Source organism: Nostoc sp. (genome assembly GCF_036918015.1).
Classification (GTDB): domain Bacteria; phylum Cyanobacteriota; class Cyanobacteriia; order Cyanobacteriales; family Nostocaceae; genus Nostoc.
In genome coordinates this window covers 1-56,860 of record NZ_JBALEO010000056.1, presented here as the reverse complement: position 1 = coordinate 56,860, position 56,860 = coordinate 1, and the positions used below count along the sequence as shown (strand labels likewise).

Annotated in this window: 62 protein-coding genes and 3 pseudogenes; 26 read left to right on the top strand and 39 right to left on the bottom strand. The window is 39.6% G+C overall.

Going from position 1 to position 56,860, the window contains the following annotated elements; all coding sequences use genetic code 11:
• The first annotated feature begins 246 nt into the window (after positions 1–246).
• From V7K61_RS12885 to V7K61_RS12855, 7 genes are all read left to right on the top strand, one after another.
• Complete coding sequence (locus V7K61_RS12885; protein WP_099100105.1) at positions 247–609, top strand: hypothetical protein; 363 nt, start codon at positions 247–249, stop codon at positions 607–609.
• Between the two features lie 149 nt (positions 610–758).
• Positions 759–1,766 (top strand): LLM class flavin-dependent oxidoreductase, encoded by a 1,008-nt coding sequence (locus V7K61_RS12880; RefSeq protein WP_335053692.1) that lies wholly within the window; start codon positions 759–761, stop codon positions 1,764–1,766.
• Positions 1,756–2,130, top strand: coding sequence for a hypothetical protein (locus V7K61_RS12875; RefSeq protein WP_179064263.1), 375 nt, complete (start codon positions 1,756–1,758; stop codon positions 2,128–2,130). Before V7K61_RS12880 ends, V7K61_RS12875 begins: the two co-directional genes overlap by 11 nt.
• 1,068 nt (positions 2,131–3,198) lie before the next feature.
• Complete coding sequence (locus tag V7K61_RS12870) at positions 3,199–3,666, top strand: hypothetical protein (RefSeq protein WP_335053673.1); 468 nt, start codon at positions 3,199–3,201, stop codon at positions 3,664–3,666.
• Between the two features lie 153 nt (positions 3,667–3,819).
• Positions 3,820–4,266, top strand: coding sequence for a hypothetical protein (locus tag V7K61_RS12865; RefSeq protein WP_335053672.1), 447 nt, complete (start codon positions 3,820–3,822; stop codon positions 4,264–4,266).
• A gap of 15 nt (positions 4,267–4,281) precedes the next feature.
• Positions 4,282–5,100 (top strand): fimbrial biogenesis chaperone, encoded by an 819-nt coding sequence (locus V7K61_RS12860; protein WP_335053671.1) that lies wholly within the window; start codon positions 4,282–4,284, stop codon positions 5,098–5,100.
• Between the two features lie 5 nt (positions 5,101–5,105).
• Positions 5,106–7,760: a carboxypeptidase regulatory-like domain-containing protein gene (locus tag V7K61_RS12855; RefSeq protein WP_335053670.1), complete on the top strand. Its 2,655-nt coding sequence runs from the start codon at positions 5,106–5,108 to the stop codon at positions 7,758–7,760.
• 105 nt (positions 7,761–7,865) lie between these two features.
• Here the strand turns inward: V7K61_RS12855 and hypB are convergent, their stop codons facing one another.
• The 11 genes from hypB to V7K61_RS12800 form a co-directional block, all read right to left on the bottom strand.
• The gene (hypB, locus tag V7K61_RS12850) at positions 7,866–8,690 is read right to left on the bottom strand and encodes a hydrogenase nickel incorporation protein HypB (protein WP_335053669.1); all 825 of its coding nucleotides are present in this window, start codon (positions 8,688–8,690) and stop codon (positions 7,866–7,868) included.
• Complete coding sequence (locus tag V7K61_RS12845) at positions 8,681–9,022, bottom strand: hydrogenase maturation nickel metallochaperone HypA/HybF (RefSeq protein WP_335053668.1); 342 nt, start codon at positions 9,020–9,022, stop codon at positions 8,681–8,683. Before V7K61_RS12845 ends, hypB begins: the two co-directional genes overlap by 10 nt.
• Positions 9,023–9,041: 19 nt before the next feature.
• The gene (hypE, locus tag V7K61_RS12840) at positions 9,042–10,145 is read right to left on the bottom strand and encodes a hydrogenase expression/formation protein HypE (protein ID WP_335053667.1); all 1,104 of its coding nucleotides are present in this window, start codon (positions 10,143–10,145) and stop codon (positions 9,042–9,044) included.
• Positions 10,146–10,230: 85 nt separating this feature from the next.
• Complete coding sequence (gene hypD / locus V7K61_RS12835; protein ID WP_335053666.1) at positions 10,231–11,409, bottom strand: hydrogenase formation protein HypD; 1,179 nt, start codon at positions 11,407–11,409, stop codon at positions 10,231–10,233.
• Positions 11,410–11,592: 183 nt separating this feature from the next.
• Complete coding sequence (locus tag V7K61_RS12830; protein ID WP_335053665.1) at positions 11,593–11,853, bottom strand: HypC/HybG/HupF family hydrogenase formation chaperone; 261 nt, start codon at positions 11,851–11,853, stop codon at positions 11,593–11,595.
• A gap of 76 nt (positions 11,854–11,929) precedes the next feature.
• Positions 11,930–14,278, bottom strand: a complete 2,349-nt coding sequence (gene hypF / locus V7K61_RS12825; RefSeq protein ID WP_335053664.1) for a carbamoyltransferase HypF — start codon at positions 14,276–14,278, stop codon at positions 11,930–11,932.
• A 105-nt stretch (positions 14,279–14,383) separates the two neighbouring features.
• Positions 14,384–15,598: a hypothetical protein gene (locus V7K61_RS12820; protein ID WP_335053663.1), complete on the bottom strand. Its 1,215-nt coding sequence runs from the start codon at positions 15,596–15,598 to the stop codon at positions 14,384–14,386.
• A 1,001-nt stretch (positions 15,599–16,599) separates the two neighbouring features.
• Complete coding sequence (locus tag V7K61_RS12815; protein ID WP_335053662.1) at positions 16,600–17,445, bottom strand: NifU family protein; 846 nt, start codon at positions 17,443–17,445, stop codon at positions 16,600–16,602.
• Positions 17,446–17,628: 183 nt separating this feature from the next.
• A complete protein-coding gene (locus V7K61_RS12810; RefSeq protein WP_335053661.1) occupies positions 17,629–17,853 on the bottom strand; it encodes a hypothetical protein in 225 nt (74 codons plus the stop codon).
• An 8-nt stretch (positions 17,854–17,861) separates the two neighbouring features.
• On the bottom strand, positions 17,862–18,128 hold the full coding sequence (locus V7K61_RS12805; protein ID WP_335053691.1) for a hypothetical protein: 267 nt from the start codon (positions 18,126–18,128) through the stop codon (positions 17,862–17,864).
• A 53-nt stretch (positions 18,129–18,181) separates the two neighbouring features.
• Positions 18,182–19,150, bottom strand: coding sequence for a hypothetical protein (locus V7K61_RS12800; RefSeq protein WP_335053660.1), 969 nt, complete (start codon positions 19,148–19,150; stop codon positions 18,182–18,184).
• A 428-nt stretch (positions 19,151–19,578) separates the two neighbouring features.
• On the opposite strand from V7K61_RS12800, the gene V7K61_RS12795 reads away from it, so the two are divergent.
• The 3 genes from V7K61_RS12795 (at position 19,579) to V7K61_RS12785 (ending at position 23,925) form a co-directional block, all read left to right on the top strand.
• Complete coding sequence (locus V7K61_RS12795) at positions 19,579–20,382, top strand: Rpn family recombination-promoting nuclease/putative transposase (protein WP_335053659.1); 804 nt, start codon at positions 19,579–19,581, stop codon at positions 20,380–20,382.
• Positions 20,383–21,272: 890 nt separating this feature from the next.
• Positions 21,273–22,235, top strand: coding sequence for a hydrogenase small subunit (locus tag V7K61_RS12790; RefSeq protein ID WP_335053658.1), 963 nt, complete (start codon positions 21,273–21,275; stop codon positions 22,233–22,235).
• Positions 22,236–22,329: 94 nt separating this feature from the next.
• Positions 22,330–23,925: a nickel-dependent hydrogenase large subunit gene (locus V7K61_RS12785; RefSeq protein ID WP_335053657.1), complete on the top strand. Its 1,596-nt coding sequence runs from the start codon at positions 22,330–22,332 to the stop codon at positions 23,923–23,925.
• Positions 23,926–24,079: 154 nt separating this feature from the next.
• Here V7K61_RS12785 and V7K61_RS12780 read toward each other — a convergent pair whose 3' ends face one another.
• Positions 24,080–24,985, bottom strand: a complete 906-nt coding sequence (locus V7K61_RS12780; RefSeq protein ID WP_335053656.1) for a hypothetical protein — start codon at positions 24,983–24,985, stop codon at positions 24,080–24,082.
• A 92-nt stretch (positions 24,986–25,077) separates the two neighbouring features.
• On the bottom strand, positions 25,078–25,260 hold the full coding sequence (locus tag V7K61_RS12775; protein ID WP_335053655.1) for a type II toxin-antitoxin system HicB family antitoxin: 183 nt from the start codon (positions 25,258–25,260) through the stop codon (positions 25,078–25,080).
• A gap of 233 nt (positions 25,261–25,493) precedes the next feature.
• On the opposite strand from V7K61_RS12775, the gene V7K61_RS12770 reads away from it, so the two are divergent.
• Entirely contained in the window at positions 25,494–25,916 is a 423-nt protein-coding gene (locus V7K61_RS12770) for a hypothetical protein (protein ID WP_334696642.1), read from the top strand.
• A 69-nt stretch (positions 25,917–25,985) separates the two neighbouring features.
• Here the strand turns inward: V7K61_RS12770 and V7K61_RS12765 are convergent, their stop codons facing one another.
• Positions 25,986–26,399, bottom strand: a complete 414-nt coding sequence (locus V7K61_RS12765; RefSeq protein WP_335053654.1) for a type II toxin-antitoxin system VapC family toxin — start codon at positions 26,397–26,399, stop codon at positions 25,986–25,988.
• The gene (locus tag V7K61_RS12760; RefSeq protein WP_335053653.1) at positions 26,396–26,671 is read right to left on the bottom strand and encodes a DUF2281 domain-containing protein; all 276 of its coding nucleotides are present in this window, start codon (positions 26,669–26,671) and stop codon (positions 26,396–26,398) included. Before V7K61_RS12760 ends, V7K61_RS12765 begins: the two co-directional genes overlap by 4 nt.
• A 78-nt stretch (positions 26,672–26,749) precedes the next feature.
• Here V7K61_RS12760 and V7K61_RS12755 point away from each other — a divergent pair, with 78 nt between their 5' ends.
• From V7K61_RS12755 to V7K61_RS12745, 3 genes are read left to right on the top strand one after another with little or no spacing between them, the layout of a single operon-like run.
• The gene (locus V7K61_RS12755) at positions 26,750–26,974 is read left to right on the top strand and encodes a DUF433 domain-containing protein (RefSeq protein WP_335053652.1); all 225 of its coding nucleotides are present in this window, start codon (positions 26,750–26,752) and stop codon (positions 26,972–26,974) included.
• Positions 26,975–26,976: 2 nt separating this feature from the next.
• Positions 26,977–27,336 carry a DUF5615 family PIN-like protein gene (locus tag V7K61_RS12750; protein WP_335053651.1) on the top strand — a complete coding sequence of 120 codons (360 nt, stop codon included), beginning with the start codon at positions 26,977–26,979 and terminating at the stop codon, positions 27,334–27,336.
• 49 nt (positions 27,337–27,385) lie between these two features.
• Positions 27,386–27,856, top strand: coding sequence for a hydrogenase maturation protease (locus V7K61_RS12745; RefSeq protein ID WP_335053650.1), 471 nt, complete (start codon positions 27,386–27,388; stop codon positions 27,854–27,856).
• A 19-nt stretch (positions 27,857–27,875) separates the two neighbouring features.
• On the opposite strand, the gene V7K61_RS12740 is transcribed toward V7K61_RS12745, so the two are convergent.
• The 5 genes from V7K61_RS12740 to V7K61_RS12720 all read right to left on the bottom strand — a co-directional run bounded on the left by V7K61_RS12740 (position 27,876) and on the right by V7K61_RS12720 (position 32,390).
• The gene (locus V7K61_RS12740; protein ID WP_334843452.1) at positions 27,876–28,250 is read right to left on the bottom strand and encodes a hypothetical protein; all 375 of its coding nucleotides are present in this window, start codon (positions 28,248–28,250) and stop codon (positions 27,876–27,878) included.
• An 18-nt stretch (positions 28,251–28,268) separates the two neighbouring features.
• Complete coding sequence (locus tag V7K61_RS12735) at positions 28,269–29,555, bottom strand: SagB/ThcOx family dehydrogenase (protein WP_335053649.1); 1,287 nt, start codon at positions 29,553–29,555, stop codon at positions 28,269–28,271.
• Positions 29,518–30,006 (bottom strand): ankyrin repeat domain-containing protein, encoded by a 489-nt coding sequence (locus V7K61_RS12730; RefSeq protein ID WP_335053648.1) that lies wholly within the window; start codon positions 30,004–30,006, stop codon positions 29,518–29,520. The genes V7K61_RS12735 and V7K61_RS12730 overlap by 38 nt, the downstream gene beginning before the upstream one ends.
• A gap of 327 nt (positions 30,007–30,333) precedes the next feature.
• Complete coding sequence (locus V7K61_RS12725) at positions 30,334–31,473, bottom strand: homocitrate synthase (protein WP_335053647.1); 1,140 nt, start codon at positions 31,471–31,473, stop codon at positions 30,334–30,336.
• A gap of 35 nt (positions 31,474–31,508) precedes the next feature.
• Complete coding sequence (locus V7K61_RS12720; protein WP_335053646.1) at positions 31,509–32,390, bottom strand: AAA family ATPase; 882 nt, start codon at positions 32,388–32,390, stop codon at positions 31,509–31,511.
• 319 nt (positions 32,391–32,709) lie between these two features.
• Here V7K61_RS12720 and V7K61_RS12715 point away from each other — a divergent pair, with 319 nt between their 5' ends.
• Positions 32,710–32,919 (top strand): TOBE domain-containing protein, encoded by a 210-nt coding sequence (locus V7K61_RS12715; RefSeq protein ID WP_094327429.1) that lies wholly within the window; start codon positions 32,710–32,712, stop codon positions 32,917–32,919.
• 317 nt (positions 32,920–33,236) lie between these two features.
• Here the strand turns inward: V7K61_RS12715 and V7K61_RS12710 are convergent.
• From V7K61_RS12710 to V7K61_RS34115, 14 genes and pseudogenes are all read right to left on the bottom strand, one after another.
• Positions 33,237–34,227, bottom strand: a pseudogene (locus tag V7K61_RS12710) (IS4 family transposase).
• 99 nt (positions 34,228–34,326) lie between these two features.
• Entirely contained in the window at positions 34,327–34,587 is a 261-nt protein-coding gene (locus tag V7K61_RS12705) for a FeoA family protein (RefSeq protein ID WP_335053645.1), read from the bottom strand.
• Positions 34,588–34,691: 104 nt separating this feature from the next.
• Entirely contained in the window at positions 34,692–34,991 is a 300-nt protein-coding gene (locus V7K61_RS12700; protein ID WP_069069799.1) for a 2Fe-2S iron-sulfur cluster-binding protein, read from the bottom strand.
• Between the two features lie 215 nt (positions 34,992–35,206).
• Positions 35,207–35,578 (bottom strand): HesB/IscA family protein, encoded by a 372-nt coding sequence (locus V7K61_RS12695; protein WP_335053644.1) that lies wholly within the window; start codon positions 35,576–35,578, stop codon positions 35,207–35,209.
• Between the two features lie 100 nt (positions 35,579–35,678).
• Positions 35,679–36,485, bottom strand: coding sequence for a HesA/MoeB/ThiF family protein (locus V7K61_RS12690; protein ID WP_099099962.1), 807 nt, complete (start codon positions 36,483–36,485; stop codon positions 35,679–35,681).
• A 10-nt stretch (positions 36,486–36,495) separates the two neighbouring features.
• Complete coding sequence (nifW, locus tag V7K61_RS12685; RefSeq protein WP_251959881.1) at positions 36,496–36,813, bottom strand: nitrogenase-stabilizing/protective protein NifW; 318 nt, start codon at positions 36,811–36,813, stop codon at positions 36,496–36,498.
• Positions 36,810–37,025, bottom strand: a complete 216-nt coding sequence (locus V7K61_RS12680; RefSeq protein ID WP_094327488.1) for a CCE_0567 family metalloprotein — start codon at positions 37,023–37,025, stop codon at positions 36,810–36,812. The genes nifW and V7K61_RS12680 overlap by 4 nt, the downstream gene beginning before the upstream one ends.
• Before the next feature lie 246 nt (positions 37,026–37,271).
• A complete protein-coding gene (locus tag V7K61_RS12675; RefSeq protein WP_335053643.1) occupies positions 37,272–37,748 on the bottom strand; it encodes a NifX-associated nitrogen fixation protein in 477 nt (158 codons plus the stop codon).
• Entirely contained in the window at positions 37,745–38,158 is a 414-nt protein-coding gene (nifX, locus tag V7K61_RS12670; RefSeq protein WP_069069804.1) for a nitrogen fixation protein NifX, read from the bottom strand. The genes V7K61_RS12675 and nifX overlap by 4 nt, the downstream gene beginning before the upstream one ends.
• A gap of 209 nt (positions 38,159–38,367) precedes the next feature.
• Positions 38,368–39,699: a nitrogenase iron-molybdenum cofactor biosynthesis protein NifN gene (nifN, locus tag V7K61_RS12665; RefSeq protein WP_335053642.1), complete on the bottom strand. Its 1,332-nt coding sequence runs from the start codon at positions 39,697–39,699 to the stop codon at positions 38,368–38,370.
• On the bottom strand, positions 39,699–41,081 hold the full coding sequence (gene nifE / locus V7K61_RS12660; protein WP_335053641.1) for a nitrogenase iron-molybdenum cofactor biosynthesis protein NifE: 1,383 nt from the start codon (positions 41,079–41,081) through the stop codon (positions 39,699–39,701). The genes nifN and nifE overlap by 1 nt, the downstream gene beginning before the upstream one ends.
• 117 nt (positions 41,082–41,198) lie before the next feature.
• Entirely contained in the window at positions 41,199–41,546 is a 348-nt protein-coding gene (locus tag V7K61_RS12655; RefSeq protein WP_335053640.1) for a Mo-dependent nitrogenase C-terminal domain-containing protein, read from the bottom strand.
• 157 nt (positions 41,547–41,703) lie between these two features.
• Positions 41,704–43,239: a nitrogenase molybdenum-iron protein subunit beta gene (gene nifK / locus V7K61_RS12650; RefSeq protein WP_335053639.1), complete on the bottom strand. Its 1,536-nt coding sequence runs from the start codon at positions 43,237–43,239 to the stop codon at positions 41,704–41,706.
• Between the two features lie 216 nt (positions 43,240–43,455).
• A pseudogene (locus V7K61_RS34115) lies at positions 43,456–43,626 on the bottom strand (nitrogenase molybdenum-iron protein alpha chain); the annotation flags it as partial.
• Positions 43,627–43,830: 204 nt separating this feature from the next.
• On the opposite strand from V7K61_RS34115, the pseudogene V7K61_RS12645 reads away from it, so the two are divergent.
• The 6 genes and pseudogenes from V7K61_RS12645 to V7K61_RS12620 form a co-directional block, all read left to right on the top strand.
• A pseudogene (locus tag V7K61_RS12645) lies at positions 43,831–45,201 on the top strand (site-specific integrase); the annotation flags it as partial.
• 84 nt (positions 45,202–45,285) lie between these two features.
• Entirely contained in the window at positions 45,286–45,570 is a 285-nt protein-coding gene (locus tag V7K61_RS12640) for a DUF433 domain-containing protein (protein WP_335053638.1), read from the top strand.
• The gene (locus V7K61_RS12635; RefSeq protein ID WP_335053637.1) at positions 45,567–45,935 is read left to right on the top strand and encodes a DUF5615 family PIN-like protein; all 369 of its coding nucleotides are present in this window, start codon (positions 45,567–45,569) and stop codon (positions 45,933–45,935) included. Before V7K61_RS12640 ends, V7K61_RS12635 begins: the two co-directional genes overlap by 4 nt.
• A gap of 25 nt (positions 45,936–45,960) precedes the next feature.
• Entirely contained in the window at positions 45,961–46,425 is a 465-nt protein-coding gene (locus tag V7K61_RS12630) for an SMI1/KNR4 family protein (RefSeq protein WP_335053636.1), read from the top strand.
• 152 nt (positions 46,426–46,577) lie between these two features.
• On the top strand, positions 46,578–46,778 hold the full coding sequence (locus tag V7K61_RS12625) for a hypothetical protein (protein WP_335053635.1): 201 nt from the start codon (positions 46,578–46,580) through the stop codon (positions 46,776–46,778).
• 5 nt (positions 46,779–46,783) lie between these two features.
• Positions 46,784–47,200: an aspartyl protease family protein gene (locus V7K61_RS12620; protein WP_335053634.1), complete on the top strand. Its 417-nt coding sequence runs from the start codon at positions 46,784–46,786 to the stop codon at positions 47,198–47,200.
• 64 nt (positions 47,201–47,264) lie between these two features.
• On the opposite strand, the gene V7K61_RS12615 is transcribed toward V7K61_RS12620, so the two are convergent.
• Complete coding sequence (locus V7K61_RS12615; RefSeq protein WP_335053690.1) at positions 47,265–47,834, bottom strand: Uma2 family endonuclease; 570 nt, start codon at positions 47,832–47,834, stop codon at positions 47,265–47,267.
• A gap of 136 nt (positions 47,835–47,970) precedes the next feature.
• Between V7K61_RS12615 and V7K61_RS12610 the strand changes: the two genes are divergently transcribed.
• Both V7K61_RS12610 and V7K61_RS12605 read left to right on the top strand, forming a co-directional pair.
• Positions 47,971–48,387 (top strand): XisH family protein, encoded by a 417-nt coding sequence (locus tag V7K61_RS12610; RefSeq protein ID WP_335053633.1) that lies wholly within the window; start codon positions 47,971–47,973, stop codon positions 48,385–48,387.
• Complete coding sequence (locus V7K61_RS12605; RefSeq protein ID WP_335053632.1) at positions 48,375–48,713, top strand: XisI protein; 339 nt, start codon at positions 48,375–48,377, stop codon at positions 48,711–48,713. The genes V7K61_RS12610 and V7K61_RS12605 overlap by 13 nt, the downstream gene beginning before the upstream one ends.
• A gap of 65 nt (positions 48,714–48,778) precedes the next feature.
• Here the strand turns inward: V7K61_RS12605 and V7K61_RS12600 are convergent, their stop codons facing one another.
• Positions 48,779–49,318 (bottom strand): DUF2267 domain-containing protein, encoded by a 540-nt coding sequence (locus V7K61_RS12600; RefSeq protein ID WP_335053631.1) that lies wholly within the window; start codon positions 49,316–49,318, stop codon positions 48,779–48,781.
• A 317-nt stretch (positions 49,319–49,635) separates the two neighbouring features.
• On the opposite strand from V7K61_RS12600, the gene V7K61_RS12595 reads away from it, so the two are divergent.
• Both V7K61_RS12595 and V7K61_RS12590 read left to right on the top strand, forming a co-directional pair.
• A complete protein-coding gene (locus V7K61_RS12595; protein ID WP_335053630.1) occupies positions 49,636–50,433 on the top strand; it encodes a dienelactone hydrolase family protein in 798 nt (265 codons plus the stop codon).
• Positions 50,434–50,664: 231 nt separating this feature from the next.
• Entirely contained in the window at positions 50,665–51,033 is a 369-nt protein-coding gene (locus V7K61_RS12590) for a hypothetical protein (protein ID WP_335053629.1), read from the top strand.
• Between the two features lie 323 nt (positions 51,034–51,356).
• On the opposite strand, the gene V7K61_RS12585 is transcribed toward V7K61_RS12590, so the two are convergent.
• The gene (locus V7K61_RS12585) at positions 51,357–52,004 is read right to left on the bottom strand and encodes a class I SAM-dependent methyltransferase (protein WP_335053628.1); all 648 of its coding nucleotides are present in this window, start codon (positions 52,002–52,004) and stop codon (positions 51,357–51,359) included.
• 457 nt (positions 52,005–52,461) lie between these two features.
• Positions 52,462–54,648 carry a sensor histidine kinase gene (locus V7K61_RS12580; RefSeq protein ID WP_335053627.1) on the bottom strand — a complete coding sequence of 729 codons (2,187 nt, stop codon included), beginning with the start codon at positions 54,646–54,648 and terminating at the stop codon, positions 52,462–52,464.
• Positions 54,649–55,085: 437 nt separating this feature from the next.
• On the opposite strand from V7K61_RS12580, the gene V7K61_RS12575 reads away from it, so the two are divergent.
• Positions 55,086–55,970: a glycoside hydrolase family 75 protein gene (locus tag V7K61_RS12575; protein ID WP_335053626.1), complete on the top strand. Its 885-nt coding sequence runs from the start codon at positions 55,086–55,088 to the stop codon at positions 55,968–55,970.
• Between the two features lie 167 nt (positions 55,971–56,137).
• On the opposite strand, the gene V7K61_RS12570 is transcribed toward V7K61_RS12575, so the two are convergent.
• Positions 56,138–56,563 (bottom strand): hypothetical protein, encoded by a 426-nt coding sequence (locus V7K61_RS12570; protein ID WP_335053625.1) that lies wholly within the window; start codon positions 56,561–56,563, stop codon positions 56,138–56,140.
• Positions 56,564–56,860 lie beyond the last annotated feature (297 nt).

The window sequence follows — 56,860 nt, the reverse complement described above, 5'->3', positions numbered from 1 at the left end:
GTAACATTTATTATGGTTAGGGTTGAAATCTTAATCTATGTATAACATAGTTACGTTGGCGAGTCTGCTAATCTCATTACGAATTACGAATTACGAATTTTTAATATAAAGACGCTTTACGCAAATCTGAGGTGATGCCAAATGAGGTACACCTCTTTTTTTATGTAATATTTAAGGTTTTATTTAAGCTTAATAAGCTATTTTGTCATCTTTAATTGATAAAATTATGTTATATTAAATAGCGTGATGGACGCTACAGAAATATCAGTTCCAATGATTGCTGAAGATATCTTAGCCAAAGAATTCACAAGAGTCGTCAACCATTACTACCCGCAAGTTGGAGAATTGCTGGATGGGTGTTATGTGAAAGTCATCACCTGTTTTTGGGGACGACCTGCCAGACGTTTGCAATATATAGGAATTTATTGCTCTGACGAAATGATTTCCTGTGTGCAAGCTCAAAAACAAATACTTAGAGAAGTAGCAGACAATATGGGTCTAATCCAGGTTGTTTGTATGAATGCCAAGCGATTATTGCGCGATCCGATGTCGAAGGTCAAAGAGAACAACCCACGTCTGTGGTTGGAGTTGCAGTGGGTTGCAACTTAGTGATTCATCGCATTAATTGAGAGGGGTAAATGCTTTTGTAGAGAGGACTTTATTCCTCAAATATTTAAGCACGCTTTGTGCTTACTACAAACCTATCGACCACTAGAATAACCAGCACCTACGGTGAATACAAAGTATCAACGCAAGTAATGAAAACTGGAATTTTCTGCAATTACGATAATTTTCACCAAGATGCTCGTCGTGCCATCTTTGAGCAAGTTGCACTGGTAAAACAGGCAGAAAGCTTAGGTTTTGAGGAAGCGTGGGTGAGTGAACACCATTTTAGTGAATCTAATCTCAGCCCGTCCATGTTGGTGTTAATGGCACATTTGGCGGGATTGACTTCAACTATCCAATTAGGCACTGCGGCAGTGTTGCTGCCATTCCATAACCCCATTAGGGTGGCGGAAGATATTGCCACTTTGGATAACTTGTGCAATGGACGATTATTATTTGGAGTTGCTAAAGGCGGCCCCTTTCCCCAACAAAACAAGCATTTTGCGACACTCCCAAGTGAATCCCGTCCCAAGATGCTAGAGGCGATCGCACTGATTCAAAAGCTCTTATATGAAACTGATGTATCATTTAATGGGCGATATTATCAATGTGATCGCTTAACGATTTACCCAAAACCATTGCAAAGTCAAATACCAGTGTATGTTGCCACTGGTGGTGATGACGGTATTGAGCTTGCTGCTAAACATTCCTTCAGCTTGATGGGTGGGCCGCCATTTTCCCTAGAGAGATTGAAGGATACTGTTACCAAATATCGAGCCTTAAATTCTAGTGGTGCGGAAAATTTAGTGCTGGCACGCTTCTTTTTTGTTGGCAAAACATACGATGAGGCTGTGAGTGAAGCGTTACCTTTCGTTCGCCAATTTAGCCAGAAAATGAAAGCTAATTCGGCTGAAGTATTGCAAAACAGTGCGAATCCCAACCAAAAACCATTCGACCGCACAAATATTTGTTTCGATGAAGATTATTTGATTGAGAATTCAATTATCGGTGATGTGGAGACTTGTCGAGACAGAATCAAGAAATTTCAGGACGAATTAAATTTAGGTACGCTAGCACTCAAACCCTCGTCTGCGGATTTGCAAAAAAACCTGGACAGTTTGACGCGCTACAACCAAGAGGTGCGAAATTATGTCTTCTAAACTATACTTGCTTCCTCCCGATGATTTACCTCCCACTGAGGTAACAAAACAGGATGGAATGCTGCAAATGGAGCTAGAACAGTCTACTGGCAGATGCTTTTTTCTAGCTTGCGATCGCATTACGCGAGTCCTATTATCTAATTGTCAGTGGTATCTGACAACAAATGCTAGCATCCTCACATTAATTATTGATTGCCCTGACTTAGTATCTTACTGGCATATTGTCAGCAATATTCCCCAGTTAGGTAATAGGTTAGAGCGGTTTGCTAGCAATGGCAAAATCCGCGTTTATCCGCCATTTGGGAAGGGGACGCCGTTTGAAATCAGCGTAAATGAAATATCTGCTTATCGAGATTGGCTTTGAGGTAAATAGGCCAGAATTGGGAATCACACAAAATATAGCTTATTTATCCTTATCGCTTTCTTCCACATCAATACTTTTCGGTTAAGCCTAAAAATTTCCCTCATATAGGAATCCTATTTGACTTCTGAGCCAGATTTCAGATAAAAGCCTGTTTTATCAGGTCTTTCAGTCTCAGTATGCGTTCAAAAATTAAATAGGAGTCGTATAGTCTGGGAAAAGCTTAAGGGGTAAAGGATAAAAGGTGAATTCAAACCTTTTCCCTTTCCCCTTTTGTCTTTAACTGAGAAGTATTGGGGTATATTAGTGCTTTTGTTATGAGTAATCTATTTAAAATCGAGATTTCAGAAACTTATGAAATTCTCAGAATCTCTCTATGAACTACATCTCAGGTAGTGTAAGACTTAATTCCATCTTACCCTTCGCAAGTAAGCGAACCTAGAGTACTAATACAACTACGGATATTTTCAGAGCTATGCGGAGACATTTACGCAAGTTTGCTCACAAAGGACATTGAGATACTGAATACCTTGTTATTATCTGCTCTTGCCTAATCTTCTGAAAGCCTTGCAAATTAAAGCATTTAGTGAGTAATTCCGCAATAGGCTTGTGGAATATCTGATGAGTAAGACTTGACTTAAGAAGTAATTATGGCTTTTTTAGGAGTGTTCTTATTTATTAAGCAGTATGCTTTCAATCGCTGAGATTAATTTTAGCCGCTAAACATCAGTAATGTTGGATGTTGAAGGCATAGGCGTAAGGATGAACACTTATCTCCTTACTGAACCTTTTGTAGTGGTTTTACTCAGATAGCACCTATTAAAATTTGGGTGATGTTTCGCTTATTAATATTTTTTCAGGTTGTTATATTAACAGTATCGAAAGCAACCGAGTTGAGAGACAACTTAATCAAAACTCTCCAACAGATAATTGCATTCGACACGATTGAATTTTTCAAAAAGTTTGGATTTTAAATTAAAAATCATTAGCAGTAGCTAAATTCCAAATCAACAAACAATTAATCAATTCAAAAATCAAGCTTAATCATCTATTAAAGTGAGGAGAATCATCATGATCCGTCGTTTTTTATTAGCTTCCGCTTTGTTAATTACAGGCACAATAGTTGCTGCTCCTAGCGCTTTTGCTGTAGATGGGGATGTGACTTTTAGTGGTATTGTTTCTGGGACTTGTGTTTTTGGAAGCACTCCTGTTGCAGGTTCTATAACAACTAGTGGTGCTAACGCAACTTCATTAAGTGGAACAAGTGCAACAACTGATGTGACTTGTAATTCTCCTGCTAGTCTGAGTGTGGCTGCACCAGTTCAAGACCTTGGAAGTATCTTAACTGGTACAAAAACAAGTTCAGTGGCTGCAAGTGGTACGACTTTATCCGCTAATACAACTGACACTGGTACTGCCATAACTCTAGTTACTGGTGAGAAAGCAAATCTTACAGTAGCTATGACTGCCGGCAACAGCGGTAATATTATCCCTGCCGATACTTATGCTTACACCGTGACTTTGACAGCGACCCCATAAGAAAAATCTGGGTTGGAGTTCGTAGTTTAATGCTCCTAACTGCTTTGTTAGGAGCATTATTTATTTCAGGAAAATACTGTAATTTAGCAAGATTTTATATTGCTATTCAAAAAGAAATTTATTTACAGTATGAAACATTTAATCTGTAGGTAAATGTTGATTATTTTACGTTATTTGATAATTTCTACCGTTATCTTGACGGTAATTATGACTAAAGCTGCAACTGCCCAAACTTCTAATTGCAGTTTTAGTCAACTAATACCTGGTTACTTAGTAGACAGTGGTGGTATTTTGCCAACCAAGTTAGCAAGTTCTTCTGATGTTGGGGCTGCTAGCGAAGTTTCTGTTACTTGTGACGGTTCATTTAACTTGATTATATCATCACCCACTCAAACGGCTGGTCAGAATTTTACGCCAGTTTCTTCAATTGCCACGGTGCAAACATCTACTGGTCTTTCTACAAGTTCCGATCAACAAAGTTCTTCATTACCTTTATCTACGGGAATAACTCCATTAAGTATCAATATATCTGTAGATAAAGGTAGTCCAATTGCAGCAGGCAACTATGCTTTCTCTGTTGTCTTAACTATTGTACCTTAATTGATTAGATGAATCATGATTACTAAATCTTCACTGTTTGCTTCCACTTTAAAATTAGCTAGTTGGGTTTTATTAGCAACTTTATTTACGAGCATTCCTGCACAAGCACAAGTTAGTCTGTCACCGATGATCATTGATTTGCAAGCTAATCGCGGTCAATCTCAAGCTAGTATTAACATTAGTAACAGTAGTGACAAACCTTTTCGTGCTCGCGTATATGCCCAACCTTTTACCTACGATCGCGATACTGGGTTTAAAACTTTAACTTCTAGTCCTAATGACCTCAATCCTTATCTACAATTCTCCCCACGAGAGTTAGTCATACCGGCAGGAGTTACCAGACGGGTACGTTTGATAACCCGCTTTCCTGCTAATCTTCCTGATGGCGAATATCGCTCTATAATTTTTACAGAAAAGTTGGATGAGACAAAAGATGGCAATGGTAACAAGATAAATATCGTTACTAGAATAGGTGCGACTGTTTATGTACATCAAGGCAACTTATCTCCAAATATAGTAGTAGATAATGCTCGTTGGAATCAAAAGCAACAGCAAATTCAACTGTTAGTTAAAAATACAGGCAAGGCATCGGCTAGAGCCGCAGTTAAGTGGACTTTGCAGCAAGGAAATAAGGTAATTAAACAAGGCAATGTCGATCCTAATTTCATTATTGCCGAAAGCGATCGCTACATTCCATTAAATCGTCCTCAGCCAAAAGAAACAGCCCTCGCTGCTGGTGAATACCAACTGAGTGGTGAGTTAGTCTGGGGCGACAAGAATCAAAATAAGCAGAAATTTACTGTCAAATTGACAATTCCTGCTAATGTCAATTAGGGCAAGTGAAAAAGTTTTACTGGATACTATCATTCTTAACTTTTTATCTGCTACCATTCACTCCCACACAGGCATCAGCAGCAGATACTAAGGAAAATTTAATTCACCAAGCTAATCAACAATCTTCTGCACCGCAGATAGCGCTGACAGAAGGATTTTCTGTTTTCCCAGTAGGCGTAAATGTGGGCAAGCACAATGTCCTTCCCAGTACATCTGTGCGGGGCAAAGAAAATGGGACAGAAGCAATTAATTTAGAAAATTGGTTGATTACCTACGATGCGGTAATTCAAGTATTAAAGCTATCAATTAAATCTTTACCAGACGGACAGTTAGAAGTTCGTTCTCCTGGTTTGGTGACTCGCATTGACCCCAAGCAATTAATTAATGATCCAGAGTTAGGAGTGGTCTTTTCTGTTCAACAATTGCAAACTCTGTTCGGGGTGACAGCTGAATTTGATATTAATGATTATGCCATCACTTTAAATCCTCCTTGGTTAGGAAAAACAGGATCATCTCTACAGGATAATACTACAGTCCCGATCCAATTAGAAGGATTACCAACAGTTAAAGCCCCTCAACAAACTCTCACAGCTATTGAACAAAGAGTCAATACTAGCGGTTCAGTGACATCAACTCCTACTTTTGCTGGTGAAACAACAGCCGTAGGTACAATTTTAAATGGTAGTTTCTTTTTACGTGCCAATCAAAGAGACTTGACAGACTCCCAAACTTGGAATTTAGCTGAGGCACAGTATTTAAGGGAAACAGATAAAGCTGATTATGTTATGGGTTCTCAGCCGACTTTTTGGCGTAGTCAAAGTAGCGAACAATATTGGGGTTTTACAACTATTCAAAGACAAGGATTTAAAACCTTAGTACCACTAGAAGGCGGTAGTTTTAGTCCCAATCAACGGTTACAAGCATCACAAATTGGGCGCACAATTGTTGGCAAAGCGGCACCAGGAACTTTAGTCAGACTAACACAAGGTTTAGGCGATCGCCCCATTGCTGAAGTTTTGATAGATTCCTCTGGAGTCTACCGTTTTGAAAATTTAGCAGTTGGCGGCCAAGCTTTAGGCGGTAACTATCGTGTTTTACTTTATCCCGAAGGCAGACTAACAGCGCAACCAGAAATCCGCACTGCTACTTTCTCTAATCTTCCTGGACAGATTCCCCAAGGATCATCAGCAACCATTGTATCTGGTGGCTGGCGGCGGCAATTATCAGGCGCAAACAATCAAAGTTTTTTGGGAGATTTTACCAAATTTCAAGGGGGAATTGCTCGTCGCTGGGGCGTATCGGAAAACTTAACTGTGGGTGCTGGTGTAATCTACGATCAAAATATTAAAGGATTGGGAGAAATATTTTTTCGCCCTAATACTTTTCCTATAGAGATTGCAGCTTCGATACTTTCAGGGGATAAAGATAGTAAATGGGATATTAATGCTGATGTGCGTTTGTTTCCAACAAAGAACATCACCGCCAGATTTAATACTGATAAATTTTCTAGCCGATTTAACTTAGATTGGCGCATTTCCCCTAACCTAACTATGTTGGGCAACTATGACAGTCGTAATGGTTGGGAAACTGGATTGCAAACATCATTTAGCCTGGGAAAATTGCTCACTTTAGGGCGTTTTACTGTAGACGCAGAAAATCGCTGGCGCTGGAATCTTTACCAACGTTTCGGGTTATTATCGTTTAGTCATCAAGGCAATGAAATTGGTACAACATCGCAGTTAGATTACAACTTATCTGGTAGCTCTGTTTTACAGGGTGGCCATTCTCTACAACTTGGTTACGAAACACGCAACCTAAATCAGTTTGAGAACCTAGCAACTTTAGCTTGGCGTTATCGTTCTCCACAACTAGCAACCGATGGCAGAAATATTTGGGATGTGGAATTAGGATATGGTATGGGTTCTCGCAGTTCGGGTGTAATAGTGATGTTGGAAACTGCTGTCATCCCAGGGTTACTAGTACGAGGACGGTATGAAGGTGGTTCTCTTAGCTCTGAACAAGCTTCCTATAGTTTAGAAATTCTTTCTGGCCTTAATTTTGGTGGGGGGGGATTATTTCCAGGCGATCGCAAATCAGATAGATTGCGTTCTGTAGGGGGATTATTAATTCAACCATTTTTTGACAATAATAATAACGGTAAACGCGATCGAGGCGAACAAATATATACAGAAAACTCTGATTTACTCTTTATTCTGAATAACTCACCAATCAAATCATTTCGTCCACAAGTCCAAAAACAGCGGATTCTCGTACCACTTGTACCAGGAGCCTATCGTCTTGATGTCGATCCGGCGGGATTTCCTATAGATTGGGAAACTGCTCTAGATAGCTATGCAGTAGAAGTAGTTGCTGGTAGTTACACTTCTGTTTTCATCCCACTTCGTGCTTCCTATACTCTCTCTGGCGTGGTTACAGATACCACAGGTAAGCCAGTTGGTGGTGCGCGTGTAGAAGCAATTGCAACAAAATCAGAGCAACACCATTTTTCTGTAACTAATGATGCTGGCGTTTACTATCTAGAGCGTTTGCCACAAAGCACCTATCAACTCAAAGTTAACGATCGGATAGTTCAACCAAATACAGTCACATTTAACGAATCCTCTCAGCATTTTCAAGAATTTAACCTGCAACAGCCTTAAGCAGTAAACCACACTATTTCAATGGTTTGTTCTTTTCTAATTCAGGGATTTAATTTTTTGAAGATAGTTTTTAGTTTAAATGCAAAGGAAAGCGCAGAGTTTTTATTATAACGATACATTTAGCCATTTATACCAATTATCTAACCCAGCACCAGTAGTTGCAGAAACCTGAAAAATCTGAATTTTGGGATTTACTTCTTTAGCATATTCTATGCACTTTTGAACATCAAATTGCAGGTAAGGTAGCAAATCGATTTTAGTGAGAATCATGATATCACTTGCACGGAATATATGCGGGTATTTTAGCGGCTTATCTTCTCCCTCTGTGACGGAGAGAATCACGACTTTTGCCTGTTCTCCTAAATCAAATAAGGCTGGACAAACCAAATTTCCGACATTTTCAATCATCACAACTGAATTCAGTGGCGGATTCAGTTGTTGTAAACCTCTTTCTATCATTGAGGCATCTAAATGACAGCCTGTTCCGGTATTGATTTGGATGACTTTAGAACCTGTTTCTTTAATTTTTTTGGCATCGTTAGCAGTTTCTTGGTCGCCTTCAATGACACTAATAGATAATTGCTGCTTTAAGTCATTGATTGTGCGAGTTAAAAGAGTTGTTTTGCCAGCACCGGGAGAACTCATTAAATTTAAGGCGAGAATATTTCGACCTTTAAACCATCCCCGATTTTGGGCTGCTATTAAATTATTTTTTGCTAATATATTCTGTTCTAAGGATATCGTTGTGTTGTGTATTTTGGCATGAATTTGAGGCGCTTCTATATGAGTATCGTGACTATGGGAATGAGTAATGACAGTTCCATCTGGTAAAGTATGAGTATGGTGATGATGGTTATGTTCAGCTTCATCTGTTTCTAAATTGGTAATTTTAGCTTCACCATCATCCGAACAACCACAAGTTACACACATAATTCCTCTATTTCTATTTCTTTAATTTTCAGTTCTTCACCAGTAATTAAATCTAATTGCACGCTACCACAGTTACAGATACCAAATGGTTTATCTAAATAAATTTCTGCACCACATTGGCGACATCTTCCTAAACCTGGAATTTCCAAAATTTGTAGTATCGCCCCTTCTAAAACTGTACCCTGAGTGCAAATATCAAAACAAAATCGGATTGCGTCGGGCATAATGGCTGAAAGTTTGCCAATTTCTAATAAAACTCGCTGTACTTTTGCGCCTTTGGCGTGTTCAGTCACAATTGCCACAATATTTTGGGTAATTCCAAATTCGTGCATATTATAAATTTATTAAAGATTAACAAATTCGTGGTAATTGGTCGCCTACTAACATATCAACAATCCTTTCAGCACCAAAAGCTGTTTTTAATAATACGATACCTGGGGGTGAAGGAATAACTTCGCCAATAATACAAGCATCTTTGCCTGCTGGGTGAGATTTCATCGCTGATAAAACGTTGTCAGTATTCTCTTTTGGAACCACTACAACTAACTTACCTTCATTAGCTAAATACAATGGGTCTAAACCGAGAATTTCACAAACTCCGTTGACTTCTTCCCGCACTGGGATAGATTCTTCAAAAAGACGAATCCCCACATCGGAACTGAGGGCAAATTCATTTAGTACTGTAGCTAAACCTCCGCGTGTAGCATCTCGCATAGCATGAACTTGGGGACATACATGGAGAATAGTTTCTACTAAACTATGCAATGGCTGACAATCACTTTCAATATTAGTATCTAATGCTAATTCGCCACGAGCAATTAAAATTGCTGTTCCATGATTGCCTATTTCACCATTAATTATTATGGCATCTCCAGGTTTAATATTGTGAGCAGAAATATTAACTCCTCGTGGGATGATACCAATACCAGCAGTATTGATAAAGAGTTTATCAGCAGCACCTCGATGTACAACTTTTGTGTCACCAGTAATAATTTGAACACCAGCTTTTTCTGCGGCTGCTTTCATACTGTTTGCGACACGGCGTAAAATTTCAACAGGTAATCCTTCTTCTAAAATTACGCTGCAAGTTAGGTATAAAGGTTTAGCACCACTGACAGCTAAATCATTAACTGTACCGTTTACAGCTAATTCTCCTATATCACTACCGGGGAAAAATAACGGGTCTACAACATAAGAATCTGTTGTAAATGCGAGTCTGTCTCCTTGTTGGAGGAGAGGGGTTAAGTTGAAGCTGGCTTGGTCTTCTAGTTGTGAGAGAATTGGGTTATCAAAATTGCTGACAAAGATATCATCTATTAAATCGCGCATGGCTTTACCACCGCTGCCATGTGCGAGAGTTATATGAGTGTCTTGCACTTTACTTTTGCGGCGGCGGACTTGTTCTATTTTTTGGAATAGGGGATTTTTTATTGGGTTTGTGGGGGGAAAATTCATATTAAACTTTTTTTAAACGCAAAGGAACGCAGTAGACGCTTTTGCGGCTTGCCGCAGGCTGGGAAGCGCGGAGGTACGCTGAGTATTAGTCTGAGGAGAAGCCGCAGGCGGGGAGGGGTTCTTGAGTTATTTTTGGCTTTTGGGCGATTGTTCTTTTGGCAATGGTGGAAAGTCGCCCATATTTGTAATAAGCTGCACAAGCACCTTCGGAAGATACCATGCAAGTACCGATTGGTGTTTCTGGTGTGCAAGCTGTACCGAATACTTTACACTCCCAAGGTTTTAAGACTCCTTTGAGAATTTCTCCACATTTACAAGCTTTATGGTCGGCTACTTTGAGGTTAGGAATGGTAAATTTAAGTTCGGCATCAAATTGAGCATATTCAGGTTGAATTTTTAATCCTGAATAGGGGATGTCACCTAAGCCGCGCCAATCAAAACTATCTCGGACGGCGAAAACTTTATTTATGGCTTGGAGGGCTACTGTGTTTCCAGATTTTTGGACAATTCGATTATATTGATTTTCGACTTCACAACGATTTTCTACTAGCTGTTGCAATAGCATCCAAATTGATTGGAGAATATCTAAGGGTTCAAATCCTGATACGACAATTGGCTTATTATATTGTTGGGAAATAAATTCATAAGGGTCGGTGCCAATTACCATACTGACATGGCCAGGGCCAACAAATCCATCTAGTTGTAAGTCGGGATTATCTAATAGTGCTTTGAGGGCGGGAATCACGAGGACGTGATTGGAAAACATACTAAAGTTAGGAATTTTTTCGACTGCGGCTTGCAGGATGGTGAAGGCGGTGCTGGGGGCTGTGGTTTCAAAGCCTAATGCGAAGAAGACTACTTCTTTGTCGGGGTTATCTCTGGCAATTTGCAGGCTATCTAGGGGAGAGTACACCATACGGATGTCTGCACCTTGTGCCCTGGCTTGCAGTAATGTGGTGTTGGAACCGGGAACTCGCATGGCATCGCCAAAGGTGGCAAAAATGACGTTATGATTTTGAGAGATTGCGATCGCATCATCTAATCTCCCTTTTGGCATCACGCATACTGGACAACCAGGCCCATGAATTAGTTCAATGGTTTGGGGTAATATTTCTTCAATACCATATTTAAAAATGGAGTGAGTATGTCCGCCGCATACTTCCATGATTTTGATGGGTTTTTCTAGCTGGTGGCTTAATTTGGCGATTTCGCGGCGGATGGCTTCAGCTTTTTCTGGTTCGCGGAATTCGTCAACATATTTCATAGGAAGTGAGGAGTAGTGAGTTTTATGTATCTGTTAATTTCGCTTTTGTGGTAGGGAGTTTTTTTAACGAACCGCAAAGGACGCAAAGGGCGCGAAGAAGAAAGAAAGAAAGAAAGAAAGAAAGAAAGAAAGAAAGAAAGAAAGAAGTTTGAAACTCTTTTTCTGCGTGATAACAAATATTATTTAAGTACTAATCCCTGCTTGTGCTGCTGCTAATTCTTCAAAGAGTTGTAATGTTTCTGCCGCTTCTTGTTCGTTAATTCGATTCATCGCAAAGCCAACATGTACTAGCACCCAATCACCAATACAAGCTTCGGGGGGATGTTGTTCATCAACGATACAAGCAATATTTACTTCGCGCTTAACACCACCAATGTTAACTATGGCTAATTTATGGTTAGTGCTGGTAATTTCTATAATTTGTCCGGGGATTCCTAAGCACATTTTTTTATTTTGAAGATAAACTAACCGCAGAGGCGCGGAGAACACAGAGAGAATTATTTGTGAGTTTTTTCAAAAATCAAGACTCATGTATTAATTGTGCGGCTGCAATAACTGCTTGTCCTAGAGATAACCCGCCATCATTAGCGGGAACTAAGCTGTGAGTAAGTACTTTGATTCCCAATGTTTGTAATCCTTTGGTAACTTGGTCTAACAATATACAATTTTGAAATACCCCTCCTGTTAAAGCTACCTGATTAATCAGATTCTCTTGACTAAGATGTTTAACCATTTCCACTATTGCATTAGCTAAACCTTTGTGAAATTTAGCAGCTATAACTGGTTGGGGAATCTGCTGCTGTAAGTCATTGAGCAAGGCTTGCCACATTGAGGGGGTGTCTATACAATAAATACTATCTGAAAAGCTAAAGTTAAAAGGATATATTAGGGTTTCTTTATCATTATTTAAGCTGCTAACATCTACTATAGCTTCCATTGCGATCGCAGCTTGTCCTTCATAGCTACATTCATCTCTATAAATACCGATAGCCCCTGCCACTGCATCGAACAACCGCCCCACTGATGAAGCCGGAGGAGAGTTAATACCTTTCTCTATAAGTTGATTGAGTAGTTTAAGTGGCTTGTTTTTCAAGAATTTAAATATTTCTAAATCAGAATACTTCTCTTCGCAATCATCCCAAAGGTTAGCAGCTAATAATTGGGTATAAGTATTACGCCAAGGCTGATAAATTGCTTGTTCACCACCAAGCATTGCTACTGGTTTAAATGTTGCTAGGCGTTTAAATTTCCGGTAATCTGCTAAAAGAAATTCTCCACCCCAGAGTGTGCCATCGTCGCCATAACCTAAACCATCTAAAGCAATGCCTAATATTGGAGGCGAATCTAAAGGAATTTCATTTTCAGCCATGCAAGCGGCGATATGGGCGTGATGATGTTGAACTGGATAAACTTTGATTTGATTTGTTTCCCCAATTTCTTTACCAAGTTTGCTTGAGAGATATTCAGGATGTTTGTCAATGGCAATTATTTCTGGTTGATGCTCAAATAAATTTAAGTATAAATTTAAAGTGTCTTGATAAGTATTGAAAGCCGCAGCATTTTCTAAATCTCCTAGATGTTGAGAAAGAATCGCTTCTCCTTCACGCAATAGACAAAAGGTATTTTTTAACTCACTACCCATTGCTAAAATTGGCGGTACATTCTGAAATCCTGGTGGTAAACTAATTGATGCTGGTGCATATCCTCTGGCACGGCGAATTGTTTGAACTTTATCACCAAGAACACGCACAACCGAATCATCTACCCGATTAATAATCTCTCGATTGTGAAAGAGAAAATAATCAGCAATTGTTCCTAATTTTTCTCTTGCCTCGTCATTATTAATACATTGTGGTTCATCAGCAATATTGCCACTTGTTAAAACAATTGGGCGATTCATCCGCCGCAGAATTAAATGATGTAGGGGCGTATAAGGAAGCATGAAGCCAAGGGTATTTTGCCCTAATGCAACTGACGATGCTAATTGTTTTTTATCTGAAGCTTGTAATAAAACAATTGGTGCAGCAGAACTTGTTAATAATTCTTTTTCTTTGGCGTTGACAATACAATATTGTTCAATTATTTCAATATCCCGCGCCATTAAAGCAAAGGGTTTATGATAGCGCTTTTTTCGCTGACGCAGTTTTTGTACAACGGTTTCCTGTGTTGCATCACAAGCTAGATGAATACCACCTAAACCCTTTATTGCCACAATCTCACCTTTTTGCAACAAGGTACAAACGGCATCGACATCATCCAACATCGAAAACATGGAAGCAGTAACCGATTTACCATCAGTGCGTTCTAACCAAACTGTGGGGCCGCAAACATGACAAGCGACAGGTTGGGCGTGAAAACGGCGATTTTCAACATCGTGGTATTCCTTTCCACATTCTGAACATACGGCAAACGCAGACATACTGGTATTGCATCTGTCATAAGGAATGGCACGAATAATACTCAGTCGGGGGCCGCAATGAGTGCAATTAGTAAAGGGGTAACGGAAAAAGCGGCTAAAGGGGTCGAATATTTCTTGTTGACATTGCAAACAAGTGGCTGCATCAGGGGTAATTTCTGTTTTAATAGCATTACTGACGCTAGTAGAAATTACAAAATTATCAAATTTCAATTCACCTTCATAAATAGTTCTTGTTAGTTGATTAATTCTTGCCAATGGTGGACATTCTGTTTGCAATCTGGCAACAAATTCTGTGATTGCTTTCTCACTACCAGATACCCTAATTAATACACCTTGTCCATCATTACAAACATCTCCACGCAAACCACAGGCTTTAGCCAGACGATATACAGTAGGGCGAAATCCTACTCCTTGAACAGTACCGCGAACTCTAATTTCTTCAGTCGCCATATAAATCTGACTTTCAAAAATTACGAAATGAGGCTACGCCAAATTTCCTTGGCTTCTTATTTCTTTCTTTGCGTACTTTGCGTACTTTGCGGTTCGTTTATCATATTACAAATTATTAAACTGCCACAGTAAAATTCGGTTATTTCCAGAATCAGCTATCACTGCTGTATTACCACAAATTTTTATCCCGTAACACCAATTTAAGCTATCTCGTTTAGGTAGTCCGAAATTACGATTTTCACCTTTATTTTGAAAATTTATTTGTCCTGCTAACCCATCTGCCACTACACCTTGCAGTGATAAAATCGATTCTAGCTTTCTCCATCCTAACAACCGAGAATTAGCTGTATCTGCAACTACTAACCAATCTCCAGCCACCCCAACACCATAAGGCATACTCAAACTACTAGCGCTTGGCAAATAAACTCCTTGATTCATTTCCACAAAATCAAAGCTTTTTTGTCCTAAAACTACTGCACAAGGGGTATTATTTTCTGTTGGTATTCCCTGCCAAATCATCACTCGATGATTACCTGCATCGCTGACAACCAAATTTTCTCCCCAAAGGGTGATATCGTGACACCAACGCATACTCGCTGCGGTTGCAGAAGCACCGCCGTTTTCATTGCGAGATATCATATCTGGTTGTCCCAAAACTACATCAGCAGGTTGACCATTTTCTGTTGGTAACTGATGCCAAATTAATACCCTGCGATTACCAGTATCGGCAATAAATAGCCGTCCTTGATGATAGAAAACACCATAAGGCCAGTGCATTGTACTGGCGGATGCTTGTTGACTTCCCCGATTTGGTTCATTATCGATAAAATTAGCTTGTCCTAACACCAAATCTGCTGGAACATTGTTATCTTCTGGTAAGTTTTTCCAAATTAAAACTCGATGATTCCAAGCATCTGCTACGGCTAACCCTTCATCACAAGCACAAATGCCTGTTGGTACACTTAAGGTTGCACTTCCCGGTGTACTTTTAGCATTTTGTCCTTCATGATAAAAATCAGGTTGTCCAATTACCCAATCAGCAGGTTGACTATCTCGTGTGGGTAATTTTTTCCATCCTAATAATCGATGATGTCCGGTATCTGATACCCATAAAGGGCCGGTTTTTGATAACAAACAAGCACCACGAGGCCCAAACATTGTTGTGGGACTAGGTGCTACAGGTATCACTAATTGTTCGGGTTCGATAATGTTACCTAAAATTACCTCTGCACCTTGAGGTGATAGAGGTAAATATTGAGAAATATCTGTTGCTTCTAGCGGTAATTGTGATATGGGATTAATTATGATTGGGATATCCATGAACCGCAGATAGACGCTGATAATTATTTAAAAACATTAATCTTGATTAGCATGTAACAATAGTAACGGTTTTGCATTATGTTTTTTTCAAATTAAGTTAAAACCTCTAATCAACTTCTATATTAATCAAGCTTAAAAAACTCAAGATAGCCTTTAGAGGATGTTTGAAAAATCCTATTCTCGGTATTAAAGCACTTCCAGCTATTATGCAATACAGACCGCCAGGGAATAGAATTCTCTGTCTAATGGTGCAAGTCCTCTAGAAGAGGACTAGAAAAACTTGGGTTAAAGCACTGACAGCTATTATGCAATATAGTACAGTTTTTCTTCTTGCCATTTCCTATCATAGTTTTCAGCTTTGAGGATGTACCTCATAGCTGCCGGAAGCGCTGTAGATAGTTTTAGATCCCCCTAAATCCCCCTTTTTAAAGGGGACTTTGATTCAGGTTCCCCCTTTTTTAAGGAGGGTTAGGGGGGATCTAAAAGTGCCTAAATTCACAGCAAAATACTTCTCAAACAACCTTTTAGTAAGTTTTGCTACATAGCGAATCTTTGACATGAGTGCGCGATTTACTGAAATTAGAAAGCAAACTGGGGTTTGAGAAAGTAAAAGCTTATTTTGCTTGCGGAAAACACTAAAATGAGTAAGTCAAATAACCTTTTACTTGCGGAAAACACCAAAATGAGTAAGCAAACTGGAGTTTGAATAAGTCAGAGCTACTTTTGCTTGCGGAAAACACTAAAATGAATAAGCAAACTGGGGTTTGAATAAGTAAAATGACCTTTTGAGAAAGTAATATGCCTTTTTACTTTCTCAAAACACTAAAATCAATACCTGAATTACACAAATGAGAATGAATTCAGGGATATTGAGAAAGCATTCGGGCATTTTGCTTGCACAAAACACTAAAATGTATGCGCGAACTACTGAAATGAAAAAGCAAATTAGCCGTGATTGACTAATCGTCAAGTATATTTGCTGAAATCTTACCTTCGCACGATCATTTTTGTAGTTTTACAAAAACCTTATCGTCTTTAACCTTGACTGGATACGACTGAAGCGAAACATCAGGTACGGTTAAGCATTTACCTGTCTCTAATTTGTACTGGAATCCGTGGGCAGGACAGGTAATAATAGCATTTTCAACTTTACCCTTTTCTAAGGGAGATCCTAGATGGGTACAAGCATTACGGTAACATTTAACTGTAACGCCTTGACGATGTAAAATTAGTGAAGTACCAGCAAGTTGTACTGCGATTACGCTAAACTCAGGAACTTCATCAATAGTTGCTACTTTGATCCAAGTACAAGTTATTTTTGAAGAGAATGGACTGATTAAACTAGAATTCGCGTTCTTAACAGCAGGGCTATTATTGACTGCAACAACTTTAGTAATTTCAGGACAATGGTTTTTTATTGCCTGTTCTACTCCCTGAGATAAAGTCAAAGTAGAAGCCGGACAACTGCTGCAAGTTCCGATTAATTTGACTTCTACTGTATCTGGGGGCTTAATTGCTACTAGTTCTACATCCCCATTATGACTTTTTAAACCTGGGCGAACTTCTTCAAGGGCTGTTTGAATTCGTTGTGCTAATGGTGGTTTTGGTGGTTTTACTAGTTCGTGATAAAGCAGTACTGCGTATACTACCTCATCATTAACAGCATGACGCAATGCTGACATTGATTCTTGCTTGAGGCTTTTAATTAAATTAGTCAATGCTGCTTTGTGCAAAGCTTCAATTGCTGTTTTTAGACCGATTGCTACACACCTTTGGCTTTCATCCCATTCGGATATAATTGCCTCAAAGCGGTTAATTTCCCGAACTAATTCTTCAAGGTTTGTCATTAGTCATTAGTCATTAGTCATTGGGCAAAACAGTTCAGAGTCCCGTTAGCGGTAGCGGGGCGTTTAGCCCATTCCCAGTCCTGAGTAAGAAAAGTGAGATTCCCTACTCAGCACTCAACACTCATTACTCAGCACTCATTACTCATCAGGGGCATTGGTTATTCCTAAATTACCAATGACAAATTACTTCGTTTTAAAATCTTTGAGGAGAAATGGCATAATCAAGCCTGTCACTAAGCTAGATAATGTTATTGGTAGGTAGAAGGGAATATCAGCTTGTGCAAATAACACTAGCACTGACGAACCGATAGCAGCTGCTATGGCAGTTTTTTGGACAAAATATATAGGGTCGCGTAGTAATTTTCCTTTGAAAAATAACTTAGCAGAAAACCACCCAAGTTCTAACATATTTCCTCCTAATAATGTGACAATAAATTAAGTATGGCAAACCCTAATAGAATTGCAGGAATTACACCAGCAGGGGCAAACAAAGCACCAACCATTGCTGAAAGCTGATAGCCGATATCTTTTCCAGCTAACAGCATTCCACCAATGGCACCGCCAAGCATAGATAAGGCTGTTGCTATAATTATCCACACTAATCCTGTTATTATGTTCAAATCACCATCTGCTAAACTTGTGAGAAAATCTCTCACAGAAGGGTTTGTTAAAATATCTCTCATGCTGTTTTGTTCTCCTGATGATGAGGGGGTGGATGAGGGAGAATAATCAATGCTCAATGCCCGATTTCTACTTCAATATCTTGTAAAGCTTGGGCTACTATCTCTGCTTGTTCAGTTTGTTGATTTTGGGTAAATATTTCTAAAGCTTGTTGATAGTAAATACGAGCTTTTGAGAGATTATTAGGATTACCCGCTTCTGGGTTTTCTGAGTCATCGGGTAAGTTGAATAAGGCGTTGGCTTTGTTTGAAATTGTGTTAGCGTATTCTAGAGGTGTATCTTGGAAATTACGCACTTTTAGCGCTTCATCATAAGCTGCGATCGCACGTAAGTTATTTTCCACAGGATGGGAACTCACTAAATATTGCAAAGCGTTACCCAAGTTGTTTTGCAACATCGCATATTCTCTGGGATGGTCAATCAGATTAATATGCTTAAGTGCGACCTCAAATGATTGCACAGCTAACCCTTGACGCAAGTATTCTCGTTCTGATGCCAGTGGCATAGAAAGGTAAGCGATCGCAATATTGTTATACAAAATCGCGTATTCTTGGGGGTAATCTTCCCAAGTGAACACCCGCAAAGCCTCATGATAAGCCTGGATGCTGTCAGTTATCCGCGCCAAATTGAAGGGCACAAGCGACTGCAACACCAGCCCAAAATTCATCTGTGTCTCTGCTACTTCCTCTGGTGAAGCTAATTCCTGTAAGATTGGCAGTGCTTCTTCATAACCTGCTTTCGCTTGCGTCAGCAGTTGGTAATCAGCATCCGGTATTGCTTGTAATGTCCCTGCCATCCCCACTTTCGCCCTGGCTTTCAGTAGGGGATACTCCTCACCACACATTTCATAAGCCCGGTAATATAACCCAACTGCATTCCGCAAGTCTTGGGCAGCTTTAGGCTTTTTTTGAAAACCCTGTGCGATCTCAATCAGCATTTGGATTTTTTCTTCTGCTGAAGCTGACTCCGATGCAACAGCTGCTACCGCAGCTTTCACCGCCGAATCTGTAATGCTGGGGGTCATAACTCTGCCGTACTCTAGCCAATTGGGAATTGAGTCCAACACCCATGAATAATCGAAACACGCGATCGCATTTCATCACGGGCCATACTGATTTACGCAGGCTTCGAGTCCTTTAGGCGGAATTCCCCTTTTTGTCTGAGACTAGGCTAAGGATTAAGGACTAGGGAAAGAGTTGATCCCATGCCCAATGCCCAATCAATTTTTTTACTATAAAACACCCTATTTCTAAAATTCTAGGGGGAAATTGCTAATATTAATGTCAGCTTTAAACACCTAATTTTTTTTAAATACTTTTTGTATCATCGTGTTATACAATTTAAATATTTTTTATTGAATTGTTGACATACATAATATTTATTGTACTCAAAATAGTCGCCACGGGATCATCAAAGTGTAAAATATGTTCATCAACTGTAAAACAAGCTAACTTGAAAACAGACAGTATCTTCTATCGGATTTTTCAGAGTATCCCTACTACGTTCTTTGAACTGATTAACCAACCGCCCCAACTAGCTAGTGTTTACCAATTTTCTTCAGTAGAAGTCAAACAACTGGCCTTTAGAATCGATGGCGTTTTCCTCCCAAATGCAGCAGAACTACCCATTTATTTTGCCGAAGTGCAATTTCAACCAGACAAAAAGTTCTACTCACGTTTATTTACCGAAATCTTTAACTATCTCGATAAAACCGAATTAACCAACAATTGGCGCGGTGTTGTCATCTACCCCAACCGTAGCGTTGATACTGGAGATACCGAAAGATATACAGAATTACTCAACTCACAACGAGTGACTCGCGTCTATCTTGACGAATTAAGCTCAATTGAGACATCATCAATCGGCATAGATACAGTTAAACTCATCATCGAACCCGAATCAACCGCGACAACAAGAGCGATCGAAATAGTCAACAGTGCTAGAGAGCAAATTCTAGATGTCGCTACTATTAGGGAAATTATACAATTGATAGAGACGATATTAATCTACAAGTTGCCGCAATTGAGCCAAGAGGAGATCGGAAAAATGTTTGGATCAAATGAGTTAAAGCAAACTAGATTTTACCAAGATGTTTTTGCAGAAGGGAAACAAGAAGGGAAACAAGAAGGGAAACAAGAAGGTAAGTTAGAAACGATACCCCGGTTATTAGCGTTGGGTTTAAGTATTGAGGAGATAGCTCAAGGCTTAGGCTTGGACGAACAAGTTGTTAGGCAAGCTGCACAACCAAAATCTTAAAACAATAGGGTGCGCGAAGGCTTAACAGTGCGTTTAATAGAGACGATATTAATCTAAAAGTTGCCGCGATTTAGCCAGGAGGAGATAGTAAAAATGTTTGAATTAAATGACTTGAGGCAAACTAGATTTTTCCAAGATGTTTTTGAAGAAGGTAGACAAGAAGGTAAAAAAAAGGTAGACAAGAACTTTTTGAAGAAGGTAAACAAGAAGGTAAGTTAGAAGTTAAGTTAGAAATAATACCCCAGTTATTAGCGTTTGGGTTGAGTATTGAGCAGATAGCTCAAGGCTTAGGCTTGGACGAACAAGTTGTTAGGCAAGCTGCACAACCAAAATCTTAAAAAACTGATATATAGCTGACGGGGTGCAAGACTTTGCACCCCAATATTTTGCTGAATTTGACTTGGTTATTGCATTAAAATCTGACTACTTAAAATACAATACGCTTGGGTTAAGAGTTATTGGTGTAGATAATTGGTATTTGAAGACGCGATTTATCGCGTCTCTACATGAGGGTTTTTGGCTTATCTGAACTGTATTGGCTGAAAATATTCATCCTTTCGCACAGATTGATACTTGGCAATAATTGTTATTAATAATTTCAGAGCTTTAACCGCAATAAACTAAGCATGTTTATTTTATTGAATGCGAGGAGTTAAAATCAAAAGATAATTTTATTTTTATTTTTGATGTTACATATATAACAGACATACCCCTTTAAAATAATCTTAATTAAATCTCAGCTATTGTTAATGATTAATTCTTTTTTAATGAAAGAGAATTAAAGAAAAAAATATCTTAGTATTAAAAAACAAATATTGATAAGCAGGTGAGACTTTACAAGCATTATCACCTACATCATGCATGGGAAACAATACAAAAATACCTAGCCGATGACTAACGTACTATGGCTACAGGGTGGTGCTTGTTCAGGCAACACCATGTCATTTCTCAACGCCGAAGAACCGACAGTCTGCGATTTGATCGCTGATTTTGGTATCAATATACTTTGGCATCCTTCCTTGGGGCTGGAACTAGGCAACGATTTGCAAACACTGCTACGAAATTGCATTTCTGGGACAATTCCCCTAGATATCTTGGTATTTGAAGGCAGTGTTGTTAACGCCCCCAATGGCACTGGCGAATGGAATCGGTTTGCCGATCGCGCCATGAAAGATTGGTTAGCAGACCTCGCCAAAGTTGCTAAATTTATCGTCGCAGTGGGAGACTGTGCCACCTGGGGAGGAATTCCCGCCATGTCACCTAACCCCAGCGAATCAGAAGGTTTGCAATTTCTCAAACGTCAAGAAGGCGGCTTTTTAGGGAAAGATTTTCTCTCACAAGCCGGATTACCTGTAATCAATATACCTGGATGTCCCGCCCATCCCGACTGGATTACGCAGATATTAGTGGCGATCGCTACTGGACGCATAGCAGACATTGCTTTCGATGAACTAAATCGTCCCCAAACTTTCTTCAACACCTACACCCAAACAGGTTGTACCCGTAACGTCCACTTTGCCTACAAAGCCTCAACTGCCGAATTTGGTCAGCGCAAAGGCTGCCTATTTTATGACTTGGGTTGTCGCGGCCCCATGACCCATTCCTCCTGCAACCGCATCTTATGGAACCGCGTCTCATCCAAAACTCGCGCCGGAATGCCTTGTTTAGGTTGCACAGAACCAGAATTTCCCTTCTTTGATCTCAAACCCGGAACCGTATTTAAAACCCAAACAGTAATGGGAGTTCCCAAGGAATTACCGCCAGGATTCAACAAAAAAGACTACGCCTTACTCACAATGGTTGCAAAAGATGCAGCGCCAGCTTGGGCAGAAGAAGACTTTTTTACAGTTTAGTCATTAGTCATTAGTCCTTTGTCATTTGTGAAAAACCAATGACCAATGACCAATGACCAATGACAAATAACCAATGACAAAGGACAAATAACAAATGGGAATTCAATCATTAGACATTTCGCCTGTCGGTAGAGTTGAAGGCGATTTAGATGTCCGAGTCGATATTGAGAATGGGCGGGTAGTCAACGCCTGGACACACGCAGAACTTTTTCGCGGATTTGAAGTTATTCTACGCGGTAAAGACCCCCAAGCCGGATTAATCGTTACGCCTCGCATTTGCGGAATTTGCGGCGGTTCTCACCTAACTTGTGCTTCTTGGGCATTAGATACAGCTTGGGAAACAGAAATTCCCCGCAATGCAATTTTGGCCAGAAATCTCGGTCAAATTGTCGAAACCATTCAAAGTATCCCCCGCTATTTTTATGGTTTGTTTGCCATTGACTTAACCAATAAAAAATACCGCCATAGTCGCTTTTATGACGAAGCCGTAAGACGCTTTGCTGCTTTCACAGGCAAATCTTATGAATTAGGCATCACAATTTCTGCTAAACCTGTAGAAATTTATGCGCTTTTAGGCGGACAATGGCCTCATTCTAGCTACATGGTTCCTGGTGGCGTGATGTGTGCCCCCACTCTTACAGATATTACCCGCGCTTGGGCACTTCTCGAATATTTCCGTACCAATTGGTTAGAACCAGTGTGGTTGGGTTGTTCTTTAGAACGCTACGAACAAATCCAAACTTATGATGACTTTAGGGAATGGTTAGATGAAGACCGCAATCATCGAGATTCCGACTTAGGTTTTTATTGGCGGATGGGTTTAGATATCGGTCTAGATAGATATGGCGCTGGTGTTGGTAAATATGTCACTTGGGGATATTTAGCCCATGAAGATAAATACCAAAAGCCGACTATTGAAGGACGAAATGCGGCGATGATCATGAAAAGTGGAGTGTACGACAGCTTCGCAGACACTCACGTTTTAATGGATCAGTCATTTACCCGCGAGAATACAACTCACTCTTGGTACGATGAAGGGACAGAAAATATTCACCCTAGCGATCGCACCACTAAACCCACTGCAATCAATACTAAAGACTTCGATAACGCCTACTCTTGGTCGAGTGCAGTCCTGCACAAAGATTTCGGACGTTTGGAAACCGGCCCCTTAGCGCGGCAATTAGTAGCTGGTGGTAAACATGGCGAATCTTGGCAACATTACGACCCCTTCATCCTTGATGTATTCAAGGAGATGGGTGGCGCTAGTATTCATGTGCGTCAGCTAGCACGAGTTCACGAAATTGTCAAGTTATATCGCCAAGCTGAACACTGTTTGCGCGAGTTCAAATTAAACGACCCTTGGTATATCAAACCCAAAGAAAAAGATGGCAAGGGTTGGGGTGCAACGGAAGCAGCGCGGGGTTCTTTGTCTCACTGGGTAGAAGTAGAGGGCGGTAAGATTAAGAATTACCAAGTGATTGCCCCAGGTACTTGGAATATCGGCCCTCGTGATGGTGAAGGAATCCGTGGCCCCATTGAAGAAGCTTTAATTGGCACACCCATTTACGATTCTAGCGATCCGGTGGAAGTTGGTCATGTGGCGCGATCGTTTGATTCATGTTTGGTGTGTACAGTCCACGCCCATGATGCCAAAACTGGTGAAGAACTAGCGCGTTTTCGGACTGCTTAAAGGATGGTAATGGCTAATGATTTTTTAGTTAATCATTAGCTCATTATTATTAGATTTACTGATGTTACCTTTCCTATTAGGCTGCGACTATACATACTGTTGAGCAAATCGATAAGCAGAATAGTGTTTCAATTACACTTATTTACTCTACTTGCTAATACCCAGGAATTTGAAATTCCTCCTCCTCATTCATTGTGATTAAATCACGGGCTTCATTGAACAAACTAGCTCTTATATTTGTTTCAGTATTATTGGCTAAGTGAACAATATCTTCTTTATGAGAGTGTCGTAGAATTATTTTAACATCTCCTTTTTCCAATATTGAACTCTCTGAAAGCCTTATCTCTAAAGGTTTGGTGACTAAATTCGTCTTAAGACTATGTTTACTCAGAGCTTGAGAAAAAAGTGGTAACATGACTTCTTTGTAAAGAATATCATACTTAATGAATCCAAATGAGTTATTTTTTTGGATAAATATATTTGGCATTAGATCCCGCTCAGGATATACAAATCGGAATGCCTCGAAAATCTCTAATGCAATAATTGAGGCTTGAACAACGTCTATCTGATTAGCTAGATAAGGTATAGAAGAAAAACTTGTCTTGTCAAATTGAACTTCTGAATTAAAGAACCTATCATGAAAAACCTCATTTCTGAAAGTTTCAAATTCTTGCAATTTTGGGAATATTCCTGAGCTATAAAAAATTTTCTTTTCAATCTCTAGTAGTTCAAAAACTGCTGTGAGGCGAGCGTTTAGGTGTTTTCCTCTAAAATTTTTGAAATCCTTATCTTTAAGAAAACAAGCAATTTTTAGCAATGTGTTTATAAACGCTTCAATAGCAAGAAACCAAAAACCAACTGCACTTATGGAAACATTTCCCTGATTGATTATGTCTTTTGATTGCTCCAGTTGCTCAAGATTCTGACATGAAAAGTAGAAAGCTTTAATTGAATAGTAAGGATAGGTAATTAGAAGCATAGAAGATTCATCATTTCCCTTTTTAGGGAACCAAGCATAAATCTGACCGATATTATCTTTTCTGAGGTCTTCCAATTTCATATTAGTGATTGGCTTCCAAAGCCTAGTAATTGATAATTGAGCGTAGACGCATAGAGCCTGTGGCTAGAGAGATTTACAGCTTACTGGATCGGTCATTCACCTAAGTGTAAACCCAGATCCTCATCCTCTAGAAGCATCTCAATAACTTCACGTAAATTTTCCTGCAATTCATCCAAGGTTTCGCCTTGAGAATGCGCTCCAGGAAAGCCAGGGACATAGCCAACATAGAACTTAGTGTCAGGATCTCTTTCAACGATCGCAGTAAAAGTTTTCATATCACAATCATCGACAACGCTCACTTACAGCTTACTGGATTAGTCATCCACCTGAGCGATTGCCCAAAAGATAAATTTGGGTGAAATGAGGGATAAATAACCTATTCCTAATGTCTTATTCCCAATGCCTTATATTCAAAACTCGTAGCGTAACACACTAAAACTTATAGAAACAGTGCGTTAGGCTTGCGTTAATACAACTCCCACAAAACAGCAATTTACACGGTAAGCTTGTGTCTGATTTAGCGCTACATAATTATCTCCCTCGCGTTCCCGATGCAGCATTGCAAGAATACATAGAATGGTGTGTTTTAGAGCAAGCTCAAGCCGCAGAATGTAACTTTACTCCTGATAGAAGTAAGTTAGATAATTTGCCACCAGAGGACTACGTTCCTAAACTTGTCGAGCAGTTCATGAAAGTTAAACCAGACCCAATTAAAGCAGGTTTGGTAGCTGCGATCGCTGGCAAAGAAGCTGACAAACACGCTTTATCTGGTTTAGCGATCGCTGCTGATTTTGTATCTCTTTATGTCAAGTACTTAATTCCTAAAGAGGGAAGTACTAAAGAGCAGGCTGAAGAGATATTAACTCAAGCATCACAACATCAGTATGAGAAACTGACTGAAGTTGCCAAAAAACATGGTGTAGCTTTATAGTTTCCTGCTGATAAATTATTTTTCAGAGGCTTTGTCTGTCCCATCAGTCAGAGCCTCGTATTTTGCAGATTATGGCAATAACTCGAAATAATCACAGTGTCTCGGACGAACAAAACCAAAGTCACGACGGTCAAGCGTCAAGATGCGATTGATGTTCTCTCTCTCTGCAAGTGCAATAATCGTTGCATCTGTAAAATCAAGCTGACTATCAGCATATTGTTCCAGAATTTCATTAACTCGCTCTAAATCTTCAAAGTGAATTGATTCCAGTCGAATATCGCTAGCAGCAAGTTCAACCAAAAAATGACGCATTATTTGATGTCCCAGTCTAGACGAAATTAGATAACAAACTTCGGGAAGAACAGAGGTTGGTAAAATTAATGGTTCACTCAACGTCTTTGCGACAGTAAAAACACGAGAGTGATTGCGATCGCTCTTGTTAGTAAGTGCAAATAAGAAACTTGTATCCAAGATTGCTGTCATGTAGGATCATCTGCTTTAAGACCCCAACCACGCACAGAATCAATCTCATTTTTTAATATATCTTCATCTTGTTCTGAGACATCAGTTTCCATAGAAGCTCCTAATCCTGCAATAGACATTAGAAAAGAAGATTTATTGTTGTCTACTTCTTTTTCTTTTGTTGATTTATATTGAAGATATTCAAGAAAGCTTGCGAGTTCAATTAATGTTTCATCCGGTAGAGCATTAACTGCCTCAATCAATTTGTGCCTATCTGTAGATAAACTATTCATCTGCTTGACATAGGTAAACAAGTACTTGTCAAAATTTTATCTTAGAATTAAGGAAACATATTACAGGTTTTCAGTGGTATGGACAGAATTGTAGTTAACTCTCACATTCATTTCGGTAAACCTTGCATCGCAGGAACACGCATCACAGTACAAAGCATTCTTGAACTGCTCAATGACGGACTTTCATTTGAAGAAATTATCCGAGACTACTATCCAGACCTACAAACTGAAGATATTCGTGCTTGCTTAGGATATGCGATCGCTCTGGTGGCAGCTGAAGACATACGCCTAGTATCTATTTGAGTATGAGATTATTACTAGATCAAGATGTGTATGCTGTGACAGCAAGATTTCTAGTTGATGCCGGATATGATGTCGTTCTTGTTGCTCAGATTGGTCTTTCGCAAGCAAGTGATGAAGAAATACTTAGAATAGCACAGGAACAAAACCGTATTCTCATCACGCGAGATAGAGACTATGGAAATCTTGTTTTTGTTAGAGCAATTGGATCTGGAGTCATCTATCTCCGAATCTTACCTACAACTGTTAATAACGTTCATAACGAATTGGTACGAGTTATAGAAATTTACTCAGAAGTCGAATTGGTAGGCGCATTTGTAGTTGTAGAACCAGATGGACATAGGTTTAGAAAAGTATCTTTGTAAAAGTTAAAAGTGGTCTAACAAGTTACCTTAAACAATTAAACCTCATCCCATGCTAACTATTATTGGTTGCGGTAATCTAAATCGCAATGACGACGCAGTAGGCGTAATCATTGCCCAACGCTTACAAAAATATCTAGCTGAAAACCCTCACCCTCATGTGCAAGTTTATGACTGTGGCACCGCAGGGATGGAAGTAATGTTTCAAGCTAGAGGTAGTAAACAATTAGTAATTATTGATGCAAGTTCAACTGGTTCTGAACCGGGTGCTGTGTTTAAAGTTCCAGGAAAAGAACTGGAAGCTTTGCCAGAACCTAGTTATAACTTGCACGATTTTCGTTGGGATAATGCTTTAGCCGCCGGACGGAAAATCTTTCAAAATGATTTTCCCGAAGATGTGACAGTTTATTTAATTGAAGCGGCAAATCTTGGTTTGGGACTAGAGTTAAGTCCTGTTGTCAAACATTCTGCTGATTTGGTTTTTGAAGAGGTAGCTGCACTTATCAAACAGAATATTAACTAATACAAAATCCAAAATCGAATCACGCCCAATCCCGATAAACAGAAAGTTCATCTACCCTCATTTCAAAAGGTATGCCTTGACTTTCTGGCGGACAAACACGGATTTTAGCACTGTTAACAATTCCATATAGCAATGTCCCCATTGGCACAATTTTTTGTAAAACACGCCAATTAATAACTTGATCGGGACATTCAATTACCAATGTCAGAGCATTGGCGTGGGTTGTGACATACCACCGACAATCAGACAGAAGATTTTGAATGGTGCGATCGCACGCTTCATAAAAGTATCTGCTAATAGAATCCTCTAGTTGTTGCCGCAGTATAATATCTGCCGATGTCGGTTGCATAGGATGTGAGTCATCACCATTGAAGTAATACATCTTTCTAGCCATCTCTCTTTAGTTTCCTGCTTATATTCCAATCACCATTCCATAAAGTACATCTTTATTCGTTTCTAATAATTCTTGGGTTTCATCATCATAATAAGCACCAATCCCACTACACTGAATCCCCAAATAATTACTAGTTAAATAAAGCCTCTGTCCAAGAAAACCAGCCATTTGCATAGCAGTTTGATAGTTTAAATAATCTGACACAAAAAATAAAGTTACAGCGCTATCTCTAGCAATAGCCTGATTAATACATAAGTAACCTGTCTTTTCACTAAAGTTACCCGCTTTAACCAGATACGTACCTTTATATAACCCAGGTGTCATTCCTTCTACTCGATGCACCACTGAGTAAATTTCTATTTCCTCATAGTTTTCTGTCGGTATTGACTGCTGAAGTTGTTGTACTACATATAAATAATCTTCTTGAGAAATAGACTCTTTCCGGAAACGTCTAATAGAACGTCTATTCCAAACAGTTTGAGAAAATTTATCCTTGTCGAAGTGAAATTGAGGATACTCTAATTTATGCTGACGACTCTTTTGTAGAGTTGTTGCTTGATAGGCATCTTCAATAAATTGATTGGATTCAAAATAATCAGTACCAGAGACAAAAGGAACTTTCAGCCTTAAGCTTCTGATTTTCTTGTCTTGTATTTCTCCTGACACCGCACAAGCAGTAATAAACTCCTTATTCTCAAAACCCAAATCTGAATTGAGAGCAAGTTTATCAAAGTCAAAGATTAGTTGTATATCTCGGTTGTGGAGAAAAGCTGAAGCTGCGATCGCACCTAAATGGTGTCCGCTATCTAAGAAGCAATATCTTATGCTTCTATTTTGATATTTCCAGCTAGACCTATAATAAACACAACTAATTAAAAAGATGAATCCGTTGATACATTTACCCGGTATAATATAATTCTCTAACCCATCATCAATTAATTCATAGATGAGAGTTAGACAATTATTCTCAACTTCTAGATGGTATATACCATTTACCATTCCCTCAATCCCGCGAACCTGTACGTAAACTTCCGTAGGATACAGAGCGCCTGCTGATGGATTCACCCGCAATTTATAAGGGCCATCTTTATATACTTTTTCCAGTGTTATCGCACTAGTTAAGGAGATAAAAGAATGAACAGGATTATTGAGATTTAATTTCACTCTCCGATAAAACTTGGGATAAACTTTAAATGGAGATGGCTGTGTTGAAGCATCTACATAATTTGGATCGAGTTGTACCGATAAGTAAGAATGCTTGCTAGCGTCATGATAAGCTTTGCCCGATATCTGACTTGATGGCATTTTTAAGTATCCTTAAGACTTCTACGTTGCTAGCAAAATCTATTGCTTTATAATCGTCTAAGTTTTTTAAATATAAATTAGGCTGATGTTCTAAAAGTAACTTGACTACTTCTGTTTTTCCGGCTGAAGCTGCATACATTAAAACAGTTGCACCATTATCATTTTGATTGTCAATGTTAATGTTGACAGACAACAGTAAATTAATTAAATCGTAGTGATTACCAAAACAAGCAAACCACAAAGCATTGTTGCGATCGCTATTTCGAGCATTGATATCCGCACCTGCATCAATTAGTTCTTGAACGACTGCATAAACTCCTTCTCTTGTCGCTTTCATTAAAGCTGTATCGCCATTTTCACCTGGCTGATTTAAATCGCTAGAATTATAGCCTTTTGCTATTAGCCATTGGATTGTAGCTTCACTCAAATTTTGACTTTTGGTTCGATTCATAAGTACTCCTCAGTTAACTTTTTTACTAATATAAATTTGCTTGGCAAATAGAATGGTGAGGATTGCTCACCATTTTTGCAAAAATGTTATTTAAATTCTTTTAACTTACATATATGCTATCAACTTTATAAGTTTAAATTATGAATCATTTATAAAGAACAGCAAACATTCTTCTTAAAAAAGCCTGAAAAATGATGGTAAAGCAGTAATTTTTACAGTTTTCTTACATAAGATAGATTAAGAGCAGATATAGGTAGATTTAGATCCCCGACTTCTTAAAGAAGTCGGGGATCTGCACTTGGACAGTAAGTGCATATATTTTAAAATTTACTGGCAATGATAAGAATATAAAATATTGTCTACATCTTCGATGCTAAGACTTTGTTTATCGGCTAAAGCTTTCAATCTATGGGTAATATCTTTAAGCTGGGATAAATTAAAGGAAAGTCCTAATTCATTAGCTCGGTGATTAACCGCCTGTTTTCCAGCCAATTTATGATTAATTAAAATTGAACGCGTTACACCAAAACTCCGGGGATTAATAGCTTCATAAGTCTCCGAGTTATTGAGCATAGCTTTAGTATGAATACCAGCTTTATGACTAAAAGCACTTTCCCCAAAAACACAATGATTAAAAGGAATAGAAATTCCAACTTTTCTCGCAACTAATTCATGCAAGTAACCAAGTTCTTCCAAGCGATATTTAGACTTAATCTGCTCTGGATTTGTAGCATATAATCTCGCAATGAATGCAGCTAGTGAAGTAATACCATTGCGCTCACCAATTCCCAAAACACAAGTGTCAATATGAGTTGCTCCCGCTTCCAGTGCTGTATAACTGTTAGCATTTGCACATTCTGTATCATTATGACCGTGAAACTCAATATCTAAATTGGTGAATTGACGTAAAGTCTTCACTAATTCAAATACTTGCATTGGCGTAATAATTCCTACTGTATCGGCAATTCCTATGCGTTTGACAACTCCTAACTTTTCAATTTCCGAGTAAATTGTGGTTAAATCTTCTGTAGAAGTACGTGACGAATCCTCAGCCGAAAACCGTAACTCAATATCGGGGGCTTGTTGATGAATAAAAGTTAAAACTTCAGATGCTAAATCAATAATTTGATTAATATTTTTACCATGACTGAACTGACGCATCAAAGAAGAACTACCGATAGTTAAATTAATCCCAGCTACGCCTGTGGCTAAAGCAACTTTAGCATCTTCTAAATGACAGCGAATGTGAGTTAATATTTTGGATGGCAAGCCTAAGCGAGACAATCGTTCACAGTCTTGTCTAGATTGAGGTGAAGCAATTGGTGACGTTAACTCTATATATTCCACTCCAAATGCAGCAAGGGCTTCAGCGATTTCGACTTTATCATCTGAAGAGAAATTGGCTTTGACGAATTGTTCACCTTCACGGAGAGTACTTTCTACAATTGCAAATTCAGATAGCGACATTGAGCAATCCCTATACTAATTCTTACTAAGGATATTCACTTATTAGTTTTTATATTAACAGATTTGCATAATCGAGAAATAATTACTTTGGCTGATTCTTGGGGACTGGTTATAGTATCAATTATAAGAGAGCGATCGCTTGTATCCATCGCTTCTAAAATCTGTTTTGTCGGAACCGAATCATAATTCTGACTCTCTTCCACAAATATTTTTAGTTTTTCTTGTAATTCTACACCTGTAACAACTTGTTTGCTTACAAGTTCTAAGATTTGTTGTTCTTCTTTAGGAGTAAAATAAGCAGAAGCCTCTGGTACGCCCAAACTAGCAAAGTTGCTCAGTACTTCTGGGAGAATTTGCATAGGATCGTCTAATTCTTGATGAGCAATTCGATCAAAAGAATCATGACGTTTTAGGAGCCTTTCTAAACGCACCGTATTTGGTGCGGTCAACATTACAAATTTAGCATTTTTTAAAGCTGTAGCTGCATAGCGAACCTCATTTTCACCACGCAAACTATCGAAAACTAACATAGAGTTGACTTCTTGTGGATTGATGTGTAGAGAAGCTAAAATGTGACCCATTCCACCAGGAAAGTATTCTCGATAAAGGCGAGTATAAGTTAGGCGTTTAATCCGGCAATGTGGTTGCACGAGTTTCTCTTGCATTTTTAACATTGGTGCAATTATCACACGTTCGGTTAAAACACGACGATTAGGTAAAAGTGTAAAATCCAAGCCTTCTTCAGCCAAAGCTTTTGTGATTGTGCTTTTTCCCACGCCAGTCATACCTACTAGAATAAGTAAGGGAAAACTTGTTATTGGCAACCAGTCTTTAGGAACAGGAAATCCTACACCTACAACTGGACTTAAATGTTCAAAAAATAGATTTGGCCTTGTTGTATTAACTTGATGCTGCACAATATAAACCTCTTTTTAGTCTAGTTATTATAAATACACAAATATTTTTTTACCTCAGTATTTATACATAATTAAAATAGCTGTGTTAAATGGATGATAATATCCATCAATAGTTAGTTTTTTTAAATTTTTTATCTTGCTTTTTTCAGTAAATGACCGCTCTGCCAATTTTTGTAATGCTCGTAAAGCAGAAATACCACTGTTAAGTAAATGAGAATTATTTCAAAATTATTAAGATATCTTAAATATAGCTAGTTTTAAAATCAAAACTTGCTAACTTAGCTAAGGTATAAAGAGTTCAAGTTAGTGAATTAAAAACATGGAAATTAGCGCTCGTAATTCTCTTAAGGGTACTGTCAAAAAAGTTGTACATGGTTCAGTTAATACTGAGATAACTTTAGAACTAGCGCCAGGAGTAGAGCTAGTGTCAATAATCACAAAATCATCAGCAGAAAAGCTAGGACTTGCAGAAGGTAAGCAGGCTTATGCCGTGATTAAATCATCAGATGTGATAGTTGCTGTTGATTAAAAAATAGAGTTGGCTTCTTTTGCAAGCCACTCTATTTTTCATATCAAATTGCATTTATATAATATTAGTGACCAAAAGAGTGCAATAGCTTAGTTTAATGTAATTACAGCAATCATATTAGATTTTTAAGAACTGAAAATCATAGATCCCCGACTTATTTAAAAAGTTGGGTATTTTATTTATCATAAATTATTAAGCAAGGCTATACATAAATGCAGAAATGTTGAATCCTGATACAAAACTTTACACAACTAGTTACACTAACTCTAAAAAGTCTAAAATAGTCAACATGACATCATCTCCTCAAACCAATGAACCTAACTGATTTTCTGACACATACAAGATTGTAAATAGCGGAATTTATCTAATAGTGTATGTCCCCATTGTTGTGGGATAGATAATATTTGTAAAATTAGATAAGCTATTAAACTAACATAAATTTGTATGGTGATACCATTGACGTTCTTAGTAATTAACTTGTCAAGTTTTAAATGCATTTTTAAAAACTTCCACAATAGTTCGACTCCCCAACGTAACCGATAAATGTCCCTAATTTCATCATCAGTAACTGCTGCATCTCCTGACTCAGGTAAATTAGTCACTAAGCGAAACTCGGTTTTGGTTTCTAAATCACAAAAATTAATCACTCTATAAGCTTGAGCATTATCAGATACACCAACTTTAACTAACCCAGTTGATTCTTCAAATTCTAGTTTACAATTATTTTTTATCCGCAAGACAAAATATTTGTTTTCTTGTACTAATTCTTGAATAAATTTTAGTCCAGCAAATCCTCTATCCATGACTCCAACAGCATTTATTGGTAAACTAGACATCATTTTAGAACCAAATTTATAATCATGGTCATGCCCAAAATTAATGAAGTTATCTGATGGACTTCCAGTAGCTAGATTTAGAGAACTAAAAAGTTTTACGCTCTGGGTGTCCTAGTATCCATAACAACTTACTGGTGAGAGTAATAATTGTTGAATCTATTGGACAAATTGCATATTTATCATGTAACTTTTTTTGGACTTTCTTCTGTACTAACTCATTTAATTTTTGGTAAATTTCTTGAAAAGGTTTTTGGCTTCGATGTAAGTTTGCTTTAGAGAAAGTAGAAATATCTACCTCAAATCCTGTGTTGTTTAATCTCTTAAACAAATCTCGCATACTTGTTAAACTGTTATCCATAGCATAAGATAACCAGCACTCAAAGAACAGACGACTGTTCAATACCGGATAATCGTTTTTTGGCAGTCCTCTCAAGATACCTTTGACAATCTTGGGAAATGAATTTATAATCACTATCAAATAGATATACTTTAATCTTCCGCCCAAAATTTAACATATTTTGGGCCATTTTTATCGGCTTTTTCTTAACATTCAACACTTTTGACATAAATGCTAATTAATGGAATTATCAATAACGCGAACATAAATCACTCGGACACTTTCTAAATCTAGTACAAAATTTCTGTTATCAATATTGAGCATAAAGGAGGAAAAATCTTGCTTTAAACTGATATGAGTTCCTGTTACTATTCCCATTGATATAAGTTTTTTCAAGATTGTTTTATTCTGAATTTTACAGAAAATTACGATTCCTCGCTCTCCTGTTCTCAATAACTCTAATGAACAGCCAGTAACACTAAAGCTGGTAAACATTTTAATTATAAATTATGAATTGTGAAAGGAAGAAGGAAGTATATTTTCATCCTTCATCCTTCATGTTTTATTTGGTTACTAAAGGCAGCAACCAAAGTAGTAACTTAGACCAGATATGCTTCTTGATGTGTCTTAATTGTGCAATTAGAACGAGGGTAAGTTACACAAAGTAAAGCGTATCCTTTAGAAACCTGATCGTCATCTAAAAAGTTTTGATCGTCTTGATTAACTTCACCTTCGACAACTTTACCAACACAGCTAGAGCAGGAACCTGCATGACATGAAAAGGGCAACTCAATACCATTTTCTTCTGCTGCTTCTAAGATGGTGGTCTCTTCGTCAACTTCAATTGTGGTGTCGATGTCTTCTTTTTTGTTGATTAATCTAACTTGGTAGGAAGCCATTTTCCGATTCTCCTCAAACGTTATACAATTGGTGTAATTTCTGAAGTATTTGAGCAACCTATCCTACTTTTTGCTTCTCTTCTTCTTACAGAGATGCTAAGTTTAGTTAGCTTCTTTATAGGGGTAAGGGATGCAATGCGAATTAGAAGCTACCTTAAGAGCATTGAAATTCTGCGGAGTGCTTCTAAAATTGACTTGGCGCTAACGGAATGATGTTAGCTGCAAGGTACACCAGTAGGCGTACCGTCGTCTGTTTTGAAGGACTTTCCACAACCGCAGGTATCAGTTGCATTGGGGTTGATGAATTTGAAACCGCTTTCCATCACTCCCTCAACGAAGTCAACGATAACTCCGTCTAATAAAGGCGCACTTTTGGCATCAACGTAAACCAGCACTTTGCCTTGCTGACTTACCAAATCATCTGGTTGGGGCTTGCTGGTGATATCGATCGCATATTCATAGCCACTGCAACCACCATCTCTTACCGAGATGCGGACACCTTTAGTTGCGCCATTAGCGTCGGCTGCGGAACCTTTGAGGAATGCCCGCAGATGAAATTCTGCTTTTTCTGATAAGATAACGGCCATGAAGTCTCCTGATTTGTAGCGATTAGTTGTTCTGATTTCAGGTGGGGATTGTCATTTGTCCTTTGTCATTTGTCTTTTGCTAATGACCAATGACTAATGACTAATGACTATTCTGTGTAATACCTGTGGGTTCCATCGAATTGGATTGTGCGTGTCTCCAAGGCGCACTATTGCCGCATACTGGACAAGAGCGATCGCGGTGAGAACGGCGTTTAGCAAATTCCATCCGATTTAGGTCGATTGTCAGCAATTGCGACAATAGAGGCTGACTAAACCCGGTGATCAGCTTGATCGCTTCCAAAGCTGTTAGACAAGCTAGTGTCCCAGAGACAGCGCCTATAACTGAAAAGCCGCGCTGATCCCAATCAGGCTTTTCTGGAAACAGACAAGACAAGCAAGGAGTCACACCAGGAATAATCGTCGTCAGGTAAGCCTCCATCCCATTCATTGCGGCTTCCACCATTGGCTTGCGCGATCGCACACAGGCTTCATTTAACAAATTGCGCTCTGTAAAATTGTGGGCGCAATCAAGAGCCATATCAGCAGATTGCACTAACGAATCTACATTTTCCGGGGTGATGTAATCATGAACAGCTTCCACTTGGACATCAGGATTAATCGCATCCAGAGTTTCTTTCGCTTTGAATACCCTTGGCTTACCTACCCAATCATCAGTCATGAGAACCTGACGATTCATATCATCTTGCCGCAAATCACCACCCCGGACTAAGATTAGCCGCCCAACGCCTGCTACTGCTAAATAAAGCGCCGCCGTACCGCCTAATCCCCCCACACCTGTAACCAAAACTGTCGCTGACTTCAGGCGTTTCTGTGCTGTTTCGCCAAAATTCGGAAGCATCATTTGGCGACGATAGCGTTCTAATTCGGTAGGCGTCAGGTTAACCAATTTATACCTCCTAATCAGAAGTGATTTCTGTCAGTGTGACTACATTTTTTGGCTTGTCGTTAAACACTTTGAACAGCTTTTGTTCATAAGCTGTCGATTCGGTAAATAACTGATAAGCTTTTTGCAAAGCCAAAGAATATTGATTTAATTTCTCTTCTTGACTCAAGTCAGGAGAATTATCATCAATTTCCTGTATGTGTTGAGAAAACTTTTTCAGAATATGTAGACGATGCACATTCACAACTTCTAAGTCGTAGGACATATTAAAGAATTGAAAAAATTCTTCTGCATCTACGAGCTTCTTGAATTCATCAATAGTTCCAGTCATTTAGCATTCTCCAATTGTTTCAGATGTTGCTTAAGTTCATCTAACTGGCGATAGATTTCATAAGTTGCAGCGGCAACATCCATAAGTTGTGTGTAATCTGTTGGCAGACCTTCAGCTAAATCATGCAGATCCATTTTCATTTGACCTGCTTTGCTGTTAAGCCGTCTGATTTTTCCTTGTATTTCCTCAATGCTCGTTTCTTCTGCTTGCACAATCAGCCACTCCTTTTTCAGTGCTGAGTGCTGAGTGCTGAGTTATGAGTTATGAGTTATGAGTTATGAGTTATGAGTTATGAGTTAAAAGTTAGAAGTTAGGAGTTAGGAGTTGAAAGTTATAAATTAATTATATAATTTTTAATTTATAACTATTCACTATTTACTCTTCACTCTTCACTCTTCACTCAGCACTCAGCACTCAGCACTCAGCACTCAGCACTCAGCACTCAGCACTCAGCACTCTTAAAGTTTGCCAACTTCAGGAAAGCGCTTCGCCAAATCAAGACCTTTTTTGACGTAGTTTTCTCCCTCTTCTGCCAGTTTCTCTAGGGAGTCAAAGCCAAAGCGATGAGCATCTCGCAAGGTTTTTACAGCTAGCAAAAGACGACCAGAAAAAACTAGCGCCCAGCCAAATCCTTCATGACTCAAATCAACTACAACCTGGGATATCAAACCTGTTTCTTGTTCAATCCCAGCAGCTACAGCCCGAAAAAATGCCATAATCCGGGCTTGAGTTACTGCATCAACTTCGCCCTCAACGGAAATTTCCCGTTTTTTTTGTTTGGTAACAATAAAGGGTTTGAGAATCAACTCATCCGACCAAGTACGATAAACTCCATAGCTGTCTTGACCACGGATTTGTTTGATTAATATCTTAAGAAAAGGTGAGTTCAAGACTTCAGTTGTAGCGGTTCCGTTAACACTATTATTTGCGGTCATACTGTTGCTTCGTCTTCAATTTCATCAGCAAAGTTTGTGGTTTTTGGCTGCAAAGCTTTACGCAACCAAGGTGGAGGATTACCTTTGAGGGTTTTTACTAGCTTATTTAGCACTTCACTAATTTCTTCTTCTTCCGATCGCGCCTTCACTGGGGTGACACCTTTCTTGATTAACCGAGCGGCGGCGCTACCACCAATTGCTGTTACGTAAATAATCGTACAGTCGCCTATTGACTCAAGTTTTGGGGTGATTTTGTCTTCATTTCCATCTTCCTTGAGTTCACCTTCAAAGGTGAGGGTTTCTACGAAGTGATATCCCTCATCGGTAATTTCGTAAACATCAATCATTTTTGCCCATCCGAAATGAGCATTAATATGAACTCGGTCACTCGTCGTGAAGGCTATTTTCATTGTAATTCTCCTCTCTAAAGTTTTGAATTTTGAATTGGGAAGAAGGAATTCAGGAGTCAGAATTCAGGAGTAAGAACTAAATCTGCATATTTAGTGTTTTTCCCTATGGAAATGCCAAAGTGAAACAATCAGTGGCAGGTTTTCCACTTTCTGAAAAGCATTCTGAATTCTGGATTCTGACTTCTGAATTCTTGAAGAAAAATTCAAAACTATGCGCTCACAATTCCTAACTCTTGGAACTGTTTAACTCTGGCTTCTTCTGCTTCTAAAAACAGGTTGCCGATGCCAAACACAATTTCCATCGTGCCTCGATAACCAACTTTGGTAAATTGACCATTACCTAAGCGGTCATAAATGGGCAATCCTAGACGATAAAGAGGAATCGAGAGGCGTTTTGCGATCGCACCCACATTCGAGTTACCAATCAGCAAATCAGAACCGCCTGCTAGACTCTCAAAGTCTTCTAAGTCGCCGATGGTGATGCTTTTAACTGGGAGTTTTTCTAAGAGGTGCGATCGCGTGGTTGTCACCGCCGCATGAATTTGCGCTCCCATCGATTGCAGAAAATGCACTGTTGACCACAGCAAATCTGGTTCCAGCGCTAAGGAAACTCGTTTTGCACCGAAGTAAAAGTGGGTGTCCAGCATCGCATCTTGCAACTGACGACGTTGGCGGCGGTATTTTTCGGGTACGCTGTTACCGCTCAGAATCGCCAATGCTTGGATAAATTCATCTACTGGTTCTAATCCTGTTAGTTCGCCAAACACCTCATAAGGTGTGCCAAAGCGTTCTTCCAGAATCTTGGCAGCCCCTCGCATACTTTCACCTAATGCCAGGGTAAAGGCAGAACTACCTACTTCTCGTAGCTGTTTTAAGGTAGTTCCACTGACTGTAACCGCACTATAACTATCCTCTAAATGTCCATCTAGAGAAGCGCCAAGGTCAGGTACAAAGATCGGCACTAGTCCAAAGGATGTGACTATCTCTTTAATTTCCTGTACATCCCCAGGTGTGAAAGCAGAACCCGCCAAAATTGTGACTTGTTCAGTTCTAAGTCCACCTGCGCGAGGAATTTCCTTAACGATGCTTTCCACGGCGACAGCAAAACCATCTTGCAACGCACCTTTAAAATCTGGGGTAGGTGCAAAAACGATCGCTAAATCATTCAATTCGGGATGGCGATCGCGGATTTCCTTCAGAAAACCCTCGATGTCATCGCCTCTAGTTTCAGTCAACCCAGTACTACATAAACCAATAATTTCCGGGTTAGCTTTTTCCACCAGAGTCAGAATTGCTTGCTCCACATTCTCTTCACCACCCAAAATGGTGGTGACTTCCGTCATCGCTGTGGTAGCTAAAGGAATCGCTTCCCGGAAATGCCGCACCAGGACAACTTTAGCGAAAGCAGTACAACCTTGAGAACCGTGGAATAAGGGCATCGTCCCTTTCAATCCCAGAAAGGCTAAGGTTGCGCCCAAAGCTTGACTTTGCTTGAGGGGATTAACAGTCAGTGCTTTGTTAGTAACGGTAACGATCGCCATTAAACTTCTTCCTCTTCTTCCCAAGGAGCGGGTTTGCGTATTTGTTCCCAAATTGGGCTATAGAGAGCTTCGTACAGTTCCCGCGCCATCTCAATCATTCCCACATAACCTGCATAAGGATGGTGACGTTCTTGGTTGATATCAAGGAAAGGAATTCTAGCTTTCAAAGCTGTGTATTGGTTACGTCCACCAGCAATCAGCATATCTGCGCGAGTGTCTTTAACCAGTTGTAGCAATTCTTGAGCGTTGCCTTTCTCCAGCATGATGCCATCGTTGCCAATCAACTTCTTGATTTTGGCTTTATCTTCTTCAGTACTTTTTCGAGTACTGGTAGCAACAACTTCAATACCTAAGTCTCTAGCAGCCGAAATAATCGACCAACTCTTAACACCACCAGTATACAAAACAACCCGCTTACCTTTGAGTCGAGCGCGATAAGGAGCCAATGCCAAATCTAAAGCAGCCGTTTCTTCTGCAATTAGCTTTTCTGTCCGCTCCTGTAAATCAGCGTCGCCTAATTTAGCGGCGATGTTTCGCAGACAGCGATTCATATCATCGATGCCGTAGAAAGACTCTTCAATGTAGGGGATGTTGTAACGCTCCTCCATCTTTCTCGCCATATTCAGCAACGCTCGTGAGCAGATCATGACGTTGAGTTTGGCGCGGTGGGCGTAGCGAATTTCATCGTAGCGAGCATCGCCCGTAATTTTAGACAAAATACGGATGCCTAATTTTTCGAGCAGTGGTGTTACTCCCCACATTTCACCGGCGATGTTGTATTCACCGATTAAGTTAATATCATAAGGCGTTGTATGTTCCGGTTCTGCTGTTCCGACAACATATTCTAATAAAGCTTCACCGCCAAAACGGTTGCCGAGATTTTTACTGCCAATGAATCCTGGGGCAATGACGGGAACAACAGGAATACCAATTTTCTCAGCCGCCGCTTTGCAGACAGCATCCATATCATCGCCAATTAGGGCTGTAACACAAGTGGCATAGACAAATACTGCTGCTGGTTGGTAGCGCTCTTTGAGTTCCAGAATCGCTTTGTAGAGTTTCTTTTCGCCACCGAAGATGACATCATTTTCACCCAAGTCAGTGGTAAAGCCCATTTTGTAGAGTAGAGGGCCAGACGACAGACTACCACGACTGCCCCAGGAATTACCAGCACAGGCGATCGGCCCGTGGACTAGATGCGCTGCATCTGCGATCGGCACTAGAGCAATCATTGCACCATCAAAGGCACAGCCCCCTTGAGCCGCGCCAGGTTGTGCCTGTTGAGCGCACGATTTATTTTTCTTTTCCGCTTGTTTGTGCTGATTATGCTCGCATCCTGTCTCAGTCAGCAGCTCGTTGATTTTGCCTTGGGTGCTTTTCATCTCTCTTCTCTTAATGTTAATTGTCCTTTGTCATTTGTCATTTGAATTGACTATTGTACAGACGCGATTAATCGCGTCTCTACCAATGACTAATGACTAATGACCAATGACCAATGACTAACAAATGTATCTTGTGACATCCTCTCCACATACATCAGCGAGGTAAGATAGGGCGCGAAAACGCAATCCTACAAATTCGTCATATAAAGGATTGAGTTTACATAGTGGTGGAATATCAATAGACTTCCCAAATAATTTAATTTGTCGCTCAAAGGGACAACAACAAGGAATTGTTTGGCAAATTAGATGAGCGAAGCGATTATTTTTAACCTGAATTCCATCCACTACACGCCGCAACGGATTAAGAAGATTGTGGAACCACCCTGGTTTTTTCTGATTAGGTGGATGGTAATTAGGATGAGTATGAGTGTGAGTATGTTCGTGAGTGTGATTGATGGTTTCCATTATCAATTCCTTGGGTAAATGCTATCAAGAAAAAGGGGAGTTGGGGATGGGAATTGGGGATTGGGCACTGGGTTTGGATATTTCCCTATTCCCTATTCCCTATTCCCTACTCCCCTTCTTTACCCTTTAATTAACACGTTGTGTTTCTACGCAATTTCTAACGAATCAAGTCGTAGGAAATATCTGTCTTAGAAGGAATATTGGTGTTGCGATCGATTTCTTCAAACAGGGTGTTTACAGTCCAGTTGAGGAGGTTGATTATACCTTGATAACCAATGGTGGCGTAGCGGTGTAAGTGGTGACGATCCATGATGGGGTAGCCGATTCTCACGAGGGGAATCTTGGTGTCGCGCCACAGGTACTTACCGTAGGTGTTACCAACCAGGAAGTCTACTGGTTCGGTGAACAACAATGAACGCATGTGCCACAAGTCTTTACCAGGCCAAACAGTTGCATGTTGACCAAAGGGGCTAGAAGCAAGCAATTCTTTGATTTCTGCTTCAAATACTTCGTTGCTGTTGTGAACCAAGACATGCACAGGTTCAGCACCCATTTCTAGCATAAAGCCAACTACGCTGTATACTAAATCTGGTTCGCCGTAGATAGCGAAGCGCTTGCCGTGAATCCATGAGTGGGAATCAGTCATGGCATCAACTGCACGACCGCGTTCGATTTCCAATTCTTGAGGAATGGGGATACCACTCAATTCGCTGAGTTTCATCAAGAACTCATCAGTACCCTTAATGCCCCAAGGACGGGAAACTGAGGTTGGTTGCTTCCACTCTTTTTCAATATACTCGCGGGTTTTGAGGGTAGAGTGTGCTTGCAGAGCGATCGTCGCTTTCGCATTGATTGAATCTGCTGCATCTTCCAGCTTTGTACCACCTGGATACATATCGAACTCACCTGTGTTTGGTGAATCGAGGTAGTCGCTGTTGTCGGCTAGAATTGTGTAGTCAAAGCCAAACAGCGAAGCAATCCGCTTGATTTCGCGGTTGTTACCTACGTAGGTGTCAAAACCTGGGATGAAGTTGATTTTACCATTGCTGGTTTCTTTCTTATGACCTGCGGTCAAGTTAGAAAGAATTCCCTTCATCATGTTGTCGTAACCAGTGATGTGGGAACCGACAAAGCTAGGGGTGTGAGCGTAAGGTACTGGGAAATCTTGAGGAACTGAACCAGCTTCCTTGGCGTTGTTGATGAAAGACTGCAAGTCATCACCAATTACTTCTGCCATACAGGTGGTGCAGACAGCAATCATCTTGGGCTTGTAGAGTTGGTAAGAGTTCGCCAAGCCGTCGATCATGTTTTGCAGACCACCAAACACTGCTGCATCTTCAGTCATTGAAGAAGATACACCAGAGAATGGTTCTTTGTAGTGACGGGTTAAGTGGGTGCGGAAGTAAGCAACGCAACCTTGAGAACCTTGAACGAAAGGTAGAGTACCTTCAAAACCAACAGCAGCAAAGATTGCTCCTAGTGGTTGGCAGCCTTTAGCAGGGTTAACGGTTAAAGCTTCACGAGCGAAGTTCTTTTCACGATAATCCCAACCTTTTGTCCACTCTGCAACCCGTGTTACTTCTTCGGGTTCGTGACCGTTTTCAAACTGCTTTTTGTTTTCAAATAGCTGTTGGTACTCTGGTTGGTGGAATAACTCAACGTGATCTTGAATTTTTTCTGGATTCTGAGGCATTTCTGGATCTCCAAGCTTACTGAATTCTTTTACTGATTGAGGAGAGAGAGACGCGATTAATCGCGTCTTTACAAGGGAGATGGAAATATGATTCAAAATTCAAAATGCAAAAATCAAAAGAAATTTTTAATTTTTCAGTTTTGAATTTTGGATTCCCAACTCCCCCCTGGGGTTTTAGCCCCAGGTTATCCTTACTTATCGCTCTCTCCCATTTCCTTAGACGGCAGCCTTAGCCTTATTAGCTTCAGCCTTCTTAGCCTGAGCTTTTTCATTCCAAGGAGCGCCAATTAATGACCAGGTTGGGCTGTTGAGTGCCAAGTCCATATCACGAGCGAAGATGGCGAAGCCGTCATAACCGTGATAAGGGCCGGAGTAATCCTTTTTGTGGTTTAATTCTTTTCAACTGTCTAATGTTTGCAGTAAGCAATGTCTCTGCTAAACATTGTTTTCTGAGAACACATTTATTTTTAGCCTAAATATAGGCTAAAAACACAGCGATGCATAATCAGGGTAAAGATAATTCGTAATTCGTAATTCGTAATTCGTAATTAAAAGACCTAATTACGAATTAGTAATTATTTTGCAGACTAGGAGCCTGTTTCATCTAGCGATCGCAGTTTTCTTGGCTCAAGTCTGCAATCATAACAGCAAAAAGAACACATGAGAACGAAAGTACTACTAGAATTAGAGAAAGTTAATCTGCGTTTGAAGTCTGCAAAAGCAAAGGTGACAATTAGAGAATCGAATGGAAGTCTGCAATTACGGGCGACGTTACCAATTAAACCGGGAGACAAAGACAGCAACGGTACTGGGAGAAAGCAATACAATCTCAGTTTGAATATTCCTGCTAACTTGGATGGACTCAAGACGGCTGAGGAAGAAGCCTATGAGTTAGGGAAGTTAATTGCTCGGAAAACGTTTGAATGGAATGATAAATATTTAGGTAATGAGGCAATTAGAAAAGATTTTCAATCTATAGGGGAATTACTTGAAAAGTTTGAAAAAGAGTATTTTAAAACTCACAAACGCACAACTAAAAGCGAACATACTTTTTTTTATTACTTTTCCCGTACCAAGAGATTTACGAATCCTCAAGATTTGGCAACTGCTGAAAATCTGATAAGTTCAATTGAACAAATCGATAAAGAATGGGCTAAGTATAATGCAGCTAGAGCGATCGCAGCATTTTGTGTGACATTCAATATCGAAATTGATTTATCTAAATATTCCAAAATGCCGGAGAATAATTCCCGAAATATACCGACCGATGCAGAAATATCTGAGGGAATTATCAAGTTTGAAGATTATCAACATAATCGAGGTAATCAAGTTAATCAAAATGTTCAAGATAGTTGGCAACTTTGGCGCTGGACGTATGGAATGTTAGCAGTTTTTGGTTTACGTCCACGGGAACTTTTTATTAATCCTGATATTGATTGGTGGTTGAGTCAAGAAAATTTAGATTTGACATGGAAAGTTGATAAAGATTGTAAAACTGGTGAGAGAGAAGCATTACCATTATATCGGCAATGGATTGAGGATTTTGATTTGAGAAATCCGAAGTATTTAGAGATGTTAAGGGGTGCGATCGCTAAAAAAGATAACACTAATCATGCAGAGATAACGGCGTTAACACAGCGAGTTAGCTGGTGGTTTCGTAAAATAGGATTAGATTTTAAACCTTATGATTTACGTCACGCTTGGGCAATTAGGGCGCATATTTTGGGAATACCAATTAAAGCGGCGGCGGATAATTTGGGGCATAGTGTGCAGGTTCATACCCAAACTTATCAGCGTTGGTTTTCACTAGATATGCGAAAGTTGGCGATAAATCAGGCTTTGAGCAAGAGGAATGAAGTTGAGTTGATTAGGGAAGAGAATGCTAAGTTGATAATTGAGAATGAAAGTTTGAAGTTGGAGATTGAAAAGTTAAGGATGGAAATGATTTATAAACAAAGTTAAATTTACTGAGAAATCATACCAACTTTATATAATTTGCTATGATTTATAGGTGGAAATCATCCAAATAAACCCATTAAGATATTTATGTCGGCTACTAACATTGGAACATTTATTGTTAAGTCACCTGAAACTCTAGGGGGTCGTCCTCGCATTGCTGGTACTAGAATTTCTGTTCAACGCATTACAGCTTGGTACAAACTTGGGCTGAATGCAGAAGAAATTACTGAACGTATGGGAAATGTAAATCTCGTACAGGTTTATGCTGCTCTAACTTATTATCACGCTAATCGAGAGGAAATTGAGGCGTATATTTCTGCTGAAAGAGCAGATTACAAGCGATTAGCTATAGAAATGGGGCAAGCAATATGAGTCAAATTCGATTATTTATTGATGAAGACTCAATGGATCAGCGATTTATCAAAGCATTGAGAGCGAGGGGAGTAGACGTTACAAGTGTTGGTGAAGTTGAAACGATTAGTTCTAGCGATAAGGAACAACTGACTTTAGCAACTGAACTGCAAAGAGTTTTATACACATTCAATGTTGGTGATTTTTGCCAGTTGCACAGCATTTACATACAAGAAAAACGAAGTCATACAGGGATTATAATTTCATCGCAAGATTACTCGATTGGTGAACAAATGCGAAGAGTACTCAAGTTGATGGCAGCTAAATCAGCCGAAGAGATGATAAATAAATTGGTATTTCTCAGTAATTACGCTGGAGAAATATAAATGCAGTTAATATACATAAAAAGATATGTCCACTTTAAATGAAGCTCTTGAGTTTGTTGGTAATTGGGTGCAGCAATATATGCCAAATCATCCTGCTGAAATGAACCAAGGATTGAGCCGTGATGCAATTGAGGCAAAAGCTAAAGAGCTTCCCTTTTATTTACCAGAAGAAATTTATGAACTTTATCAATGGAAAAACGGTGGTGTAAATCCTTTTCTTCCTCACCCCGATGCTTGGGATCTTGCCAAATTCTTGTCATTGGAAGAAGCAATTAGTATTGCTCAAGATTGGAAAGGTTCTTTTCATTTGTTTCCCCTTTTTATAGTCGAGGATGGTGGATACTTTTTTGTGGGAACGCAGGAAAAATGTCAAACTGCTCCAATTTATTGCAACGATATTCCTGAAGAAGTGGTTGAAAGAGAGCCAAACTATCCTAGTTTGACTAGCATGGTGCAAGAGTTAGTTGAGGAGTTGAGAAGCAGAAGTTAACCCTGTATTGCTGACTGCGATCGCATCCCTCCCATAAGGTGCGTTATGCTTTGCAAGAACGCAGCATCATCTCAAATTTACAAAGCTGATACCGCAGCCTGATAAAATTTGTGGAAAGATAGAAATGTTGATTCATCTCCAGCATGACAATTATGAACGCCGTAGAACTATTTCCTACCCTGCGAAATTTAACTCGTGCAGACAAACTGAAAGTTATGCAATTTCTAGTTTCAGAATTATCTAGGGATGAAGAGCCATCATTAGAGCAAGGAGCAACTTACCCTATTTGGTCGCCACTTAATTCCCACGCAGCTGCACATCAACTTTCTCAACTGCTAGAGTCGGACGAGTAAATTCAATGGTTAATCCTCAAAGATTTTCCTTTACAGAGGGATACGATACATTTGGTGTACCTGATGCGTTGCCAAAGCTACCATTAATATTAACCTATCGCAACTCATCCGTAGAGGTTTCAGGCTTGTTAGATACTGGAGCAAGCGTCAGCGTTTTGCCATACAGTATTGGTGTCCAACTAGGCGCAATTTGGGAAGAACAGACGGTTTCTGTAACATTAGCTGGTAATTTGGCTCCCGTTGAAGCAAGAGGTTTGCTTGTATCTGCTCAGATTGGATCATTTGAGCCTGTTCGCTTAGTTTTTGCGTGGAGTTTGTCTAATGATGTACCTTTGTTGCTAGGACGTATGAACTTCTTTTTGGAGTTTGATGTGTGTTTCTATCGTTCACAACTGGTATTTGATGTGTGTCCACAGTCGTAATGCGATCGCATCCATCCCAAATCATACATTGTCCCAAAGCACAACACATTCAAACTAGGCTGATTTACTCAAAAACAACGCCGCGATAAATTTCCGCGATCGCCAATTCAATACTAACTGAATCCAAAGAAATAGAACGCTCCAAGCCGCTAAATTCACTGAGCAACCAACCTTCGGCTTGTTTACTATAGCGTTCCACAAAAGGTTCATCCTGCTCCACTAATAAATATTCGCTAAAACTCGGAATTGATCGATACATCCGGAATTTACTGAGTCGGTCGTAATCTGCGGTAGAAGGAGATAGAACTTCAACAATTAGCGTCGGATTTAAGACTTCATCTAAACGTTCAGCATTTAATTGCGGTTCACCGTCAAAAACCATTACGTCTGGATATACCCCACGTCGATATTCGGGAATCCACAGCCGTAAATCGCTGTTAATTGGCTCAAATTGAGTATCGCGCATCACAGAGGTAAAATAGGTCAAAATGTTTCCACCGATGCGGCTGTGTTTGAGTGTTCCTCCGGCCACAGGTACAATTTCTCCATCTCGATATTCGCTGCGTTCTTCGGCTTTTTCTTCGATCGCGCGATATTCATCCAAGCTGTAGCGGCGCGAGATGGTAGAAATCATAGGTTGTAAGCGATCGCACTGGCTATAAGACAACAATATTATTTTGTCACAGATTTACTTGTGAGGTGATATAATCCTGCGGTATATATATTCTTTTTTCTACAAAAGACTTTATCTTTCTGGTTAGCTATCTACGATGTCTGCAAGAGATAGGTTTCATGCATTGGTCAGGATTGCCCTTGAGAAGGAAGGGTGGATAATTACTCATGATCCGTACCACATTGATTTGGGGTTTGTTGATTTTTATATCGATTTAGGTGCGGAACTATTGCTAGCAGCGACAAAGGATGAGGAAAAAATTGCAGTTGAAATCAAAACGTTTTTAGCACCCTCAACAATTTCTGAGTTCCATACTGCAATTGGACAATTTATTAACTATCGCATTGCTTTGGAAGATGATGATCCAGAGCGGTGGTTGTATTTGGCAGTTCCGCTCGACGTTTATAAGCGATTTTTCAGATATCCATTTATTCAAACGGTTATTGTCCGTAACAAAATTCCCCTTTTGGTGTACGACACAGAAAAACAGGAGATTGCAGAATGGATAAGCTAAATTTGTATCGTGAACTGATTCAGAAATTATTGACGGCGCGAGGAAAGTTACGTTCTGGGAGCGATCCAATAGAAAGTCAAACCATTTTTGATACTACAAAAGACCACTATCAGCTTGTGCATGTGGGATGGAAGGATAGTAGTACCCGAATTTACGGCTGTGTGCTGCATATAGATATTAAGGATGGGAAAATTTGGGTGCAGCATGATGGAACAGAGGATGCGATCGCAGATCAACTTGTGAGCGAAGGAGTGCCTAAGCAAGATATTGTGATCGCATATCATGCACCTCATGTAAGGCAGTATACAGAGTTTGCTGTAGGCTAAACCTATTTAAAAAGCCTGTTTGCGATCGCTACTCGCAAACAGGCTTGACTTTTTCACGTTTCTAATTAAGCTTGTTCCCAAAGCTGACGGACATAATCAGGTAGCCAGCTAGCAATTTCCTGAATCCGCTCTTGGGAAAGTTCGTCTTTTGTGGCAGAAAAAACTGCTTTAACCGCTTGCTCTCGCTCGACTGATCGCGGCATTCCACTTTCATTAGCAACTCGGAACAGGAAGCGATCGGAATCAATCTTAAAAATACCAGGGCCTTGCCAGGGTGGACGAACCCGGCTCAAAAATCCCACAATGGGATTGGTATCTTTCCACAAATCGGACACTTCAAACTGGAGTGCTTTTTCATCTGTAGGTATAGCCTCTGTATGCAGTTCTGCCTCGACGCGATCGCTGGCTTCTGTGGTCATTAAGTCGCGCATCACGCGAAAAACAACTTCAGTAAAGTCTCTGGCATCATAGGGATCTGCGAATCCAGCTTTAACCTGGACTTTTTCTAGAAATGAGCGATGTTCGTCTGCGATCGCAGTTCGATTATCTTCAATCTCTGTTGGGTCAACTTCTGGAATATTTGTTCTAAAACTTTGATCTGGCATTGTTTTGTTGTGGTTATTAATTTTGAGTCTTTATGCTTGCTCTATGTAAGGTCGCACAAATCAAAAACCCTTAGTATCATCCAGAAGTTTGAGATGCCATTTATTCAAAAGTTAGAAATTCATCTGATTTGCATAGATATAGGTAATAGAACTACCCCTCTAAAAAGGTTCTGGCTAACACATATTTAATTTCTGGAAATATCATATCTATTGAGTAGAGCAATACTCTTAGTGTTTTTGCTCGTTGTAGACATCACCCATTGGTATCAAAAAACAGTCAAAATAGATGAGTTAGTATAAAAGCAGCCGAAACAAAGATGGTAGAAACAACAAACATCGAAATTCACACTTCCTATGTCAAAGTACCTAACAATGGCTTAGAAATCGATGCTTACTTAGCTCAACCAGCACAAAATGGAACCTTTGGCGCAGTTATAGTTTTTCCAGAAATTTTTGGAATCAACAGTAATATTCGAGATATCACCGAACTAATCGCTAAACAAGGTTATGTAGCGATCGCTCCGGCGCTGTATCAACGTGTTGCTCCCGGTTTTGAGGCTGACTTTAGCGCTGAAGATGTTGGCTATAGCCCAGAAGCCTATCGGCTGGGCTTGGAATACTATCAACAAGTAAAATATCAAGAGATATTCAGCGATATTCAAGCTGCCATTGCTTATCTCAAAAATTTACCCAATGTCAAAGATGATGCCATCGGTGTGATTGGTTTCTGTTTTGGCGGTCATGTTGCTTATATGGCTGCAACTTTACCCGATATTAAAGCCACAGCTTCGTTTTATGGTGGCGGGATTACCACTCCTAGTTATGGTGAAGATACTCCAACCATTAATCGCACCTCGGAAATTCAAGGTACTATTTATGCATTTTTTGGCACAAGAGATACATTAGTTTCTCAAGAAGAAAATGAGCAAATTGAAGCGGAATTAAAGAAACATCACATAAATCATCGTGTATTTAGATACGATGCTGGACATGGATTTTTCGCTGGATTCTTTAAAGATCAATACCCATTTTTAGAGCAGCACCCAAGTTACAATCCTGAAGCGGCTCCTGATGCTTGGCAACATATTCTAGAACTGTTTCAAAATCACTTGTGAAACTAAATAATGTAGATTGTGGTGTCTTTTTATCAAGTGCAATGCGCCACAATTACAGAGGCAATTCAGAAATAAAATCTAAAGATAACTGAATCTTGATTTAGTCCGAAATAGCCTAACTTCAGTATATTTACATAGGTTTATCTGCTAATCTAATTTATAATTTTAAGAAATCTTCTGTATGTAAACAAAGAATTTTTTGAAGTATTCTAAAAAACGAGGAATTTATAAATGATTGATTCTCTTATTTTATTCTTTATCTTGTTACTAATAATTCCCTTCATTATTGCTATGATTATGCCTAATATAAAATGGCTAATAGGTTATGCTATTTGTTTTGGAACCTTAGCTATTTGGTTGTATTATGAGCATATAACAACGCCAAGCTATCAGCAAGGAAATGGTTTCTCCTATGCGTTTGGAATAGCAGCTGCTTCTTTATTTGATACATCAATAATTGTAGGAATTATTAATAAATCTATTGTGTTATATTTTAAGTCACGAGGTTATACAATAAACATCTGGCTTATAGTTAACTTAGTTTTCCTCGATCTGATGCTTATTGTACTTATTTTTCCTGCATTGTTGACAGTCTATTGAGAAAGTAAATATTAAGTAGAGTTTGTTACGCCTGTGCAAGGATTTGAGAGTTTGAGAAAGTCATGATTAGCAGTAACACACTAGATATGTTGGTGCGTTAAGCATTGCTATAACGCACCCTACTGGCGTGTCAAGGCTAAAATATTGCAAAAAAGTAGGTTGGGTGGAGGCTTTGCGTAACCCAACATCTTGATATATGTTGGGTTGCGCTCCGCTCCACCCAACCTACGTCTACGTTTAATGCACTATTTTTTTGCTTGCCACGCCACTACAGTTTAAGGTTTACTAAAAAACAAAATTACAAGAGTGCGATCCTATTGCTTTTAAGCTTTTGAGTTTCTAAGCAGTAATTGACAAGCACATAAAAACGGGTTTGGATTGTCTATGCGATCGTCTGCAAGCACTTCAATGGGAAGCTTGCTGTTGTAAATCAATTCGTCATAATCCATCAATGCATCCCATTTGATCTTGCCAGTTGGGAAGCCTAGCTGTGAAGAACTATCAGCTATTAATTCTTGCCATTTCTGAATCTCTGGATCTTGGGATTTGCAGTAATCGAGAATGGCAATCAAGGCACCAGGCTTAGTAACTCGCAGGATCTCTGCAAGGGCGCGGACTGGATCGCTAACGACACAGAGGGTAAATCCCGATGCTGCTGCATCAAAAGTATTATCAGGAAAATCAAGATTGGAGAGATCCGATACCTTGAAAGCGATGTCTGCGGATACGCGCTTTTTACGTGCTTCATCCATCATCTTCTCAGAAAGATCGACACCGACGACACTTACACCTTCAGGATAGGCTGTAAGATTAAGACCAGTTCCTACCGCAGCATCCAATACGCTTTGTCCTGGTTTTAGCTGCAAGGAAGCAATTAAGGGTTCGCGCTCGATGTGCCAGTAACGCTTCATAATTGCGTCATAATCCACCGATGCTTGATCGTAGGTTTCAATCACCTGATGTATTTGCATAGACTTTTTAACAAGCAGAACTACTGATTTTAACTATCTGTTCAACTGTATAATCTCTTAGCGCCCAAAATTTGTATATTCTCTGACCAATAAAAAAACTTCATAGTATATTCTCTTACCAACAAAATAACTTTATAATAGACAGATTCTCCGATATCCTTTGACCGAACAATGTCTATAGCAACGAAGTGACAAGAGGAGTTGGTGTATTATCAAAAATAGCGATGCCTCCGGCGGGCTACGCCTACGCACCAATGGCACTGTTGCGATCGCTCGCGCAGAGCGATTCACCCTAAACAGCAAATCATTGTCCAAGCTTTGTAAATTAGCAAAGGTATTGTTACTTACAGCACTTTGCAAGTCAATTAAGTACATCCCTCCTCAACTTGAAATCTGCTGTATAATCCAAAACTCTCTATATCTTCCTGTTCCCCAAGCCTCAGCCATAATTCATAGTTCAACCATTCTTTATCCCCAGAGGAATCTGAATGATAAACTCGGTTCCTTTTCCAGGAGTTGAGAAACACTCTAGTTTACCGCCATGTTTTTCTGTGACGATTTGATAGCTGATAGACATACCCATTCCGGTTCCTTTGCCAACGGGTTTGGTGGTGAAAAAGGGATCGAATATTCGTTGCTGAAATTCTTGAGAAATACCAACTCCATTATCAGCGATCGCCACTTCCAACCACATTAAATTAACTACCGATGTGCGAATCTTAATTTGACTGGGATTTTCCTTAATTTCCTGATAGGTAAGCTTAGTATTATTTTCTTCTAACGCATCAATCGCATTTACTAAAATATTCATAAATACCTGATTGAGTTGTCCGGCATAGCATTCTATTAAGGGTAGAGTGCCATAGTCTTTTATCACCTCAATTTCAGGTTGTTCTGGTTTAGCTTTCAGGCGGTGCTGTAAAATCATCAAAGTACTGTCGATGCCTTCATGAATATCGACGCGTTTAAATTCCGCTTCATCGATGCGAGAGAAATTCCGCAGCGACAGTACAATTTGACGAATGCGATCGGTGCCTACTCTCATCGAAGACAACATTTTTGGCAAGTCTTCCTGCAAGAACTCTAAATCGATGTCTTCAGCAAACCTTTGAATTTCAGCAGCAGGGTAGGCATTATATTGCTGATACAACTGCATCAGTGCTAATAAATCCTGAGTATATTCCTGCACATGGGCGAGGTTGCCATGAATAAAGTTAACTGGATTATTAATTTCGTGTGCGACTCCAGCCACTAGTTGTCCCAGACTAGACATTTTTTCACTTTGAATAATTTGAGATTGAGTGCGCTGCAATTCCCCTAATGTATTTTTCAGTTCAGTGGTGCGTTCTTCTACCCGTTCTTCTAGTTCTTCTTTGCTTTTCTCTAAAGCAGTAAAGGATTCATGCAATTGCCCTGCCATGTGGTTGAAAGAGTTAGATAAGGTATTAAGTTCTCGAATACTGCTAGTTTCTACTGTCTGATTTAAATTGCCAGATGCCATTGCCTCACTTGCCCAATTCAAGCGCAGAATTGGGCGGACAATCCAATGGGAGGTAAACACGCCCATCACAGAGGCAACGACTAATGCGCCCAAACAAAGAGCGATCGTGGTGCGCGTGTTGGCGTTAATTTGCGCCATGAATGCGTTTTCTGGCACACTCACTACCATCAGCCAATCCAAGCCATATTTGTCACGCCAAGGTATAATATGGACAAAATGCCGTTTTCCTTGCACCTCAAGCTTAAAATCTGTGTTTTGGTTGATAGACCCAAACCCAGAGGTTTGGAAGTGTCTGGCAACGTTCTGGATGATTGGGTTAGAACTATTGATCGCGTGCAATCGCCGGATCTCTTGATTGACCACGACAAAAGGCTTCTCTGTACCGGAACTGGCAATTAATGTGCCATCCCGCTCCAAAAGGAACACCTGCCCAGACTGACTAATATTCAAACTGCGTAAAAAATGGCTGAGTTTCAATAGGTGAATGTCTGTTGCAATCATTCCTAATAAGCGATTTTGCGAATCATAAATCGGACGACTAGCAGAGGCGCTGATGAAAGGCCCCGTTGGCAAATTTGCAGTCACAATCTTTGCCCAAATAGGTTTACCAGCAGCGATGGGTTGGGTATACCAAGGTTCAGTAAAATTGTTCCAAGTCCATTGAGTATTTATTTGAGTTCGATTACCTTGATTATCTGTGGCATAAGTGGAAGTATTATTGGGAAGCTTGGCAGTCCAATCATCAATAGTAATAGTTTTGCCATCATAACGAGCAGCTCCTAGCCCCTCACCCGTTGTTAGTCCAATACCAATATAAGTCAGATCATAAGTTTGCATCTGATCCCAGAAATACTTACCAATGGTTTGGCGATCGCCCACATCCAATAGTCCCCTGCGAATAGCATCTGCGTTGAGCTGATTAAGGGTTTGCGGAATGGAAAGATAAGACTTCAGGTGTTCATCTACTACATCGCTGGTACGATTTATCAACTGTTCGGCTAGGTCGTTAACTGCTCTATGTCCATTTTTAAAGGACAAATAACCTACTAAGCTGACCGCTGCAAAAATTTGGATAAGGAAGGGAACAATAAGAACAATCTGTAATGGGAACGCCTTAGCTTTGCTGAGATAGTGAATCTTCATTACTGGAAGCTGAAAGTTGTGCTGATTTGATTTGCTTCTATAGTTCCCAAGATGTTCGCATACTCACCTTTGTTTAAATTTTTTTGTCAAGTCAAAGGCGGCTTTAGGGTGGAATGGTACTTTCTTAAGCAAAAATTGCTGTCCAGATGCCCAACTTCTACCCTTTGGGTGTCTGCAAGCAGTCACTTACTAAATCCAGCAATTTAGTAAGTGACATTTAGATTTAGGGTGCGTTGCGGGGGTTCCTTCTCCTATATTCGCCTTCAAGAGCAGAGAAAATCAGGTATTGTCCGCCCAACTGACTCCTCGTTGTCGCAGCTAGCGCGACACGAAAAAATCAGAGTTTGAGATGTTCTAAATATTAGCGATCGCATCAGCACAAAATTTGGTTTTTTAATGTAGTTTCATGAGTTCAAGTTTTAAATTTGGAGTAGTTTATGCAGCAATTTCAAGTAACATCAGATAGTTTGAATATACGTTCAGCACCGATTGTTGATGAAGCTAATCAATTAACATCTCTTCCCAAAGGATATATTGTATCTAAAATCAAAAATTCAGATAATGACAAGTGGTGGAAGGTGGCAACTATTATTGAAGGAAAAACTTTAGAAGGTTTTGTAGCTCAAAAATTCCTTAGTCCAGTCACAAAATTTTCGATCAAGACTGTTATTAAAATTGGTGAAATTCCCATTCTCCAAGCAAATGGAGAATCTGCATTTTTCTATGAAGCAGGTATGAGCATTAATGCTGATGGTGCGCCTAATGCTTATCACCCCGCAGATAAAGGGATTGATTTTTTGGCAAATGCTGGGTATTCAGATAACTGGTGGGCACTAGCTGTAGATAAAAACGGCAATCCATTTATTCAAAGTAGTACCGATCCATATCCTGGATACTATATTTCTACAACTGCATTATTCGACTCTGGATTTGTTAAACAAGATCCACGTCGCTATGTTGATTCAACAAAGATTCCGTATATTGTGCTTCCGGGAAATGGTGATTTTAGAAAGGCTACAGGCGTTAAATTAGGAGATTTGGCAGTTGTTTATAACACTAATAATGAAAAACTCGCTTTTGCAATTTATGCTGATGTTGGGCCTAAAAACCAGATTGGAGAGGGTTCAATAGCTTTGTCTCAGGCTGTTGGAAACGATCCATTAGTACAATCAAGAGTCAGGCGAGGAATTCCCAAGGATATCGTTTATATTGTTTTTCCGGGTTCTGGGAATGGAAAGCCAAGAACAATTTCAGAAATAGAAGCTGAAACTAAACGGTTTTTTGAAATATGGGGTGGCGTAGAACGGATAAAGACTCTATAAAAGTGTACCTGATGGAAAATCTGAGGTGCGATCGCATCTCAGAGTTCGGTTGCAGCTAATACTTGTCGGGTTTTGGGGAACGAGAAAAGGGAAAGAAAAAACCTTTTCCCTTCCCCTTTAACCTTTTCCCCAAACCCAATTCTGAATTTTGAGTAATAACGCGCATCCTAAGTTGTCGCTGCTGGTTTTTTTCCATTCTTGCCCTCCATACTGGCAACGAATGAAGGTTGCTCATTAGTGGGAGTTGGTGACTCGCCTCGTAGTCCCTTACGACGCTGGGTTTTAGGAACTCCTCCCGCCATACCGTACTCTACACTGCTTTTACCATATCGAGTTCCAACTGCCATTAGCATGTGTTCTGTCATATCTCCCAACTCGTCTTCTGTTTCCAGCATTTCACGATACAATCTATCTAAGCTGGAAAGCGCACTGTTATATGCATTTTCTTTAGTTCGCATCGTTTCGATCAGGGTTGAAAAGGCAGGTAAGGTGAGTCCATTGCCTAAATCTAAACTTGGATCTATAGAGTTTATGCTAGCCGCACGGCGCACTGCTCTTTCTAACACTGAGGAAGTTCTTTTTCTCCGAGCCACGATCTACACCTTCTAATACAGTACGGTTAATATTCTTTACCTTAAAAAATTGACCTATAGATCAGCCTGAGAGAATTCCGGCAAATCTGCAATGCTTTTTGCTACACAGAAATAATTACAGCAGATTGCGCGAACTACTTAAATGAGAAAGCAAACTGGGGTTTGAGAAAGTAAAAGCTGCTTTTGCTTGCGGAAAACACCAAAATGAGAAAGCAAACTGGGGTTTGAGAAAGTAAAAGCTGCTTTTGCTTGCGGAAAACACCAAAATGAGAAAGCAAACTGGGGTTTGAGAAAGTA

Bases quoted from the DNA above. Each gene is read 5' to 3' on its own strand.
- V7K61_RS12885 (WP_099100105.1), top strand. From the start codon at position 247: ATGGACGCTACAGAAATATCAGTTCCAATGATTGCTGAAGATATCTTA.
- V7K61_RS12880 (WP_335053692.1), top strand. From the start codon at position 759: ATGAAAACTGGAATTTTCTGCAATTACGATAATTTTCACCAAGATGCT.
- V7K61_RS12875 (WP_179064263.1), top strand. From the start codon at position 1,756: ATGTCTTCTAAACTATACTTGCTTCCTCCCGATGATTTACCTCCCACT.
- V7K61_RS12870 (WP_335053673.1), top strand. From the start codon at position 3,199: ATGATCCGTCGTTTTTTATTAGCTTCCGCTTTGTTAATTACAGGCACA.
- V7K61_RS12865 (WP_335053672.1), top strand. From the start codon at position 3,820: ATGTTGATTATTTTACGTTATTTGATAATTTCTACCGTTATCTTGACG.
- V7K61_RS12860 (WP_335053671.1), top strand. From the start codon at position 4,282: ATGATTACTAAATCTTCACTGTTTGCTTCCACTTTAAAATTAGCTAGT.
- hypB (WP_335053669.1), bottom strand. From the start codon at position 8,690: ATGTGTGTAACTTGTGGTTGTTCGGATGATGGTGAAGCTAAAATTACC.
- V7K61_RS12845 (WP_335053668.1), bottom strand. From the start codon at position 9,022: ATGCACGAATTTGGAATTACCCAAAATATTGTGGCAATTGTGACTGAA.
- hypE (WP_335053667.1), bottom strand. From the start codon at position 10,145: ATGAATTTTCCCCCCACAAACCCAATAAAAAATCCCCTATTCCAAAAA.
- hypD (WP_335053666.1), bottom strand. From the start codon at position 11,409: ATGAAATATGTTGACGAATTCCGCGAACCAGAAAAAGCTGAAGCCATC.
- V7K61_RS12830 (WP_335053665.1), bottom strand. From the start codon at position 11,853: ATGTGCTTAGGAATCCCCGGACAAATTATAGAAATTACCAGCACTAAC.
- hypF (WP_335053664.1), bottom strand. From the start codon at position 14,278: ATGGCGACTGAAGAAATTAGAGTTCGCGGTACTGTTCAAGGAGTAGGA.
- V7K61_RS12820 (WP_335053663.1), bottom strand. From the start codon at position 15,598: ATGGATATCCCAATCATAATTAATCCCATATCACAATTACCGCTAGAA.
- V7K61_RS12815 (WP_335053662.1), bottom strand. From the start codon at position 17,445: ATGACAAACCTTGAAGAATTAGTTCGGGAAATTAACCGCTTTGAGGCA.
- V7K61_RS12810 (WP_335053661.1), bottom strand. From the start codon at position 17,853: ATGTTAGAACTTGGGTGGTTTTCTGCTAAGTTATTTTTCAAAGGAAAA.
- V7K61_RS12805 (WP_335053691.1), bottom strand. From the start codon at position 18,128: ATGAGAGATATTTTAACAAACCCTTCTGTGAGAGATTTTCTCACAAGT.
- V7K61_RS12800 (WP_335053660.1), bottom strand. From the start codon at position 19,150: ATGACCCCCAGCATTACAGATTCGGCGGTGAAAGCTGCGGTAGCAGCT.
- V7K61_RS12790 (WP_335053658.1), top strand. From the start codon at position 21,273: ATGACTAACGTACTATGGCTACAGGGTGGTGCTTGTTCAGGCAACACC.
- V7K61_RS12785 (WP_335053657.1), top strand. From the start codon at position 22,330: ATGGGAATTCAATCATTAGACATTTCGCCTGTCGGTAGAGTTGAAGGC.
- V7K61_RS12780 (WP_335053656.1), bottom strand. From the start codon at position 24,985: ATGAAATTGGAAGACCTCAGAAAAGATAATATCGGTCAGATTTATGCT.
- V7K61_RS12775 (WP_335053655.1), bottom strand. From the start codon at position 25,260: ATGAAAACTTTTACTGCGATCGTTGAAAGAGATCCTGACACTAAGTTC.
- V7K61_RS12765 (WP_335053654.1), bottom strand. From the start codon at position 26,399: ATGACAGCAATCTTGGATACAAGTTTCTTATTTGCACTTACTAACAAG.
- V7K61_RS12760 (WP_335053653.1), bottom strand. From the start codon at position 26,671: ATGAATAGTTTATCTACAGATAGGCACAAATTGATTGAGGCAGTTAAT.
- V7K61_RS12755 (WP_335053652.1), top strand. From the start codon at position 26,750: ATGGACAGAATTGTAGTTAACTCTCACATTCATTTCGGTAAACCTTGC.
- V7K61_RS12750 (WP_335053651.1), top strand. From the start codon at position 26,977: ATGAGATTATTACTAGATCAAGATGTGTATGCTGTGACAGCAAGATTT.
- V7K61_RS12745 (WP_335053650.1), top strand. From the start codon at position 27,386: ATGCTAACTATTATTGGTTGCGGTAATCTAAATCGCAATGACGACGCA.
- V7K61_RS12740 (WP_334843452.1), bottom strand. From the start codon at position 28,250: ATGGCTAGAAAGATGTATTACTTCAATGGTGATGACTCACATCCTATG.
- V7K61_RS12735 (WP_335053649.1), bottom strand. From the start codon at position 29,555: ATGCCATCAAGTCAGATATCGGGCAAAGCTTATCATGACGCTAGCAAG.
- V7K61_RS12730 (WP_335053648.1), bottom strand. From the start codon at position 30,006: ATGAATCGAACCAAAAGTCAAAATTTGAGTGAAGCTACAATCCAATGG.
- V7K61_RS12725 (WP_335053647.1), bottom strand. From the start codon at position 31,473: ATGTCGCTATCTGAATTTGCAATTGTAGAAAGTACTCTCCGTGAAGGT.
- V7K61_RS12715 (WP_094327429.1), top strand. From the start codon at position 32,710: ATGGAAATTAGCGCTCGTAATTCTCTTAAGGGTACTGTCAAAAAAGTT.
- V7K61_RS12705 (WP_335053645.1), bottom strand. From the start codon at position 34,587: ATGTTTACCAGCTTTAGTGTTACTGGCTGTTCATTAGAGTTATTGAGA.
- V7K61_RS12700 (WP_069069799.1), bottom strand. From the start codon at position 34,991: ATGGCTTCCTACCAAGTTAGATTAATCAACAAAAAAGAAGACATCGAC.
- V7K61_RS12695 (WP_335053644.1), bottom strand. From the start codon at position 35,578: ATGGCCGTTATCTTATCAGAAAAAGCAGAATTTCATCTGCGGGCATTC.
- nifW (WP_251959881.1), bottom strand. From the start codon at position 36,813: ATGACTGGAACTATTGATGAATTCAAGAAGCTCGTAGATGCAGAAGAA.
- V7K61_RS12675 (WP_335053643.1), bottom strand. From the start codon at position 37,748: ATGACCGCAAATAATAGTGTTAACGGAACCGCTACAACTGAAGTCTTG.
- nifX (WP_069069804.1), bottom strand. From the start codon at position 38,158: ATGAAAATAGCCTTCACGACGAGTGACCGAGTTCATATTAATGCTCAT.
- nifN (WP_335053642.1), bottom strand. From the start codon at position 39,699: ATGGCGATCGTTACCGTTACTAACAAAGCACTGACTGTTAATCCCCTC.
- nifE (WP_335053641.1), bottom strand. From the start codon at position 41,081: ATGAAAAGCACCCAAGGCAAAATCAACGAGCTGCTGACTGAGACAGGA.
- V7K61_RS12655 (WP_335053640.1), bottom strand. From the start codon at position 41,546: ATGGAAACCATCAATCACACTCACGAACATACTCACACTCATACTCAT.
- nifK (WP_335053639.1), bottom strand. From the start codon at position 43,239: ATGCCTCAGAATCCAGAAAAAATTCAAGATCACGTTGAGTTATTCCAC.
- V7K61_RS12640 (WP_335053638.1), top strand. From the start codon at position 45,286: ATGTCGGCTACTAACATTGGAACATTTATTGTTAAGTCACCTGAAACT.
- V7K61_RS12635 (WP_335053637.1), top strand. From the start codon at position 45,567: ATGAGTCAAATTCGATTATTTATTGATGAAGACTCAATGGATCAGCGA.
- V7K61_RS12630 (WP_335053636.1), top strand. From the start codon at position 45,961: ATGTCCACTTTAAATGAAGCTCTTGAGTTTGTTGGTAATTGGGTGCAG.
- V7K61_RS12625 (WP_335053635.1), top strand. From the start codon at position 46,578: ATGAACGCCGTAGAACTATTTCCTACCCTGCGAAATTTAACTCGTGCA.
- V7K61_RS12620 (WP_335053634.1), top strand. From the start codon at position 46,784: ATGGTTAATCCTCAAAGATTTTCCTTTACAGAGGGATACGATACATTT.
- V7K61_RS12615 (WP_335053690.1), bottom strand. From the start codon at position 47,834: ATGATTTCTACCATCTCGCGCCGCTACAGCTTGGATGAATATCGCGCG.
- V7K61_RS12610 (WP_335053633.1), top strand. From the start codon at position 47,971: ATGTCTGCAAGAGATAGGTTTCATGCATTGGTCAGGATTGCCCTTGAG.
- V7K61_RS12605 (WP_335053632.1), top strand. From the start codon at position 48,375: ATGGATAAGCTAAATTTGTATCGTGAACTGATTCAGAAATTATTGACG.
- V7K61_RS12600 (WP_335053631.1), bottom strand. From the start codon at position 49,318: ATGCCAGATCAAAGTTTTAGAACAAATATTCCAGAAGTTGACCCAACA.
- V7K61_RS12595 (WP_335053630.1), top strand. From the start codon at position 49,636: ATGGTAGAAACAACAAACATCGAAATTCACACTTCCTATGTCAAAGTA.
- V7K61_RS12590 (WP_335053629.1), top strand. From the start codon at position 50,665: ATGATTGATTCTCTTATTTTATTCTTTATCTTGTTACTAATAATTCCC.
- V7K61_RS12585 (WP_335053628.1), bottom strand. From the start codon at position 52,004: ATGCAAATACATCAGGTGATTGAAACCTACGATCAAGCATCGGTGGAT.
- V7K61_RS12580 (WP_335053627.1), bottom strand. From the start codon at position 54,648: ATGAAGATTCACTATCTCAGCAAAGCTAAGGCGTTCCCATTACAGATT.
- V7K61_RS12575 (WP_335053626.1), top strand. From the start codon at position 55,086: ATGCAGCAATTTCAAGTAACATCAGATAGTTTGAATATACGTTCAGCA.